Below are 57,671 nucleotides of genomic sequence, written 5' to 3'. Positions count from 1 at the left end.
CTGGTCGGCAAGGTGGGGTTGGTGGATACGACGCGTGGCTACGGCGCACTCGTCATGGTTCTCGCGGCCGCCGCACTGATCGGACTGCTGGTCACCGGCGAGCGAAAGGTCGAAGCTGTCTCCGTGTCGGAGTAGGTGTCCCCCGATCGGTGGACACACCGTTCCTCCTGCACAGGGTCCTGGAAGTGGACATACGACATCGATCCGCTCCGACATAGTTGTCTTCGAGAGAGCCAACCGAACGCTCACCCGGACAAAGGACACCGACGATGACGAACCCACGCTACGTAGTTGCCGCAATCACAGCTCTGGCCGCCGGCGCCCTCACTTTGGGATTGAGCGGAATCGCCAGTGCCGGAACTCTTCCCACGACCGGCAACACCATCACGATGACGATCAGCAACGACACCGAACAGACAATTCATCTCGAAGGCGCCGACAACCCCTACGGACAGTGGATGCAGAGCCCACGCCAGTCGCTCGCGCCCCACGAGACCGAGATCGTCACGGCTTACAACCAGGACCCGCGCGGCCTGACGGTCGACGTCGTCTATTCCACTCCCGGCGGCGGACAAGCCGTCTTCATGGCCAACGACTATCCGCAGTTCGACACCGACGGAACTCGCACCACCGACCCTGATCACTACTTCATCTCGAGCTACATCGACGGCTACTACCCGAACCTGAGCGTCGGGTACCACCTCAGTGCGGTGTGACTGCAGCAGTCGTCATAAGTAATCCATCTGCCTCTCAGACGCACTCGTTCTTGGACATTCGTCCGGCGCGCGGGAAGTGTTGAACACGGCCCCGCACGACCAGGCACACGCCCCGCTGCCGGTGGCCCGAACATCAACGGGAGAGGGAAAACCACAGTGCGACTACCCAACCAGTTTCTGATCTACGTCAGCGATGCCGCCTCCGCAGCAGCGTTCTACGGCGAATTGTTCGACGCGAAGCCTGAGGTCCTCAGCCCTCGGTACATGACCTTCGACCTCGGCGGCGGCGTGGTCCTTGCACTGTGGAGCGGCAAGTCCCGCGACCTCGATCCCGCGACTCCGCGCAATTTCGAAGTCGGCATATTGGTCGACGGCGGGAGCAATGAAATTCGGGCGATATACGACGAGTGGGTGGCCAAGGGAATTGAGGTCGTCGAAGAGCCAAACGAAGATGTCTTCGGTCTGACATTCGTCATTTCAGATCTGGACGGAAACCGCCTCCGCGTAGCGCCCGCAGATCACTGAGCACTCAGCCCTTGATCTCGCCGTACCGGCGCAAGGCTTCCTCACGCTCATGCGCGTGATCGACGATCGGGTCCGGGTAGTCGACCGGGCGCATCGCCTTCAACGAGTGGACGGCCTTCCCGGGAACATCGCGGAGTTCGGGAACCCACCGACGGACGTATGCGCCGTCGGGATCGAACTTCTCCCCCTGCGTGATGGGGTTGAAGACGCGGAAGAAGGGCGAAGCATCTGTGCCCGACCCTGCAGTCCACTGCCACCCGTGCTGATTGGAGGCCAAGTCACCGTCCACCAGATGCGACATGAAGAACCGTGCGCCACGCCACCACGGAATGTGTAGGTCCTTCACCAGAAAAGACGCGACGATCATTCGCACCCGATTGTGCATCCAGTTCTCGGCCGCGAGTTGCCGCATGCCGGCATCCACGATCGGGAAGCCGGTCTTGCCCTCACACCAGGCCGTGAAGGCGGCGTCTGCGTCCACTCCACCGTCGTGACGTAAACGGTCGAACTTGTCGTCGTAGTTTTTCCGCGCGCTGTCGGGGCGTTGAAACAGGATGTCTGCGTAGAAGTCTCGCCACGCCAACTGGCGACGGTAAGCCTGAGCGCCGTCGCCCAGTCGCTTGGAGAGATCTGCCAACATCGTTCGCGGATGGATCGTGCCGTACTTGAGCGGAATCGACATCCGGCTCGTGGTGTCGAGGTCAGGCCGATTTCGTTCGTCGTCGTACCGGTCAAGATCGTTCTCACAGTATTCTTTCCACTGTTCGAGGGCGCCGACCTCACCGACGAAATCGCTGACGGAGGCGGATGGCGCGGGGATACTCACCCGGCGCGGGCCACCCTCCTTGTCGCTCGGATCGAACCAACGGACCGTCTGCGCATCGGTCGACGCGGGGCCCCGCCAGCCGTGTTCCATCCACTGACGGAAGTACGGCGTGAACACCTTGTACGGATCACCGTCCGCCTTGGTGACGCGTCCGGGCGCCACGGCATACGGAGATCCGGTGGCGATCAACTCCACCTGCTCCGCCACGGCCGCGTCGCGCCGTCGGCCGTAGGGTCCGTAGTCGGCACTGATGTGAACTTCTTCGGCGCCAACGGATTCCGCTACACGGGGCACCGCGTCCGCCGGATCACCTCGAACAACCATCAGTTTTCCGTCGAGTTGATGATCGAGCGCCGTCAAGTTGGCGAACAGTTGATCCTGACGGGGTGAGCCTGCCGGTCCGAGCAGGTTCTCGTCGAGAACGAACAAACCCAACGTCTGCCCGCCGGCATCCGACGCTGCACTCAGGGTGGGAAGGTCACCTACCCTCAGATCACGTCGAAACCAGACCACAGAGTTACTCACCCAGTCGAGCCTACCGATCAGATCCCAGAACGCACCCCACCGCACGAGCTGCAAGTTGCGCAGCTCGTTCTGTTGTCGGTTCGGAAGCGAGCCCGAGCAGTCGCTGCCGGTGCTCCTCCCCGAGCAGCAACGTGTACAACTGATCCGCGCACAGCGCAGCCTTCTGGCCGTGCTGATCGATCAATATCTTCTCCAGAAAGGCAATCGACTTGGCCGGGCCGGATTCGTAGAACGCGGCGGCCAGTTCCGGGAACTGCACGGCCTCGCCGATCATCATGCGGTGCAGCGCAATCGAGTTGTCGCTGTGCAGGGCGACGACGATGTCCACTGCAGCGGCGAGCAGGTCCGACTGGTCGCCACCGGCGTTCTCGACATACGCGTGCTGACGCGAAACAGCAGCAGCGAAGACCGCGGATTTGTCGCCGAAATAGCTGTACACGGTGCGCTTGGCGACGCCGGCCGCCGTGGCAATGGCGTCGATGGTCGTTCGAGCGAACCCGACTTCTCGAAACGAGTCGACCGCAACGTCGAGAATCTCGTTGCGTCGATCAGCTCGCTCCGCGTCGCTGGTTCTCCCACGTCTGCGCGGTTGCTCCATCAAGTCCCCTACTACCGTGCCACTCAATTAATGCTACGTTGACGTTTCATTATTTCGAACACTACAGGAGCACTGCATGACCGGACAACGACTCGTCCACGTCGCCATCGCCGACGACTGGGAAGCGTGCAAGCGTTTCGGTGAGTACGAGGTCTCGACGCGCGGAATCAGTTACGACGAGGCGGGATTCATTCGCGCAACCACCCCGGACGCGCTCGCTTCGGTGCTCGATCTGGTGTTCGGCGACCTCACGTTGCCACTGATCGTCGCCGTCATCGACCAGGACGCTCTGACCTCCGCAGGCATCGACGTCGAATGGGAGGCGGGAAAGCCCCGAATCCTCCGACCTCTACCGATGGACGAGGACACCGTGGTCGTCGAACTGGTCGTGGAACGCGTTGACGGGGCCTGGCCGATTCCCGACCTGACCCCGTACGCAAGCCCCGCCGGCTAGACCAGCGCAGCCTCGGGTTCGACCACGGGGGTCGACGCCTTCTTCCGGCCGGCGGCGACGCACAGCGCGATCCCGACGGCAATCCAGCACACCAGCACCAGAAGTGGCGTGGCGGCGCCATGGCCGTCGAAGAACGCCATCGAACGGACGGATGCTCCTGCGGCGCCAGGTGGGAGCAGCTGCCCCAATGCACCCCAGCCTGCGGGCAACCACGCGGCAGTTGTCGCCATCCCCGAGAGTGGGTTTCCGATGAACATCATCGTGACGGCACCCAACGCGAATCCCTTCATCCCGAGCAGGGATTCGAGTCCCAGAATGGGCAGCGAGATGGCCGACATGCCCATGGTGAGTGCGAGCGCGGTGAGCAGGTAGTTTCCGTCAAGACTGTTGGTGCCGAACTGCAGAATGGCAGTCAGTGCAAAACCCGCGACAACCGCGACGCCGCCAGCGCCCAACACTCGCTTGACAATGCTCCGCGGAAACAGTTGCACGAGAACAACAGCAGGCATGATTCCGCCGAACACCAAGGGCAAGGCCAATGCCGTGAGCCCAGCACCGGTCGGGTCGTCCGCAGTCAGCGGCACAACGTCTTCGACGGGCACCTTTGCCCCCGAGGCCTCCGAGAGGCCGTTGGCCACCCCGGTCAGGGTCTGGGCGATCGGGGTTCCGCCTGCAGTCGCGATCAACACGTGAGGACCGTTGGCATCAACGGCGATTCCGCCGACCAGGTCGCGATTCCGAATCGCGTCACGCAGGGCGTCGGCGTCAGCGAATTCTCGAGTATCGAAGGCGCCTTGCTTACTCGCCTCGAGCGAGGTGCGGATCTGTTCGGTTGCCGGAGCTGGACCGGTGATGCCCAACTTCAGTTCGTGCGGGCCACTGTTGACCGAGGGCAGTACGAAGGCAAGCAGCATCAGCCCGATCACGGCGGACAAGCCCAACACCACAGCCACCAACTTCTTGCGGTCCCGTGCTTCAACTTCGGCGTTCATAACTACCTTCCCTAAGTGGAAGTTTTTCCTCCACTATTTGTGGAAGATATTCCTCCGGTTATGATGAACTGTCAATACCGGAGGTGAATGTGCGAGCCGATGCACGTGAACGCAGAAACGCAATAGTCGACGCCGCACGAGCGGTGTTCACCGAGCGCGGGCACGACGCGCCCCTCGACGCAGTCGCAGAACTCGCGAAAGTGGGCATCGCCACGCTGTATCGGAACTTTCCGACGCGCGAGGACCTCGTGACCGCCGTCGCCGTCGCAACACTGACCGATGTCCGCGAGGCTGCCGACATCGCACTCACGGCAATGTCCACCGATCCCACAAACGCGTGGCACACGCTGGTGGACCGCCTCGTGGAACTGCGCCTGGGTGCGCTCATTCCCGCACTGGTGGAACGCAGTTTCACCGAGCTGGCGCCCGAAGTTCTGGCGGTGCGTGAGGTGACGAAAACGAAGATGACCGCGACGATCGGCGCCGCTCAGAGCGCCGGACTGGTTCGCGCCGATCTGCAACCGCTCGAATTCGTCATGGCTCTGGCCAAACTGACGCGCCCGCAAATCGAATTGTCCGACGAGGCCATGCCGAACCTGGTCCCGCGGTTGGTCGCGGTGTTCATGGCCGGTCTGCGTCCGGACGGTACCGACTTGCCGGTCTGATCGGCGAAACCCGACGTACCAGGCAAGGCACAATGGGGCTGTGACCGAGATACCGAAAATCCTCGTAGTCGACGACGACGCAGACGTCCTGACCTCACTCGAACGCGGATTGCGGCTCTCGGGATTCACCGTACTGACGGCAGTGGACGGCGCCGACGCGCTCCGAGTGATCTCCGACAAGCGACCGGACGCGGTAGTCCTCGACATCAACATGCCGGTGCTCGACGGCACCGGCGTGGTGACGGCGCTTCGTGCCGCCGGCAACGAAATCCCGATCTGCGTGCTCAGCGCACGCAACTCGGTCGACGATCGCATCGCCGGGCTCGAATCCGGCGCAGACGACTACATGGTCAAACCGTTTGTCCTCGCCGAACTGGTTGCCCGGATCCGCGCAATGCTCCGTCGCAGTAACACTCCGGCCGGCGATCACTCCGAGGGAACGAACACCCTGCGGGTCGGCAACCTCGACATCGACCTCTCCGGCCGCCGGGTTCGCGTCGACGGCAAGGAAGTACCGCTCACCAAACGCGAATTCGAGCTACTCGAAGTGCTCGCTCACAATTCCGGCATCGTGCTTACTCGCGAACGTCTCCTCGAACTCGTGTGGGGCTACGACTTCGTCGCCGACACCAACGTCGTGGACGTCTTCATCGGCTACCTGCGTCGAAAGTTCGAATCCGGCGGTTCACCTCGTCTGCTGCATACCGTTCGCGGCGTCGGGTTCGTGCTTCGGGAGAACCCGTGAAGCGTCGCCGCTTCTCACTACGAACTCGCGTTGCCGCGGCCGCGGCACTGGGGGCGACGTTCATCGTCATCGCACTCGGCGTGGTCGTTGCACTGGCTATCGCACGAAACAATTTGGCGCAGTTGGACCGTCGCTTGGAGACGGCATCGACGGTCATCGTGGCCAATGCGGCAACAGCGGGACCTTTTCTCGGCGCATTCGGAGACGGCGGAGCGTTCTCCGTGACCATCCGCTCCGACACCGACGGAACCGTCAAATCCAGTACCCCGACGCGACTGCCCGAATTACCGGTGGGCTCGGCGACCGTCGACGTGGACGGTACGAAGTACCGGGCTTACACCGCCGAGGCCGACGGGATCAATGCCCTGGTCTCGCTGGCGGTTCCCTATGCCGAGGCGCGGGACATCACGGTCGACCAACAGCGTCAGGTTGCGTTCTTCGGCGTCGGAGCCGTAGCGGCCGCAGCCGCGTTGGGATGGTTGTTCGGTGGCCCGGCGGTGCGCCCACTCGTGGAATTGACCCGCCGGATCGCCAGGCGAGATCCCGATCTCGCCACCGAGGTTTCCGGCATCCGTGAAGCGGACGAGCTTGCCGCAGCAGCAGAATCGATGCTCAGCGACGTCGCCCGGGCACAGGCCGCGACCAACTCGGCCCTTGCTGCCGCTCGGGACTTTGCTTCCGCGTCGGCTCACGAACTCCGAACTCCGTTGACGGCGATGCGAACCGACATCGAAGTGTTGTCCATTCACGATCTCGACCACGAGCAGCGACGTGAGATCCTCACAGATCTGGCCCGCGCACAGGGCCGCGTCGAATCGACTCTCCGGGACCTGGAGCGACTGGCGAAGGGCGAGTTGTCGACGGCTGAGGACTTCAAGGACACCGATTTGACCGAGGTATGCGACATCGCGGCCGACGATGCACGACGCCACCACCCGAGCGTCGATGTCAGCGTCGTCACGGTGGATTCCCCACTCCCCTATTGCATCCGGGCCCTTCCCGGCGGAATCCGGTTGATCCTCGACAACGCGATCACCAATGCAGTCCGCCACGGCGGCGCGAGCACGGTGCGCATCACCCTCGCCCGCCCGGTCGATTCACCGGACACCGTCACGATCACGATCGACGACAACGGTTGCGGAATACCGGCCGAGGAACGCTCGAGCGTCTTCGAACGCTTCACTCGCGGATCGACGGCAGGCAAGACGGGTTCCGGTTTGGGCCTGGCACTGGTGGCGCAGCAGGCGGCCCTGCACGGCGGACGTACGACATTTCACGACAGTCCGCTCGGCGGGGCTCGCCTGCTGGTCGAACTCAGGGATCAGCCCGGACCCGAATAGCCCCTTCAGGTCTCGATCAACTCGCCGATCCCTGACGCTGTCACTTCGATGACCCGAGCCGAGCCGATGTCGAAGAACAGTCCGGCGATACGCAGGCGACCGTCCACACGGGCCTGACCGACCAGAGGATGGCGTTCGAGAGTCTGCAATTGGACTGCAACATTGACCATTCCGAGCTGATCGACCTCCGAGAAACCCGCCTCGGCCGCAGCACGCGCCACCGGATGGCCACTCGTATATGCCTGCAAGCTCGTCTCCGCATGCCTCAACCACTCACCGACAACTCCCGCTTCCGACGAACTGTTCGTCAGGAGTGCCTGCATCGCGCCGCAACCCGAGTGTCCGCACACGATCACCGAACTGACACCCAACTCGTCGATCCCGAAGGCCAGTGCCGCTTCCACCGACGTATCGCGGCCGCCGGCAGGAACCAAGTTTCCGACGTTGCGCACAGTGAACAGGTCACCTGGGCCACTGCTCGTGATGATGTTCGGCACCACTCGCGAATCTGCGCAGGTAAGGAAAAGAGAGTCGGGATTCTGGCCGTCGCGCAACTGATCCATGTGCGGCCGTATCGCTTCGGCGCGATGGCGATGATAGTTGGACACCCCGTCGAGAATGGGTCGCAAGGCTGGCGGGCTGCTCAGATTCCTTCCCGAAGCCTGTGGTTGCCAACTACCCCACGGAGCGAGCAATCCGCGCAGGTCGGTGACTGCGGCGCCGCGCTTCGGCGGACCGGTGGTCGCGCTCTCCATACTCACCGAGCCAACTTCGTCGATGATCACCGAACCACCTGCCAACTCGTACTGCCTCGCCCACTCTTCGATGACGTCGAAGACGGCATGGTCGAGGAAGTCGACGGACAACTCGACGGTGACGTCGGACCGCGGCGGGATGCCGGCGAGTACCGAGGTGAGCTTGGGCAGCACCAGGAAGGTGCACGACCCTTCGACCAGCACCCGCCACTTCCCGGAATCCTTGTCACCCAACTCTTCTGCCGTGACCGATGCGCGGATGACACGCCACACCAGGAGGGCGATCGCCAACGCCAATCCGATCAGCACGCCCTCGAGCAGGTTCAAGAACACGACGCCGACCACCGTGATGCCGTACACCCACAGATCACCGGTCCGTCGCGCCAACCGAATGTGCGCCAGCTTGACCAGTTGAATGCCGATGACGATCAACAGTCCGGCAAGCGCAGACTTCGGAATCTGCTGCACCAACCCGGCGAGCGCAGCCGAGAACAGCAGAATCCACAGGCCGTGCATGATCGACGACGCACGGGATTTCGCCCCGGCTTCGACATTGGTGGCGCTGCGTACGATCACACCCGTGACGGGCAGGCCGCCGATCGCCCCGGACACCATGTTCGCAGTACCTTGGCCGAGCATCTCGCGATCGAAGTTCGAGCGCGGGCCCGAGTGCATCTTGTCCACAGCCACGGCCGAGAGCAGACTCTCCACGCTGGCGATCAGTGCGATGGTCAGGATGCCGGTTGCGACTCCGAGCCACTGGCCGTCGGGCAGAGCGGGAAGTCCGATCGAGTCCAGCAGGGACCCGTCGAGAGCAATACGTTCGACGTCGATCGGCAGCAAGAGCGAAGCGAGAGTTGCCAATACGATGCCGACCAATGCCGCAGGCACCTTCCGGACGCCCGCGGGGAGATAGCGCCACCCGAGAAGAGTGGCGATGACAACGAGTCCGATCATCAAGTCCTCGACGTGCAGGGCACCGATCTGTGCGGGCAACTGCCGTAGATTGTCCAGCGCCGAACTGGCCGAGCTTCCGCCCAACAACACGTGAACCTGTTGTAGCGCAATGGTGATGCCGATACCGGCGAGCATCGCATGCACCACCACCGGCGCAATAGCCAGTGCCGCACGGGCAATTCGGCTGAGCCCGAACACGATCTGCAGAATTCCGGCGCCGACGGTGATCAGGCAGGTGACTTTCCACCCGAACTTGCCGATCAGTTCGGCGACCACCACGGTCAGGCCGGCTGCGGGACCACTGACTTGCAGCGGTGAACCTCCCACCGCTCCGGCCACTACTCCGCCGACGATGGCGGCGATCAGACCTGCCATGATCGGTGCCCCGGAGGCGATAGCAATTCCCAAGGACAGGGGAAGCGCCACCAGGAAGACGACCAGCGACGCCGGCACGTCGTATCTGATCAGTTGCTCGAGATAACGCCGGCTTCCACCACCCGGCGGAGACGAATCCCCCACGACGGCTTCGTCTGCGGATGATTGTGCGTGCACTACGGACTGCGTCGACATAGATCTCCTCGCCGGACCCCGGATCCGGCTGCTGGGCAACATGTTCGAAGCGAATCGGCGATCGGTATCGCCGATCGACTGTGACCATGGTAACCGCGATTCCTTACTGTTCCCTTAGATGCGAACCCAGACGTGGTCGACGTCACCGCCGCCCGGCACTGTGACTCGAACCTGAACGTCGGTCCAGAAGAGCGATCGAATTGCTTTAACCCGCAAGCATTTTCGTACGGGCCGCCCGAGTGTTCAGCACACCTGAATGCCGTCGGCGATAATGGTCGGGAGTAAATGCTCAACCACAACGATGTGAAGGCAGGCACCATGTCCGATCAGTACGTCGCCGCGCAGGACCGCTACGAAGCCATGCCCTACCGCCGAACCGGTCGGAGCGGTCTCAAACTCCCGGCGATCTCGCTCGGGCTCTGGCACAACTTCGGCGACGACGTACCGATCGAGAACCAGCGCGCAGTCCTGCGGCGGGCATTCGATCTCGGAATCACGCACTTCGATCTGGCCAACAACTACGGGCCGCCGTACGGAAGCGCCGAGACGAACTTCGGCAGGATCCTGCGTGAGGATTTCTCTTCGTACCGCGAGGAATTGGTCATCTCGTCGAAGGCCGGGTGGGACATGTGGCCCGGCCCTTACGGGTTCGGCGGTTCCCGCAAGTACTTGCTGTCATCCCTCGACCAGTCACTCGGCCGACTCGGAGTCGATTACGTCGACATCTTCTACAGCCATCGCCCCGACGCCGAAACTCCGATCGACGAGACCGCAGGCGCGCTGATCAGTGCCGTCCAGCAGGGCAAGGCGCTGTACGCGGGTATCAGTTCGTATTCGCCGGAGCGCACCCGTGAAATCGCCGCACTGCTCGCCGCTGCGGGGGTCCCCTTGTTGATCCACCAGCCGAGCTATTCGATGCTGAATCGGTGGATCGAGCAGGACCTGCTTTCGGCTGTCGACGATCTCGGCGTGGGCGTCATCGCGTTCTCACCGCTCGCGCAAGGCATGCTCACCGACCGGTATCTGAACGGCGTCCCCGAGAATTCTCGCGCCGCCCAAGGTAAGTCACTCGATCCGTCGTGGTTGACCGACGACGCTCTCACCCACATCCGCGCGCTCAACGACATCGCGGCAGACCGCGGCCAGTCGCTGGCTCAGCTGGCATTGAGTTGGGCACTCCGCGATTCGCGGGTCACCTCGGTATTGATCGGTGCATCCAGCGTCGCCCAACTCGAAGCCAACGTCGGCGCGCTCGACAATCTCGAATTCAGCACAGCCGAACTGGCCTCCATAGATCAGCACGCAAAGGACAGCGGCATCAATCTGTGGGCAGAGGCCAGTTCGATCTGAGCGATCACCTGCGCTAGAGCTGAGGCAACTCCACGTTCACGTGCTCGCCCTCTTCGAATACGGCCGAAGCAGGCCCGACGATCAAGGGATCCGGAGTACCGACTGCCCGGTGATCCTTGTTGGGATAGTCGAAGCTGGCGAGCACGTGACGCATCGCTTCGAGGCGGGCGCGCTTCTTGTCGTTGCTCTTGATCACCGTCCAGGGCGCATCCCCGGTATCGGTGTAGAAGAACATCGCTTCCTTGGCCTGCGTGTAGTCGTCCCACTTGTCGAGCGAAGCCAGATCAGTCGGTGAGAGCTTCCACTGACGCACCGGGTCTGTTCGACGGGCTGCGAATCGCGCCAACTGCTCTTCCCGGCTGACCGAGAACCACAGCTTGTGCAGATGGATCCCGGAGTTGACGAGCATCCGCTCGAAGTCCGGGGTCTCTCTCATGAACTCGAGGTACTGAGTCGGCGTGCAGTAACCCATCACTCGTTCGACACCGGCGCGGTTGTACCAGGACCGGTCCATCATCACGATCTCGCCGCCGCTGGGTAGGTGTGCGACATACCGCTGGAAATACCACTGCGTTCGCTCGATGTCTGTGGGCTTCTCGAGCGCGACGACCCGGGCACCACGAGGATTGAGATGCTCGGTGAACCTCTTGATCGACCCACCCTTACCGGCAGCATCGCGACCTTCGAAGATGATGAGCACTTTCTGCCCGGTTTCCTTGACCCACAGCTGCAGCTTGAGCAACTCGATCTGCAGACGCCGCTTCTTCCGCTCGTACTCGCGGCGCGACATCTTCTTCTCGTACGGGTAGCCCTGCTTCCAGGCATCCGCGAACTCTGAGGGCTCGAGTCCGCCGAGCTTGTGCTTGAGACTCGAGAGCTCGTCGATCTCGGCCGCATAGTCCTCGGTGACGGAAATTCTGGTCGACGGGGTCGGCAGGTCAGGAACCCGACCGTCCACACCGCTGGCGTCGGGGCTCATGAATACGCACTCCCTGTCGTCGAAATGAACGAACGTCCGGAAAGTGAATTTTACGCGCCGCAGCACTCCGCCGCGGGACCGAAGCGAATGTTGCTTGGCATCGAGGAGGTAACGACAGGTCCGGCTTCCCAGGCGCCGAACCCCCACGCGGTACCTTGATCGAGGTAACTGAGACGGTCGGTAACCCCCGAGAGAAGAGAGTTCTGGCGAGATGCGAGTAGACGGACGGGAGATCCCGGTAACGGGGAGCCTCCTGCCACCACTGCACCGCCGTACGAGCGACATCATGCGGGTCGCGATCGCTGCCGTGCTGCTCGGCGGCGTCATCGCGGGTTCTCTGATCACCCGAAGTCAGTGGGACGCCCTCGAAACGTCGGTGTCCAACATCGTCGGAGTGCTGTCGCCGAGCCTGTCCGACACTGTGTACCTCCTCTACGGCATCGCAATCCTGGCGCTACCGTTTGCCATTCTGATCGGGCTCATCGTGGGGCGCCGATGGAAGTTGCTGGCCGGATACGCCGCTGCCGGCCTGTGCGCCGGACTCGCGCTGTCGTTCACCGGCACAGGACTCGCCGCACCCAAGTGGCACCTCGACGTCCCCGACCGACTCGACGCCACGTTCCTGTCCCAATTTCTCGACGATCCGCGGTGGATTGCGATGCTCGCGGCGGTGCTCACCGTCTCGGGTCCGTGGCTACCGAAAAAGTGGCGACGAGCCTGGTGGACGCTGCTTCTGCTGTTTGCGCCCATTCACCTGATCGTCAGCTCGATCGTTCCCGCCCGATCGATGCTGGGTCTCGCCGTCGGCTATCTGATCGGCGCGGTGATCGTTCTTGCCGTCGGCACACCTGCCCTCGAAGTGCCGTTGGACTCTGCAGTACGCGTGCTCGCGCGGCGTGGTTACCGCGTCACCGCTTTCCGCGTCGTGAGTCCCTCGGGAATCGGCCCGCTGGTCATGTCCGCCGACATCGACAAGGCTCCGGACGACGAACCGTTCGACGAACTCATTGTCGAGTTGTACGGACAGAACCAGCGAAGCAGCGGAGCAATTCGACAGACGTTCCGCTGGATCTCGTTCCGGAACCGTGAAACTCCTCCCCCTTACGGATCGCTTCGGCGCGCCGTCGAACATCGCGCGCTGATGGGTATCGCGTTCGCCGACATCGGTCTGGCCAGTTCCAAAGCCGTCGCCATCTCGGTGCTCGATCGCGGATGGGAGATGTACGCCCGCCCGAGCCCCCGCGGTATCCCACTTGCCGTCGCCGTCGAAAACCAGGCGGACGAGGAAGAATCCTCCAAACTGATCGACGCGTTGTGGCAAACACTGCACACCATTCACGTACATCAGATGGCGCACGGTGACCTGCGCGCTTCCGAGATTCGCGTCGAGGGCGGAACGATCCTCTTCGGCGGCTACGCGTACTCCGAATTCGGCGCCACCGAAGTTCAGATGCAGTCCGACAACGCCCAACTTCTTTTTGCCACCGCATCACTGTTCGGCGTCGACGCAGCGGTGGACGCCGCGATTCGTGCGCAAGGCGCAGACACGATTCTCGCTGCCTCCGGCCGATTGACCACCTCGGCGTTGCCCAACCGAATTCGGCGGACCGCCGAGGATTCCGCAAAATTGATGACCGAGATCCGAGACGAGGTCGGCGCGAAGAACGGGATCGAAAAGGTCGCTCCCGCACAGGTCACCCGATTCAGTCGCAATCAACTGATCCAGCTCGTTCTGCTCATCGGATTGGTCTACGTCGCCTATCCCTTCATCAGCCAGGTACCCGCATTCATCACGGAGTTGAAGACAGCCAACTGGTGGTGGGCACTGCTCGGCCTCGGCGTCTCCGCACTGACGTACGTCGGCGCGGCAGCGGCCCTGTGGGCCTGTGCGTCGTCGATGGTCAGTTACCGCAACCTCCTGATCATGCAGGTGGCCAACACCTTTGCCGCGACGACTACTCCGGCCGGAGTCGGCGGGCTCGCCCTGAGTGTGCGGTTCCTGCAGAAGGGCGGGCTCGGTACCGTCCGTGCAACGGCCGCAGTCGCGCTTCAACAGACGGTTCAGGTGGTCACCCACGTCGGCTTGCTGATCTTCTTCTCGATCGTCGCCGGACGCGATACAAACCTCTCGCACTTCATCCCGGGATCCACTGTTCTGTATCTGGCGGGTGGCGTCGCGCTCGGAGTTCTCGGTGCATTCATGTTCATTCCGAAACTTCGTGGGTGGCTGCGCGACGATCTGCGTCCTCAGATCACCGAGGTGTTGGGTGAACTGAGCCAACTTGCACGAAACCCGACCCGATTCCTCATCATCGTGGGCGGCAGCGCTGCAACAACTCTCGGTGCCGCCCTGGCTCTGTGGGCAAGCGTCGAGGCATTCGGCGGCGGAACCACGTTCATCACCGTCACCATCGTGACGATGATCGGTGGAACCCTCGCCTCGGCAGCTCCGACACCGGGTGGCGTCGGAGCCGTCGAGGCCGCCCTCATCGGTGGCCTGTCCGCGTTCGGATTGCCGGCAAGCATCGCAGTGCCGTCGGTTCTGCTCTACCGAGTCCTGACCTGCTGGCTCCCGGTGTTCTGCGGCTGGCCGACGCTGCGATGGCTGCAGAAGAACGACATGGTCTGAGCGTTCCCGCTACTGCCGGCGAACGATGTGGGCCTGCAACGCTTCACCGTCGTCGTCGACCCAGCCCTTGCTTTGGGCGTAGTCGACCATCGCCGCCACTCCGTCGACGTCAGTGGCGCTCTCGCGAACACGGGCTACCGAGATGAATGCACTACCACCGCTGACGTATCCGTAATTCCGAAGGCGCAAGAGCTCGTCCAGTTCGGAATCGGCGATGTCGCCGGTCACCTCGATGTGAAAGGCCTTCAGGTTGTCCACTTCGCGGACGCTGACGCGGCCGTTGTCCACCAGTACATACATGGCTTTCCTTTCCTGGATCACTCACGACGGTGAGTGCGTACCGAATACACGCCGGTGATAGGTCAGTGGATTCGCCTCGCAGTGCCAAGCGTCGTCCACCGATCCTGTCACGATCTTGTGATCACCACCGTCCACGACGGCGTCCACGGTGCACACGATCCAGATGGGAGCGTCCGGCAGTCTCGGTGAGCACACGTGCGCCATGGCTTCTCGAAAACACAACGCCCTGTTGCCCTGTGGATCGTTCACGACGTCAGCCCTTGTCTGCCAACTCTTGTGCGTACTTCTTCGTCATGTGGTCGACGGCGTCGAGTTGCGCCTTCGCATGCCCCTCCCTGACGCCGCGCGCGTGAGCGCGGACAGCATAAGCACTACTTCAAAAAAACGGACAACTTCGCTGCCTACCAGCACTGTTGATGCCGATAACCGATACTGAGCTCTATGTCGGAACTCGGAAATGAACCAGACTCGAAGCAGAAGGCGGTGCTCGAGCGACACGCGTCATGGATCGAATTGTTCTTCGACCTGGTCGTAGTTGCCGGTATCGGTCAGCTGGCTCACCTGCTCCACGGTTCGCCGTCGTGGTCGGATGTCGCGCTCTACGCCTTGCTCTATCTCGCGTTCTGGACCGCGTGGGCGACGTTCACGATGTACGGCAACATTGCCGGTGACCGTGTCCGAATCCCGAGCATGCTGATCGCCATGTTCGGACTGGCCGTCATGATGGCGGCCGTGGCCGGCATCCACGACAACCATGCGCTGGCCTTCGCTGTCGCCTACGTGGCCGTACGCCTGCTGGCGAGTCGGGTGTGGCACAACGGCCAGATAGTAGTGGACTGGCCGATCGCCCAGATGTCTCTCGGTGTGATCCCGTGGATCGTCTCGTTCTGGTTCGAGGGCGAAACTCGGTTCTGGCTCTGGACCGCCGGTGTGACCATCGATCTGCTGATCATGTTCGTCGTCTCCGGCAGCGCGATCATGGAAGACGCGCAGGAAAAGCTCGACCGAATCATCAAGGTTCGCGGGTTCAAGGACGACCGGATGCCCGAACTCGAAGCCCTGCACTCCGATCGGGCTCATCTTGCCGAGCGACTGGGCCTGTACGTCATCATCGTGCTGGGTGAGGGTGTGATCCTCGTGATCTCGGCGGCCTCGAAGCTCACCTGGGACTCCACGGTGGTCAGCCTCGCCGTCGGATCGTTTGTCCTGCTCTCGGGCATGTGGGCACTCTCGCTTCTCTACGGCCACGCCGGTGTTCCGCACCTGCAGCCCGAGAAGTTTCCCGCTCGCATCGACATGGCACTGCACTGTTTCACCACCGGCGCTATCGCGGTTCTGGTCGCGGGCCTCGGAGCTGCCACCGAACACGGCGCGGAACACACACCCGCGAACCTGCGGTGGTTGTTGTGCGGAAGCATCGCAGTCTATTTCGGAATCAGCACCGTGGCGGGGCTGTTTGCGCGATCGGACCGACGGTGGCTGCTCGGCTGGGCGCTCCCCTGCACCGCCATCCCTATCGTCATGGGCATTGTCGGCACGCACATGAGCGCCACGTGGATCATCTGGGTGCTGGTGGCCACCGTGACCTGGCAGAACGGCTACGAGTACGCGCAGGTGCGGCGTTCGCGCCGCTCTGCTGTGCGCCTTTATTAACCCCCCGCGGTTAATAAAGGCGCACAGCAGGGACGGTTTTTACCCTCACCGCCGGGTCGAAGCGATAGGGCTGAGCCAGCACGATTCCAGCCAATCGCTTACGCAACCTCGACATCTCGGCCCGGACGGTCACCGTCTTGCGCGGATCGCCGAACAACTGTGAGGCGAGCTGCGAGGCCGTGAGGCCCTCGGGCGCCTGTGTCAGAGCCAGGAGGATCTGCGAATGGCGCGGGCTGAGGTCGATACTCCAACTTCCCAAGTCCGAGGAGTACCGCAGTTCCATCGCATTCGGATCTCGCAGGTCCAATTCGACTTCGGCACAGACATTTCCAGACGCCGGGTTCACCTGAGGGCGAATGAGCCAGCCGCCCGGAAGTGGCTCGCACATACACAATCCGAGAGACGGGAGCCAATGCTCGCCGCTGGTCATCACTTTCGGTAGTGCAATTCGGTAGATCGGCGCCATCGAGTCCACCGCAGCGACCCAGCCACTACGGTCCACAACCATTGTCGGCTGACTCGCGCGAGCCAGCGTCGACGCCGAGATCATCCGAAGCCGATCCAATCCGATTCGATGCTTCTCCCGCAGTGCGGATTCCGCCAGTCTGGCCACACTGTCCACCAAAGCGAGAGTCGACGGGTGGACAGTGCCTGCGGCGCCGGCGACGTTGACGACGGCGAGCGCCCGGCGACTACGCGGATCCCGAACCGTCGCCCCGGAGCAAGTCCACGGATGCTGCGAGCGCGAGTAGTGCTCGGCCGAGAACACCTGCACTGCCGAACCTGATGCCAACGAAGTACCGATCCCATTGGTACCGACAGCTTCCTCGGTCCACGACGCACCCTCGATCATCCCGAGGCGTTCGGCCCGATCCAGCATTCGACCGGGCCCGTGGCGCCAGAGGATGCGACCCTGTCGGTCCGCCACCACTATCAAATTCGCGTCGTCCGGGCCGACGAGCGGTGCCAGACCGCGTACCGCCTCGTCGAAGATCTCAGTCATTCCGGTCGCACCCCGACTCTCTTCGATCTCCGAGGCACGAGTGGTCTTCGTGATCGAACACCGCTCCGGATCGAGACCGAGGGCGCGCAGACGCGACCACGAATCGGCGATCACGGAGCGCGGGCGCGCGGGCGGTTTGCGCCCGGACATCGTTGCTTCGTACACGGATTCGAGAACACGTGCGTACTGCGCCGGGTCTTCACCACTACCCAGGGCCGGTTCGAGTCGATTCGTTGCGCCGATCACACTCCAGTCCTATGTGATGGGGTCATCGAAAGCGAGCGTTGCACCCGGTTGCAGAGTTGTCCGCGTGCGTGAACGTAGGACGGCGTTCACGCACGCGGACTGTGCTCATGCGTTGAGGGGTCTCCCCAGCGCCGAGAGCACAGACTCGTGCATTGCCTCCGAGAGCGTCGGATGAGCAAACACGACCTCGGCGAGATCATCGCCGGTGGCTTCGAGGGATCGGGCGATACCGAAACCCTGGATCTGCTCGGTCACATCCGGACCGACCATGTGCGCGCCGAGCAGTTCCCCGGTATCGGCGTCGAAGATCGTCTTGACGAAGCCTTCGGCCTCGCCGATCGCCAATGCCTTGCCGTTCGCCTGCAGGTCGAAGTGTCCGACCCGCAGCGTGCGACCAGTACCGGCGCACTGCTTCTCCGTCAGACCCAGACTCGCCACCTGCGGGCGGGCATACGTGCATCCCGGAACGTAGTCGCGATCGAGCGGATGAACATCGGGCACGCCTGCCAGCTTTTCGACGCACAGGACAGCTTCGTGACTTGCCTTGTGCGCCAGACATGGAGCGCCCGCGACGTCACCGATTGCGTAGATCCCGAAGGCACTGGTACGGCACCACTGGTCGGTGACGATCGCACCGCGCTCGATCTCGATGCCCAGAGCCTCCAACCCCAGATCCTCGACGTTGCCGGTTATCCCGGCCGCCACCAACACCCGGTCCACGGTCAACGCCTGGACACCGTCGCTCGTCTGCACGTTCACTTCGACGGCGTCGGCGCCGACGGTCACCGCCGACACCGAGGCTCCGGTGTGAATCGTGATGCCACGCTTCTCGAACTGCTTGCGAACGAACGCCGAAATCTCTTCGTCCTCGACCGGCATGATGTGTGGTGCCATCTCGACGATGGTCACCTCGGCGCCGAGATCGCGGTACAGGCTGGCGAATTCGACTCCGATCGCGCCGGACCCGATCACGAGCAGCGACTTCGGTAGTTCCTTCGGGACGAGTGCGTCGAAATATGTCCATACCCGATCACCGTCGGGGGCAACCCCGGGAATCGAACGCGGCCGGGCGCCGGTTGCAATGATCACGTGGTCGGCTCGATACGTCTGACCTTCCACGGACACGACGCCCTTGTCCACCAACTTCGCGGTGCCTGAGATGACGTCTACGCCGTTCTTCTTCATCAGGTAGACAACACCGCCGGACAATTTCTCCGAAACCCCTCGGCTGAACGACACCAACTTCGAGATGTCGAACTGGACAGACGCCGAACTGAATCCGTATTTGTCGAGTTCGCTCAAGGTATGCGCGACGTCCGCGCCGTGAAGCATCGCTTTGGTGGGGATACAACCCCAGTTGAGGCAGATGCCGCCGAGGCGATCACGTTCTACCAGCGCAACGTTCAACCCCAACTGGGCGGCCCGGATCGCCGCCACGTAACCACCGGGGCCACCACCGATGACAAGAACGTCGTACTTCTTCGACGTATTGCTTTCCACCACAGCCCCTTACACCAACATCAGCGCGGGAGAAGCGACAAAGCGCTGGAGCTCCCGAAGGAAGGTCGCACCCAAGGCTCCGTCGATCACCCGGTGATCGCACGAGAGGGTCACGGTCATCACGGTCCGGACGGAAACACTGTCGCCGACCACCACGGCCCGCTTCTCCCCCGCACCTACGGCCAGGATCGCTCCCTGGGGCGGGTTGATGATCGCGTCGAATGCCTTGATCCCGAACATGCCGAGGTTGGACACCGTGAACGTTCCGCCTTGGAATTCTTCGGGACGGAGTTTGCCGGTCTTCGCCTTGGTGGCCAACGAGAGCACCTCACCGGAGATGTCCGCCAACGACTTGGTGTTCGCGCCACGCACGATGGGCGTGATCAGTCCGGTCGGAAGTGCAACTGCCACCGAGACATCCGCCGACGCGAATCGAAGAACCGATTCGTTCGCTGCATCGAATTGGACGTTCACGTCCGGCACCTTCATCAGCGCAGCCGCGCAGGCCTTCACGATGAAGTCGTTGACCGACAGCTTGACCGCCGGGACAGTCGAATTGATCTCCTTGCGCAGAGCGAGGAGCGCATCGAGCTCGAGATCCGCCGTGAGCCGGAAATGGGGAGCCTGCTGCTTGGACGCCTGCAACCTGCCCGCGATTGCCGATCGCATGGGCGTGAACGGAATTGTGTCGTACTCGGGTTCGACGGCAATGGTTCCCGTCTGAGCCGCCGCTTCTGGCAGGAGCTGCGCGGAACGAGCGGCGTCGTGCACGTCGGCGACGCAGACGCGTCCCCGCGAGCCTGTCGGACGACAATCGTGCAGGTTTACGCCCAGCGATCGGGCAGTTCTGCGTGCGACCGGGGTGGCAGGCACGGCACTGTCGTCGGCGGTTGATCGCAGCGGGAGGCCGGATCTCGTGGCCGGCGCTGCTGTCGCAACAGTGCCACCGGCGTCACGAATCGCGTCGTCGATGTCTCGGACACTGATCCGCCCGAGTGGGCCGGTGCCCACTACGGCGGCGAGATCGATTCCGAGCGCTTCGGCACGTCGGAGTGCTCGAGGACTCGCAAACACGTCGCTCTGCGTCGTGCCCTGCAGAACACTCGGTACGACGGTGGAACCGGTTGGTGCAGGTTTCGCTGCAACAACCACCTTCGCAGCGGGTGTAGCCGTAGGTGTCGCGGGAGGCGCCGGTTCGGCAGCTGGTGAGGGTGCCGGCTCTTCCGCCGGCGCGGTTGCGCCGCGAGCGGCGAGGAACTGCTCGATCTCCGCATCCGTCGTGGACGCATCGGCGGACACACCGATCACGGCACCGACGGGCAGAGTCTGCCCCGGTATGCCGACGATCTTGCGGAGAACACCGTCGAACGGCGCCTCCAGCTCGTTGGTGATCTTGCTGGTCTCGATCTCACAGATCAACTGGCCCTTGGTGAACGAGTCACCTTCCTCGATGAGCCACGCGTTGACCAACCCCTCCTCCATGGAGAGCCCCCATTTGGGGATGTCGATAGCTTTGATGTCAGCCATGATCAGGCTCTCACCAGCTTGCGAACCGACTCTTCGATGCGCGCAGCGTCAGGCAGCCAGGCAGTTTCGAGGGTCGGTGAGAACGGAACCGGAGTATGTGGCGGCGTGATCAGTTCGATCGGCGCTTTCAGGTAGTTGAATCCCTTGGTGGCGATCAGCGCGGCCACGTCGTGCCCGAAACCGCAGCGGGCGGCGGATTCGTCGACGATCACGACGCGTCCGGTCGATGCGACGGATTCGAGGATGCCGTCCTCGTCCAATGGTGAGACGGTACGAGGATCGACGACCTCGACCGAAATACCCTCGGCTGCCAGCTTGTCCGCTACGTCGTTGGCGCGGTTCACCATTGCGGACAAAGCGATGATCGTGACGTCGTCGCCCTGCCTGGTGTAGTTGGCGACGCCGAACGGAATCGCGTACGGCTCGTCCGGCACCTCGCCCTTGAGGTCGTAGAGCACCTTGTGCTCGCAGAACACAACAGGATCGTCGTCCCGGATGGCCTGGATGAGAAGGCCTTTGGCGTCGTAGGCGTTGGACGGCGCGACCACTTTCAGGCCAGGCACCGCGGCAAACACGTTGTACGGAGACTGAGAGTGCTGCGCAGCGGCGGAGAAGCCGGCGCCGATCATGCCTCGCACCACCAGCGGAGTTCTGGCTTTGCCACCGAACATGTAGCGGAACTTGGCAGCCTGGTTGTAGAGCGCGTCGTAGGAGACTCCGAAGAAGTCCATGAACATCAGCTCGGCGACCGGCCTCAGTCCGGTCAGTGCGGCTCCGGCAGCCATTCCGATGATCGCGGATTCGGTGATCGGGGTATCGATTACACGCTCCGATCCGAACTCCGTCCACAATCCCTTGGTGACACCCAGGACACCGCCGAATGCCTCGATCTTCTTCGTCTCCAGATCGGGATTGGTACCGGCATGCCCACCGCGTACGTCCTCACCGATCAGGACGACGCTCGGATCTCGTTGCATTTCTTGAGCGATGGCCTCTTTGACGGCCTCGCGGTAGGTCTTCTTCGACACGTTCGTGGCTTCCACGCTTGTCATCTCGGGCTCCTCAGTACGACACGTAGACATCGGTCAGCAGATTTTCGACTGGTGGGTACGCTGCGGCGCGCGCCTTCGCCACCGCCTCGTCCACCAGCACTCGCGACTGCTCGTCCACCGCGTCCAGATCAGCGGTGCTGACCTTCTTCGCATCCACACTGCTACGGAAATTCTTGAGCGGATCCTTGGTTTCCCGCAGTTGCGCAACCTGTTCCGCCGTGCGATACAGCTGCGCGTCACCCTCGAAGTGGCCGTGCCAACGGAATGCGGCCGCCTCGATCGTGGTGGGGCCACCGCCGGTCCTGGCTCGCTCGGATGCTTCCGCCATTGCGTCGTAGACCGCGAAGAAGTCGGTGCCGTCCACCTTGACGGCAGGCATTCCGAAGGATGCAGCGCGGGCGGCGATGTCGGGTGCGCCCACCGCGTAGTCGGTTCCTGTTGCTTCACCGAATCCGTTGTTCTCGATCACGAAGACGATCGGAAGATCCAGCACCACAGCCATGTTCATCGCCTCGAAGACGGTTCCCTGGTTGGATCCACCGTCTCCCGTGAACGACGCTGCGATGACGCCGTTTCGAAGTGTCTTGCCACTCAGTGCAGCGCCGATCGCCAACGACGGGGCTCCGCCGACAATCGCATTGGCACCCAGCATTCCCACGGACAGGTCGGCGATGTGCATCGACCCACCCTTACCGCGACACAGGCCGTCGTCCTTGCCGAAGATCTCGGCCATCATGCCGTTCAGATCGCAGCCCTTGGCGATGCAGTGCCCGTGACCGCGGTGAGTGGATCCGATGTAGTCGGCGTCGCTCAGGTTCTCGCACACTCCCACTGCGATGGCTTCCTGGCCCGAGTAGAGGTGAATGAAGCCGGGGATGTCACCGGTTGCATTCTCTTCGTGCAATCGATCCTCGAACGCGCGGATGCGCGACATCTTCTCGTACGCCTTCAGCAATGCATCCCGGTCCAGCCCTGAATGAGGCTTGGCCCCGGTCTTTTTCGATCCTGACGTTGCCGGCTTCTGCGCCGTCCGTTGAACCACCGTCACACTCCTCGTTCTCGATCACTCGTCGCCATGCAGTGTCGTGTAGGTCACGGGCGAAGAGAAAGAGTTGCGTGAGGTTGCCGGGAGTTGCGAAGGGTTGCAGCTGTTGACTTTCGAGCGTTGACTCAGGCGCCGCTGAGGCTGCCGCGTCTGATCTTGGACAGCGCGCGGTGTTGGACGAGTTCGACGGCGTTCGTTGTTGTTCTCAGTGACAGCGCCGTCTCGCGCACGTCGAAACCGACAACGATGCGAGCTACCAAGACATTGCGTTCGACGGCCGACAGATCACCGAACGGCAGAGTGAGTCGACTGGATGCGGGTAGCGAATCGATTTCGCGACTGATCGCGTCGTACAGATGCGCGAGGAACGCTTCTCCGGCGCGTCGTCGTCGCTGGATATCGGCCAGGACGGAACGGCAGATTCCGACGGCAATACGGTCAGCGTCGACCGGTCGCAATTCGGCACGACAGCGCCGCGTCACCAAAGGCACGATGCGTTGAAGGAGTTCCGCAATCGCGTCACGATCCCCTCGGGACGCATCGTCGGCAACACCGTCGATCGAACGTCCACCTGCCCTGCTAGTCATTCCGATCTCCCCCTGGTTCCACCCTTGGTCGAATTCCCGACTACTGCTCAGGTTTCGAGCTCGCTAGGGGCGTATCGGCTCGGGGCAGATCCCGGTTTGTTCCCCGATGATGTTGATCTCGGCGTTGGAACGAGGGTCAGCGCCGTAGTTGATCTGGTCAGTGCACTTCTCGGGGGGTTCGACGGCACCGGATGGGAGCGGGGCCGGGCATGAACCCATCTGCTCTCCGATGCTGTTGATCTCTGCATTCGAACGAGGATCGCCCGCATAGTTGATCTGATCGGTGCACTTGGTCGACGCGGTAGCCGGACCAGGGGCCGCAGGGGCAACTGCGCTGGCCGAGACCGGCGTCCAGGCCGGTGCTGCTCCACCCGCCGGGACTCCCGGGGTGGATTCGTCCACACTGCCGGCCGAATTCGAATTTTCGACTGTCGCCGACGTAGGTGCCGCCGTGGTCAGCGGGGGTGTGGTCGCGGACGCCGCAACCACTGACGTAGCCGTCGAACCGTTTTCAGGTGCAGTGGTGTCTTCACTCGAACACGCGGTCATGGCGCACGCGCTTCCGATCGTCAGTACGGCAAGCAACACTCGTAGGCGCCGAGACTTGTTGGTCAGCAGAACATCAGGCATGTGCTCTCACGCTCCTCGATACAGAAATTCGGGTCCGTTCACCTCAAATGGCGAACATCGACGTGACTCACTCTAAAAGCCTGATTCCATCGGTTTCGTAACAGAATTCCGGCGGTCGCGTACCAACTCTCAACGGTCCCGACATTCATACGATTACGTAACGGTGGGTGGTGAAACGGCGATATCGAGATCACGTGTGATCGTATGAAAAGTGCGCATGCCGATGAGACAGTTCGCACCGGCCGGGGAGGGGAAAGTGTTGTATCGGAATGAGATCTGCGAGGGCCGAACAGGCCGCACTCGCAGGCTGTTCGGTACGGCACTCGCGACAGCGGCCGTCGGAGCGTCCGTGATCACCGGATGCGGGTCCACTCAGGGTGTTGTGATCGAAGGCGATGTCGCTTCCACCGGATTGTCCATCACACAGCCCGCCGACCTGGCCAGACGGGTTGCCGAGAATTCGAGGTTGGGCCGTGCGCTTCTCGACGACCCAGGGGTGTCGGAGGGCGTGAAGACAGAACTCCGATCGTGCCCGGACTGGTATCCGATCTCTGTCGGATCCATCCTTCTCGATCCAGGCGCACCTCGTATCGTGCCGGAGACCGAACTGGTCGTCATGAATGTGTATCCGTGCCAACCTGCCCACCAACCCGGGACCGGAGTATCGATTTCGGTCAACCTCGCCGGCTACGTCTACCGCAGCGGCAAGGCCGGTTCGAGTGAAGACAATCCCGAACTGGGTGAGCGCCTGTTCTCCGTCGAAGAGCGCGGAAAGTTCATCGTCAGCGGTCAACGCGCCGCGAGTTTGTCTGTCCTGGAAACGGATCCGCGGCCACCGGAGTTCGAATGTTGCCCCCGTCCACCGCTTCGGACCGAGTTCCACTGGGATGGAACGGAGTTCATCCGTGATTGATCGCCGTCGCCGCGCGATGCTCGCCGGTGTTTGCCTGCCGGTCGCGTTTGCTCTCGCCTCCTGTTCCACCGAGCCTGAATCAGAACCCACTCCGAATATCGCAGCATCACTCGACCCCTCGGATCTCTCACAGGGCTTGAGCATCGATCCTGTTGCCCTCCTCAGAGCAGACCCGGAAGTGTCCGATGCGGTCAAGGACAGTCTCCGACTGTGCGGTGATGCGAACTTCCCCTTCGAAATCCGGTACTCCCACGTGACGGACGCCGTTTGGCAAGATGCCGTCGTCAATGTCTTCACCTGCGAGTCTGTCGGCATCTGGGGACGACCGGCCCCACCGGCAAGCTTCATGGTCGCCGGATTCGTCTACCAGATCGACGAATCGGGCGCTAACAAAGTCTTCGGAGTGCAAGACCCAGGACGCTACGTCGTCGGCTCAACCGGAGGATTGTCGGTCATGGTCGACCTGTGCAAAGACCCCGGCATTCCGGAGTTCTGTCAATCGTCGACTGCATACAAGTGGACCGGTGAAGGGTTTGAGAGTGTTCCGTTCCCATGAAAGCGAAGGCCGATGACCGATCCGTTGATTTTGCTGGTCGAAGACGACGCTGTCATCCGCGAAGCAACGCAATTGAATCTCGAACGCAACGGGTTTCGGGTGATCACCGCATCGGGTGGGTTGACCGGAATGGATTTGGCGGTCGACGCCAAGCCGGATATCGCCGTCCTCGACGTGATGCTTCCCGACCTGAACGGAATCAGCCTGTGCCGACGCATTCGTGAGGAACTGTCGGTGCCGGTCATCATGCTGTCCGCGCGCGACGACCCGGTCGACATCGTTCTCGGATTGGAAGCCGGTGCCGACGACTACGTCACCAAGCCCTTCGACAGCGGTGTCCTGGTGGCCCGTATCCGAAGTGTGCTCCGGCGGGTCGAATCCCATTCCGGTACGGAGAAAGACATCGTGACTCTCGGCGATCTGGAGATCGATCGCGAGTTGGTGACCGTCACGCGTTCGGGCGCCGAAGTGGCACTCACCCCCACTGAAATGAAGCTGCTCCTGGTCATGGTAAGTGTGCCGCGCAAAGTCTGGTCTCGCTCCGAACTGCTCTCGGACGTCTGGGATTACGACTGGGGCGGCGATACGCGCATCGTCGACGTTCACGTTCAGCGATTGCGCACGAAGATCGGCTCCGAACAGATCCGAACCGTCCGGGGGTTCGGCTACACGATGGACAACCATCGGTGAGATCGCGGGATCTCGCCGCCAAGCTCCCGTCCACCGGGAGGCGGTTGTCGTTTCAGTGGAAGATCGCTGCAGCGATCACGTTCGTGATTGCCGTCGCCTCGATCACGCTCAGTACCGTGATGCATCAAACCTTTTCACACAACCAAGAGGATGCAGCGCGGGCGGCAGCTGATCGCAATCTCCAACTGGTGTTGCAGGACGAAACGGGCAGCATGCGTGCGCTGTTCCGCGCCACCACAGATGGTCTCGACGTTCCGGAAGAGTTGCGTCAGGCCGTGGCAGGCGGCAAACGTGCCACCTACCTTGTCAACAGCGGGGACCAGCCATTTGTCTGGGCTGCTGCCGACGTCAACACTCAGGTGGTGGCGATTCGCGTCCCGTACACCGCGCAGCGGGAATCGATCGCCAGCGTTGATCGGACACTTCGCAATGCCACCATCGCAGTGATCGCAGCGGGTGCCGTCCTGGGTGTGCTGCTTGGACTCGCGATGTCGTATCGATTGCGCTCGGCCGCCCGTGCGGCTCGCAAAGTGTCCACCGGAGCGAACATCCGCGTCCGATCGGTCACCTGGTCGCTTTTCGACGACGAGATCACCGAGCTGGCGGATGCGGTCGACGCGATGTCGGATGCGCTGCGGGGACAATTGGACGCCGAGAAGCGCGTGACAGCCAACATCGCGCATGATCTCAGGACACCCATCTCCGGACTGGTCGGCGCCGCAGAGCTTCTGCCGCCAGGTAGGCCTACCGAATTAGTGCGCGACGGCGTCCATAAACTCAGGAGGCTTGCCGAGGACGTCATCGAAGTGGCCCGCCTCGACACCACGTCCGAGCAGGCTGACATCCAATCGGTGGAACTGGCACCGGTGGTTCACCACGCGATTTCCACCACCGGGGTGGAGTGCGAAGTGAGAGTGCACCGGACGCCTGTGTCGTACACCGACGCACGTCGGCTCGAGCGGATCATCGCCAACCTGATCTTGAATGCACAAAATCACGGAAAGCCGCCGATCAATGTCGACGTCGACCACTCCCGCATCACGGTGCGGGATCGGGGCAGCGGCTTCACTGAAGAGTGGCTTCGTCAGGGGCCGAGGAGATTTCAGACCGATTGCGTCGAACGCGGCCCGAACTCGGGCCTGGGCCTCGGCTTGACAATCGTAGTCGGGCAAGCGGCGGTCATCGGCGCTCGTATCAACTTCTCGAACCATCCGAACGGCGGCGCTGTGGTGACGATCGACCTCCCCGAATGCCCGCCAGACGAGTTCGCTTGACACCGAGCCAGTTCGGCCGATCGGCCGGGACGCAGTGCCCCGGCCGATCAGTGGTGTCTCAGGTTCAAACCTGTCCGACAGCGACTCCGGTGCGAACGTCCGGTGCACCAAGGCGCGCCGCATCAGCGGTCAGGTCATCGGGCTGCTCCTGCGATTCCCGCTCGGCTGCAACACGCAACCGGTAGTGTTCGATCTCCTCGGCAATGTGCTCCGGAGTCCAACCCAGCACCGGCGCAACCAGTTCGGCTACTTCCGCGGCTGCCGCGTCGCCGCGGTCGGTCACCTCGATGGAGATGCGGGTACGACGGGTGAGGATGTCGTCGAGATGCTGCGCACCCTCGTGACTCGCGGCGTAGTGAATCTCCGCCTTGAGGTACTCAGGGGCGGAGTCCAACGGCTGCCCCAGTTCAGGCCTCGCCTCGATGAGTTCGAACAACTCGTCAGCCAAAGTGCCGTACCGCCCGAGTAGGTGCTCGACGGTCGAAACGTGGAGCCCGGTGCGCTCAGCGGTGAGATGCCGATTGTTGTGTGCGGCAAAATAACCGTCGGCACCCACCAGTTGGATACGCTCGGTGCAGGATTTCGGCACCTTCTGTTCGAGTCCGTGTACCGCGGAATCGACTGCGTCCTTGGCCATCACGCGGTAGGTCGTGTACTTGCCACCGGCGACCACCGTCAACCCTCGAACCGGACTCGACACCGCGTGCTCACGCGAGAGAGTGCTGGTCGAGTCCGATTCGCCGAACAACAACGGACGCAGTCCCGCGTACACACCGACAACATCCTCGTGCGTCAACTCGTCCTGGAGCAGCTTGTTGACATGTCCGAGGATGTAGTCGATATCGCTTCGGCTCGCTGCCGGATGCGCGAGGTCGAGGTTCCAGTCGGTGTCCGTCGTACCGATGATCCAGTGGCTTCCCCACGGGATCACGAACAGCAGACTCTTCTCGGTCCGCGTGATGATTCCGGTAGAGGAGTTGATGCGGTTTCGCGGGACGACCAGGTGCACACCTTTCGAAGCGCGAACCTGGAATTGTCCTCGCCCACCGACCATTTCCTGGATCTCGTCGGTCCAGACCCCGGCGGCGTTGATGACCTGACGAGCACGGATCTCGAACGCGCGACCCGTTTCCAGATCCACTGCCTTCACTCCGACAACGCGGTCCTCCTCACGGAGAAAACCGATTACGCGGGTGCTGTTCACGCACAGTGCGCCGTATTCGGCTGCTGTGCGCGCCAGCATCATCGTGTGGCGGGCGTCATCTACCTGGCCCTCGTAGAACTTGACCGAACCCCTGATAGCAGAGCGCTTTCCGGAAGGGAACGACTCGAGAGTCTTCTTCTTTCCCACATGCTTGTGGTGTGAGGGAACCCCGCGGCCTGCGCCCATCACGTCGTAGACGCCGATGCCCAGACCGACGTACGGCCGGTCGATCAACTTCTCGAGCGGGTAGATGAACGGCACCGGCTTCGCGAGATGCGGGCACAGCGAGTTCAGAACCAGCGAACGCTCACGCAGTGCCTCGAACACGAGCGCAAAATTGAACTGCTCCAGGTAACGCAGTCCGCCGTGGAACAACTTGCTGGACCTGCTCGAGGTTCCGGACGCGAAGTCACGAGCCTCCACCAAGCCGACCTTCAGACCACGAGTTGCGGCATCGAGCGCGCTACCCGCGCCGACCACGCCACCGCCGATGACCAGGACGTCGAGTTCGGTTTCTTCCAACTTCTTCAACGACTCCGCACGCGAGGACGGACTCAATGCTTGTGCTGTGCTCATGAAAAGGGTTCCTTCACTTGAAAATAGGTAGAAATTCGGGCGCCGCTATCAGTCTGCGTCGACCCAGTCGAGTGTCCGAGTGACGGCTTTCTGCCAGCCTGCGTACAGCCGCTCACGCTCGGCCGAATCCATCGACGGCGTCCAGCTCTTGTCCTTCGCCCAGTTGCTGCGAATGTCGTCCTCGCTCTCCCAGTACCCGACCGCGAGACCAGCGGCGTACGCAGCGCCCAATGCCGTGGTCTCCGCAACGACAGGGCGGATCACCTCGACGTCGAGCAGATCGGCCTGGAATTGCATGAGGAGTTCGTTCGCGACCATTCCGCCGTCGACCTTGAGTACCTTCAAGTCGACGCCCGAGTCGAGGTTCATCGCCTCGATCACCTCACGGCTCTGGTACGCAGTCGCTTCGAGTACCGCCCGGGCAAGGTGCCCCTTGTTCACGAACCGGGTCAGACCGACGATGGCACCGCGGGCATCCGCGCGCCAGTGCGGTGCGAACAGACCCGAGAACGCAGGCACGAAGTACGCGCCACCGTTGTCGTCCACAGAGCGCGCATTGACCTCGATGTCGGCCGCGTTGTCGATCATGCCGAGGTTGTCCCGAAGCCACTGGACCAGCGAACCGGTCACGGCGATCGATCCTTCCAGCGCGTAAACCGTTGGCTGCTCACCGATCTTGTAGCAGACCGTAGTCAACAAACCGTTCTTGCTCATCACCTTTTCGGTGCCGGTGTTGAGGAGCACGAAGTTGCCGGTTCCGTAGGTGTTCTTCGCTTCTCCGGGTGAGAGGCAGGCCTGACCGAAAGTCGCTGCTTGCTGATCGCCGAGGATTCCGGCGATCGGGACGCCGGACAACGTTCCGCGTTCGCGTACGAATCCGAAGGTTTCGGACGAGCTGCGAATCTCGGGGAGCATCGATTCGGGGATGCCCATGTCGGCGCAGATCGCCGAATCCCAAGCGAGAGTGTCGAGATCCATCAACAGGGTGCGCGACGCATTGGTGGGGTCGGTTGCGTGCACTCCGCCGTCGACGCCGCCGGTCATGTTCCACAGCACCCAGGTGTCCATCGTGCCGAAGCACAACTCTCCTGCGTCGGCCTTCTCACGCGCACCCTCGACGTTGTCGAGAATCCACTTGACCTTGGGACCCGAGAAGTACGTGGCCAACGGCAATCCGGTGACTTCGGTGTACTTCTTCGGCCCGTCCTCGCCGGCGAGTGCAGTACAGATTCGATCGGTGCGTGTGTCCTGCCAGACAATTGCGTTGTAGACGGGTTTTCCGGTGGCGCGTTCCCACACCACCGCTGTCTCACGCTGATTGGTGATGCCGACGGACGCGATATCGGCCGCGGTCAGGTCTGCGTTTGCCAAAGCGCCCGCGGTGACGTTGCGGACGTTGTCCCAAATTTCGATCGGATCGTGTTCGACCCAGCCTGCCTGCGGAAAGATCTGTGTGTGCTCGTGCTGTTCGACAGCGACTACGTGCCCACTGTGATCGAAGATCATGCAACGTGTGGAGGTGGTTCCCTGGTCTATCGCGGCTACGAACTGCGTCATCGTGCTACCCCTTTGGTATCGAAAGAAAGTACGAGAGATTGACTGTCAGAGATAATGTTTCGCGGTCACGCCGGTATCGACGCCGGCTCCTCGGTCGCTTCCTCCGCCGACTCGTCGTCAGGCAGGAATCTTCCAACCAGCTTGTCGTAGAGGAACACTCCGATCGGAGCGCCGATCAGGGGTCCCACGATGGGCACCCAGAAATACAAGCTCCCGTACTGATCTCGCCAGGCGCTGCCGTAGCCGGTGATGAAGGACGCCAGTCGTGGCCCGAAGTCGCGCGCCGGGTTGATGGCGTACCCCGCGTTGGTCGCCCAGGCGAATCCGATTCCCACCACGATCAATCCGACGACAAACGGCGCGAGATTCGCAAGCGGCGGAGTTCCACGAGAATCGGTGACTGCAACGATGAGGAACAACAGGATGGCGGTGCCGATGATCTGATCGATCAGAGCCGAGCCGAGACTGACCGGAAGCGTTCCGTTTCCGGGCATCGTCGAGAAGATCGTCTGGGTGGCGGTTGTGTGTCCGGGATCGATCGCATTGAGCATGTCGTTGTAATTCCACCGGACTATCAACGCGGCGACAAAGGCTCCAGCGGTCTGCGCCAGGGTGTACGGCAGCACCTTGCGCCAGGAGAATCCCCGGAAGATCGCGAAGGCGAAGGTCACTGCGGGGTTCAGATGAGCACCCGTCACCCGGCCTGCGACATAGATGCCGAACATGACGCCGAGTCCCCAGGCCCACGCAATACTGTCGTGTCCGCCGAGACCCCCACCGCTCCCGCCGGACACAACCTGCGCCACAACTCCGACGCCGAACAAGATCAAGATCATCGTTCCGGCGAACTCGGCTGCCAACTCGCCTGGAAGCCCCAATCGCTTGGCTTTCTCCATCCCCACCCTCACTTCGTTGTGATGCATGTCATAGTTTGGATTGCTGCACCCGTAGCGTAAAGCCCATTGCACATTCACGCATAGCTCGTGCACATATGTGCAAATGCGTCTTTTGCGCACCGTAACGCGGGTAACAGACACACCTCTGGGACTTTGCGTGATCGAGCGGCTCAACCTGGTTCTACTCGGATAAGATTCGGTTCAGTGCTCTTGCACGTACGTGCAGACAGGACGAACCCATGGAAACTCCCACTTCCGACTCCGCTACCTCCGATCCGGCGGACCCTCGCATCGCCGACGCCGTTCAGGCCGCACGCCTCTATTACTTCCAGGACCAGACCATGGCTGCCATCGGCCGCGACATGGGGGTGTCCCGATCCACCGTCTCCCGATTGATCACCTACGCGCGCACCTCAGGCCTCGTCGAGATCAAGATCAGCACCCCGCACGGCCAGGCTCCTCGCATCGAACGCGAGTTCTCGGAACGGTACGGAGTGCGTGCCCACGTGGTGACGGTGCCGGAACTGGTGGGCGATCTCGAGCGACTCGAGAAGGTCGCAACCTTTGCCGGACGCCTGCTCGCGTCGTTCTTCGACAGCGACATGGTGATGGGGATCGCCTGGGGAACCACTCTCAGTGAAGTCAGCAAGCACCTTGCCCCCAAACGCACGTACAACTCGTACGTCGTGCAACTCAACGGCGCCGCGAATACTCGCACCACCGGAATCTCGTACGCCAGCGACATCATCAGAACCATCGCCGACGCCTACGGCGCTCTCCCCCAAGGATTTCCGGTCCCCGCATTCTTCGACTACCCGGAGACCCGGGAGCAGTTGTGGCGCGAACGAAGTATTAAACGCGTACTGGACATGCAAAAGCGAATGGACCTGGCAGTCTTCAGCATCGGCGTACCGGGCGGCAACGTCCCGAGTCACGTCTACACCGCCGGATACCTCGAACCCGATGAAGCAGAAGCACTTCGACGCGACGGAGTAGTCGGCGACATCGCAACCGTGTTCTTCCGGTCAGACGGGAGCTACCGCGGAATCGAACTCAACGAGCGCGCGAGCGGCCCACGACTGGACCTTTTCGAGAAGGTCGCCAGGCGCGTGTGCATCGTCGCCGGAACAGCAAAACTGCCCGCGCTGGAGGGCGCACTACGGGGCGGGCTGATCACCGACCTGATCATCGACGACGTCAGTGCCACCGCGCTGGTGTCCTGACCGCTGCACCAGCTTCTCGATTCCGTCGAGCAGTAAGCCAAGCGAGAAACTGAAATCGAAGGCATCGTCGCCGGCGGCCTCACCCTCCGGGCTGCCGTCCTCGAAGCCACCCTCCTCGATTGCGGCACTCAGGTGGGGGAATTCCTCCCGATTGATGACACGAGCAATGAGAGCACCGTATGCGACGTCGTCATCTTCCGACTGCGCTGAACGAGTAGCCAGGTCAGCCGAGAATCGGGCGCGGCCGATGACGAACAACGACACGTTGGTCACCACCTGGAACTTCGACGCGGCACTCAGGGCGACACCGTCGAGGGCGCTCAGACCCGCGTCGAGCCACGCCATGTTGTTAGGCCCGGCCGGTGGAGCCGTGATGGGCAGCTTGAGCCACCACGGTCGACTCAGCATCGTGACATACTCCTGATTCGCCCACGCCTCGAGCTTGACGCGCCAGGTCACGCCGTCGGGAATCACCGGCGGTGGCCCGATCACCCGATCCGAAATCAGTTCGATCAGTTCGTCTTTGCTTGCCACGTAGCGGTAGAGCGACATGGTCGTGAACCCGAGCGCTTTGGCCACGCGGCCCATCGACAGAGCCGTGACACCTTCCGCGTCGGCCAACTCGATCGCGGTGTCGAGAATTTGCTCGAGACTGAGCCCCTTCTTGGGACCCCGCGTTCCCGGCTGGTCCAGTCCCCAGGCCAGTTCAACTGCTCTCGGTAGCGCTCCGCGATCCATAAGCTCCCACTCTTCGCTCTTGCCATCATCCTAGAACTGTGTACGCTATAAACACGAGTTTATGACATACACAGTTCTTACTTGGAGGTCTCGATGTCAGGAACGATCCCAGCAATCTCGGTCCGCGGACTCCGTAAGCGCTACGGCGATCAACAAGTACTGGGTGGACTCGACCTGTCGGTCCCGGCCGGATCGGTGTACGCACTCCTCGGCGCGAACGGCGCCGGAAAGACCACGGCCGTAAGAATTCTCACCACCCTCATCCCCTTCGACGGAGGCGAGGTCACGGTCGCGGGGCATTCACTGCCCGGAGATCCACAGAATGTTCGGCGGCGCATCAGCGTGACCGGGCAGTACGCAGCCGTCGACACCTTGCTGACCGGATTCGAGAATCTGACCCTACTGGGCGAACTGAATCACCTGGGCCGGAAGAACTCCCGTCGCCGTGCCGAGGAATTGCTCGACCAGTTCGATTTGACGGACTTCGGCGACAAACGCGCCGGCGACTACTCGGGCGGCATGCTCAGACGACTCGACATCGCAATGAGCCTCGTCGCCCGACCGGACGTCGTCTTTCTCGACGAACCCACCACCGGCCTGGACCCGCGAAGCCGCCACGAAATGTGGTCGATCGTTCGAGGACTCACAGCGTCAGGCGTCACCATCTTCCTCACCACCCAATACCTCGACGAGGCAGACGAATTGGCCGATACAGTCGGCGTGCTGAGCGGCGGTCGCCTCGTCGCCGAGGGAACACCGGACGAACTCAAACGCCTTGTTCCCGGCGGCCATGTCGCTCTGCAATTCGAGAACCTGGCCCAACTCGAACTCGCCGCGGCATCACTGCCGCAGGCGCATTCGAATGCCGAGACCTTGACCCTGCACATCCCTTCCGACGGGGCGGTTCCGTCGATCAAAGCCATCCTCGACTCGATCGACGATCCGTCGATCACCGTCGAGAAGTTCTCCGTTCACACTCCGGATCTGGACGACGTGTTCTTCGCGCTCACCGGATCAGGCCAACCCGAGATTGCGAGCGTTCGATGACCTCCACCATTGCAATCGATTCCGCGGTGATGCTCCGCCGGAATCTCAAACACGTTCTGCGCAGTCCGGATTCGATGATCACCGCGATAGCCCTTCCGGTCATGCTCATGCTGCTGTTCGTCTACGTCTTCGGCGGCGCCATCAACACCGGTAGCGAGTACATCGACTACGTCGTGCCAGGAATCATCCTTCTGTGCGCCGGATTCGGCGCCTCGACCACCGCGGTCAGCGTCTCGAGCGACATGAAGGACGGGATCATCGACCGTTTCCGGACCTTGGCGATCTCTCCGTCGTCGGTCCTGACCGGTCATGTACTGGCCAGCGTCGTCCGCAACGTCCTGACTACGGCGATCGTGGTCGTCGTTGCGCTGATCATGGGATTTCGCCCGACCAGCGATCCGTTGCGCTGGCTCGGCGTCGCCGCTGTGATCGTCGCCTTCGTCTTTGCCATGTCGTACCTCTCGACAGCTTTGGGGCTCTTGGCCAAGAACCCGGAGGCTGCAAGCGGATTCACCTTCGCCATCATGTTCCTGCCCTACGTCAGCACTGCTTTCGTACCGGCTGAGACAATGCCGTCATGGCTGCAGGGATTTGCCCGGCACCAACCGGTAACCCCGATCATCGAGACGGTGCGCGGACTCCTGATGGGCACGCCGATCGGGAACAGCGCGGCCATCGCCCTCGCGTGGTGCCTGGGCATCGCCGCCGCGGGATTCGTGTGGTCGAACTGGCTCTACCGACGAAAGACCGCGAGCTGACCACACAAGAAAGCCCCACACCTGACGGTGCGGGGCTGCTTGTGCTGTGCGCCTTTATTAACCGCGGGGGGTTAATAAAGGCGCACAGTGAATTACTTGGCTTCCAGCAGATCGATCACGAAGACCAAGGTCTTGCCGGAAAGCTGGTGCCCTGCACCGGCGGGGCCGTATGCCAGCTCCGGCGGAATGGTGAGCTGGCGACGTCCGCCGACCTTCATGCCCGGGATGCCGTCCTGCCAACCCTTGATCAGGCCACGAAGCGGGAACTGAATGGACTCGCCACGGCTCCAGGAAGAGTCGAACTCTTCACCGGACTCGAACTCGACACCGACGTAGTGAACGTCGACGGTGCCACCGGGAACGGCTTCGGCGCCTTCTCCGACAACCAGATCCTTGATGACCAGATCGGTCGGCGCGGGGCCTTCCTGGAACTCGATTACGGGCTTGCTACTCATGGGTCCTCCTCGTTGAGGCGAAATGTTGGGTACAGAAGACTAGCGGGTGGTGATATCGCTAGGTCACGCGTCAGCGGGACGTGATGTCGCTAGGTCACGCGTCAGCGGGACGTGATGTCTCTGTAGTCACGCTCGGTGTAGCCGGTGTAGATCTGGCGCGGGCGGCCGATCTTCGTAGCCGGATCCTCGTGCATTTCACGCCAGTGCGCAATCCAGCCGGGCAGACGGCCCATGGCGAACAGCACCGTGAACATGCGCGGCGGGAAGCCCATCGCGCGGTAGATGAGGCCGGTGTAGAAGTCGACGTTCGGGTAGAGCTTGCGCTCGATGAAGTAGTCGTCCGTGAGGGCGGCCTCTTCGAGTTGCATTGCGATGTTGAGCAGTTCGTCGTCGCCGCCGAGCTTGGCGAGGATGGTGTGCGCGGTTTCGCGGACCAGCGCAGCGCGCGGATCGTAGTTGCGGTAGACGCGGTGCCCGAAGCCCATGAGCTTCACGCCGTCTTCCTTGTTCTTGACCTTGCGGACGAACTCGGCTGCGGTGCTGCCGCTGGCCTTGATCTCGTCGAGCATCTCGAGCACTGCCTGGTTCGCGCCACCGTGCAGCGGGCCCCACAGTGCGTTGATGCCGGCAGAGACGGAGGTGAACAGGTTGGCGTCCGACGAGCCGACCATGCGCACGGTCGACGTGGAGCAGTTCTGCTCGTGGTCCGCGTGCAGGATCAGCAGCATGTCGAGTGCCTTGGCGACCTCGGGATCACCCTGGTACGGCTCGGCCGGGAAGCCGAACGTCATACGCATGAAGTTCTCGACCAGGTTCAACGAGTTGTCCGGGTACAGGAACGGCTGTCCGACGGACTTCTTGTACGCGTACGCAGCGATGGTCGGCAGCTTCGCAAGAAGACGGATGGTGGACAGTTCCACCTGCTCCGGATCCTCGGGATCGAGCGAATCCTGGTAGTACGCCGACAGTGCGTTCACTGCGGACGAGAGAACCGGCATCGGGTGAGCGTTGCGCGGGAATCCGTCGAAGAACCGCTTGAGGTCCTCGTGGAGCAGGGTGTGTCGACGAATGCGGTCCGTGAAGGACTCGAGCTGGGCGTCGGTCGGCAGTTCGCCGTAGATCAGCAGGTAGCTGACCTCGATGAACGTCGACTTACCTGCCAACTGCTCGATGGGATATCCGCGGTAACGCAGGATTCCCTTCTCACCGTCGATGTAGGTGATTGCAGAACTGGTGGATGCAGTGTTCACAAAACCGGGGTCAAGGGTGGTGTACCCCGTTGTGGCCAGCAGCTTTCCCAGCTCGATGCCGTCATTGCCCTCTGTTGCCCTGGCAATGGACATCGTGTACTCACCACCGGGGTAAGTAAGCGTGGGCTTTGTGTCATTGTCAGCGGGCACGAAGGATCCCTCTCAAGCTCGAACCAACGAGTAACTACATGCGATCAACTAGAAACTAGTCGCACGGGAGAGATCGTGCCGAAGGAGGGTCGCTCCACGGCTATTTTTCGGGTACTCACGAACCCGACATACCCACCGAAACTGAAACACGTTCCAGGCTGGGTTTTCCCACTCGCGTGACCGGTACTCCAGTCTACGGAATCGCGCATTTACCCACACTGATCTGCAAATCTCGGCAGCAATCCGAGAATGGGACCAATGTCGGACCGTCCGGAGCACTGACACGAGGTACCGAAAACCGATTGTTATCGGCCGATGCCTACTCGGCGTTACACGATCCCACGGTATGAGAGCCGGATCACAGAGCCTTGATGCCCCAGCTACCCGTCCACGTCTGCCCCGGGTGAAGCACCAGGAGGTCGATGCCCGAATTGAAGGCGTCAGGCGGGCAGGTCATCGGTTCCAAAGCCAATGCGCGGCCGCGATCGGGATACCCCTTGTCGTTGGCGGGATCTGCGATGAAGGCCTGAATCCACGGGAACTCGCGGTTGGTCCACAGGGCAGTGCCCGTTCCATCCGGAGCCAGCAGCTCATGTTGCGTCCGACCACTGCCGTCGACGACGTCCAATGCGCTGTACGGCGTGTCCAACTGAACCCCGTCGAGCAGTCTCGGTGCCCGGAAGTCGTAATCCGTACCGGCGACTGCCTGCGAATACGCATTCGGCAGCATCCTCGCCGGATCGATCGGCAACCGCGTGCCTGCGGCCAGATGCAGCGCACATTCGTCGAGCGGAAAGTCGCCGGCGCGAATGAAAGTGTGCATTCCGAGCCCGAACGGAGACGAGGTCGCACCCTTGTTCGTGGCCGTATGCGTGACGGTCAACCCGTCGGCACCGACCTCATAGGCGATCGTCAGCTGCAACGGATACGGCCAACCCTTGTGCAGTCCGACGTCCACCGACAGTTCGACGCGCTCGTAGGTGTGGTCCACGAGGCTCCAATTGCGACGACGGACGAACCCGTGGCTCGCGTTCCCCAGCGCAGGTTCGGTGATCTCGAGTTGATGCTCGATGCCGTCGAACATGAAGTGCCCGTCGCGAATTCGGTTGGGCCACGGCGCGAGAACCAATCCGGCCGACAGCGGTGGCTTCGATCCGAGCGCCCAGGTCTCGGTCAGCGCGCGCTGACCGTTCGGACCTTCGTGGCCGAGAAGCCGCAACCCGGCACCGGCCGCGGCGATCTCGGCTCGATAGCCGCCACCACGGATCTCGAACCCTCCCCTACCCGTGCTGTGCGGCGCAGTCATACGTACCAGTTTCCACCACGAGCGACCGGTTAACCAGGACGTCAGACGGCGCGTCCCACCTTGTAGCGAACGAACGCCGGAAATGCGAGGGCAGAAAGGACAACACCGACAATCACCAGGAAGCCGCCGCCCGCTGCCGCGACACCGGTCCCGAACAGGAAGGCCGCACCGCCGTGCAGGACGTCACCGATGCGCGGACCACCTGCCACGACCACGATGAACACGCCCTGCAGTCGTCCGCGCATGTCATCGGTTGCCACTTGCTGAAGCATCGTGCTGCGGAATGCGGCCGAGACCATGTCGACGGCGCCGCCGAATGCCAGGAATGCAACCGCCACCCAGAGCAGAATCACACTGGAACCGGGACTCGCGAAGTACACCGCTACGCCGAAGCCGACCATGGACAGCCCCCACAGCGCGATGCAGACCAGCACGGCCCGCCCCTGGTACTGAACCCGTGGCAACCAACCCGAGAACACTCCGCCCAGAACGGCTCCCACCGACATCGCTGCGAACAGCAGTCCGAGCGCAAAACCGCCGCTGGCGGGGTCACCGAAGGATTCGTGTGCGATTTCCGGGAACAGCGCTCGCGACATCCCGAACACCATCGCGATGATGTCCACCACGAACGACGCGAGCAGAACCTTCTGCGTCGCGAGATACGTGAAACCGCCGAGGACCTCGCTCAGCCCGGCCCGCCGAGACGTGCCGGTCGGCGGAATCGCCGGGAGCTTCCATACTGCCCACAACGTGGCGATCAGAAAGATCGAGTCGAGCAGGTACAGCAGTTGCAGACCGGCCGACGGTATGAGGACACCCGCCAGTAGCGGGCCGGCTATTGCACCGAACTGCACGACAGTCATGTTCAGCGAGTTCGCGGCAGGTAACTGCCTGCCCGGAATCAACCGAGGGATGATCGCCGCTCGCGTCGGTTGGTTCACCGCGAAGAACGCCTGTTGAACCGAGAACAATCCGAGCACCAACCACACGTTGTTCACGTTCAGAGCAGCCTGGATCCAGAACAGCACCGACGTGACACCGAGTCCGATCGAGGTGATCATCAACAGCCGTCGTCGATCCATGACGTCGGCCAGTGCGCCGCCCCACAGACCGAAAACGACCAGCGGGACCAGACCGAAGATTCCCGTCAGACCGACGTAGGCCGAGCTTCGGGTGATCTCGTACACCTGTTGCGGTACGGCGACCACACTGAGCTGAGCGCCGATGACGGTGACGATGCCGGCCGTCCACAGCCGTCGATAGTCGCGATTCTCGAGCGGAGTCGTGTCCGCGAGTAACCGACTCACGGCTGGAGACGGACGGCGGACCACTGTCCGTCGACCAGGCTCGTGCGAACTCGATTGTGCATGCGGTTGGCGCGTCCTTGCCAGAACTCGACGGACTCGGGCCGAATCAGAATCCCGCCCCAGTTCGGTGGCACCGGAATTTCACCGTCCACGCCGAATCGGGCGGCGACCTCACGCAGTTGCTCGTCGAGATCGGCACGCGAGTCGATCGGACGAGACTGCGACGACGCCCACGCGCCGAGCTGCGATCCACGAGGCCTGGTTCGCCAATACTCCTGCGTCAGTTGAGCACTCACGCGCTCGGTGGTGCCGCGGACGATCACCTGCCTGGCAAGGGTCAGCCACGTGAAGTTGGCCGACGCGTACGGGTGCGCGTCGAGGTGACGAGCCTTGTCGGATCCGTAGTTGGTGAAGAAGAGGACACCGTCTTCGCTGAGCCCTTTGCAGAGCACGGTCCGCGACGCCGGACGGCCACCGTCGTCCACCGTCGACAGAGTCATGGCGTTGGGCTCCGGCGCGTCAGCTTCGACGGCGTCCACAAGCCATTGACGCATGAGGGGCAGCCAACCGGTCTCGACGACCGAGGTATCCAATTCCGCACTCATGCGGTCCTCGACGGACTCCGATTCGCTGCCTGCTTGCGGATAGCCCACACGCATGGCCGCGAGTTCGTTGTCCACCGCCTGCGGGTCCTGACGTTCATTCGACACAGCCGAGAACGCTACTCCCGGGTACTCACTGGCCAACGGCTACGCGGCACGCGCTAAAGTTTGCCGTGGCTAGACCCGACCCGGACCGCGAGCCGCACCAGCGACAGCAACCGAATCGGGACGAGACGATTGCGCAGTACAAAACACGGTGCGTGCTCATCCCTGCGAGCACCGAGGCGCAGTCACTGAAGCTGAGGCAGTGCGACTGTAGACCTGGCGCACTCGAACGAGGAGAGTCCACGAGAATGGCAGCGAGCGCAGCAATACCGGACGATTTTGTGAGCGGACTCGAAGGCGTCGTCGCCTTCACCAGCGATATCGCAGAACCCGACAAGGACGGCGGCGCACTGCGCTACCGCGGAGTCGACATCGAAGACCTGGTCGGCCAGAGGGTCACCTTCGGCAACGTATGGGCCCTTCTCGTCGACGGCCGCTTCGGCCCCGGCCTCCCGCCGGCCGAGCCCTTCCCCCTCCCCATTCACACCGGCGACGTCCGTGTCGACGTCCAGGCCGGACTGGCGATGCTGGCTCCAATCTGGGGATACCAGCCGCTCCTCGACATCGATGACGAGACCGCCCGCGACCAGCTCGCCCGCGCATCCGTCATGGCACTGTCGTACGTCGCGCAGTCCGCTCGCGGCATCTACCAGCCTGCAGTCCCACAGAGCCGCATCGACGAGGCCAAGACGGTCACCGAGCGCTTCATGGTTCGCTGGAAGGGTGAGCCTGATCCGGCACACGTCGAGGCAATCGACGCGTACTGGGTCTCGGCAGCCGAGCACGGCATGAACGCCTCCACCTTCACGGCCCGCGTCATCGCCTCCACCGGCGCCGACGTCGCTGCCTCGCTTTCCGGCGCCATCGGCGCGATGTCCGGCCCGCTGCACGGCGGCGCACCGGCCCGCGTTCTTCCGATGATCGAAGAGACCGAGAAGACCGGCGACGCCCGCGCACTGGTCAAGGGAATCCTCGACCGCAAGGAAAAGCTCATGGGCTTCGGACACCGCGTCTACCGCGCCGAAGATCCCCGTGCTCGCGTGCTTCGCGCTACCGCGAAGCGCCTCAACGCTCCCCGCTACGAAGCTGCCGCAGCTCTCGAGCAGGCTGCACTGGCAGAACTGCGTGAGCGTCGTCCCGATCGCGCGATCGAGACCAACGTCGAGTTCTGGGCCGCCGTCATCCTCGACTTCGCCGAGGTTCCCGCGCACATGATGCCTGCCATGTTCACCTGTGGCCGCACCGCCGGCTGGTGTGCACACATCCTCGAGCAGAAGCGTCTCGGTAAGCTGGTACGCCCGGCCGCCATCTACACCGGCCCGGCGCCCCGTACTCCGGAGTCGGTCGAGGGCTGGGACCAGATCAGCCACGCGTAGTACCCCGCTCGAATTCGCCAATCACGGTAGTACAGAACACAAGTGAAGGAACAGAAAGAAGCGATGACCTCCACACCGATCATCCCCGCCGACCTCAAGCCCGCCGACGGACGCTTCGGCTGCGGTCCTTCCAAGGTTCGCCCCGAGCAGCTGCAGTCCCTGGTCGAGGTGGGCGCTTCGGTGTTCGGCACCAGCCATCGCCAGAAGCCGGTCAAGAACGTTGTGGCCAGCATTCGTTCCGGCCTCGCCGATCTGTTCTCACTGCCCGAGGGCTACGAGGTCGTCCTCGGCAACGGCGGAACCACTGCGTTCTGGGATGCGGCCGCATTCGGCCTCATCCGCGAGAAGTCGCTGCACCTGACCAACGGCGAATTCAGCTCCAAGTTCGCTTCGGTCGCCAAGGCCAACCCGTTCATCGGTGACCCGATCGTCGTTTCCGCCGATCCGGGCAGCGCACCGGTGCCGGTCTCCGACCCGTCCGTCGATCTCATCGGCTGGGCGCACAACGAGACCTCCACCGGTGTGTCGATCCCCGTCTCGCGCCCCGCGGGTTCGGAGAACGCACTGATCGCCATCGACGCCACCTCGGGCGCCGGTGGACTTCCGGTCAACGTCGCCGATTCCGACGTCTACTACTTCGCTCCGCAGAAGTGCTTCGCCGCAGACGGCGGACTGTGGATCGCGCTGATGAGCCCGGCCGCCCTCGAGCGCGTCGCGGAGATCAAGGATTCGGGCCGCTGGACGCCTGACTTCCTCTCACTGCCCATCGCCGTGGACAACAGCTCCAAGGATCAGACGTACAACACCCCGGCCCTGGCCACCCTGTTGCTCTTCGCCAACCAGATCGAGTGGATGAACAGCAACGGCGGCCTCGACTGGACCACCGCTCGCACCGCGGATTCGTCCTCGCGCCTGTACAACTGGGCCGAGGCCAGCGAGTTCGCAACACCGTTCGTCGCTGATCCGGCACACCGCTCGCAGGTTGTCGGCACCATCGACTTCAACGACGACGTCGACGCTGCCGAGGTGGCAAAGATCCTGCGCGCCAACGGAATCGTCGATACCGAGCCGTACCGCAAGCTCGGCCGCAACCAGCTGCGCGTCGGCATGTTCCCGGCCATCGACCCCGATGACGTCACCGCTCTCACCAAGAGCATCGACTGGGTCGTTTCTCAGCTCGGCTGATTTTCATACTGCTTCACCGCTCGGCCCCCGACATGATGTCGGGGGCCGAGCGTCGTTTGCGCCAGGCCTTGTGAGCTACCACACCGGTGGTCGGATCCGAGGTCATCTCGCCCTGCGTGTCCTGCCGAGTCCATGGTCACGAATGAATTACAGTTGAGCGCGGCGCAAAGTCGCGAGCCGGCGCGATAAGGAGGTCAATGTGCGAGAGCTTCGAGTGATCGGACTTGAACCCGATGGATCGCATGTGGTGTGCGCAGATGCTGAAACCGGCCAGAAATTCCGGCTTCCCGCCGATGACAAACTTCGTGCTGCTTCCCGCGGAGACGTGGCTCGACTCGGCCAGATTGAGATCGAAATGGAAAGCCAACTCCGTCCCCGCGAAATTCAGACGCGCATTCGTTCCGGTGCTTCCGTAGAGCAGGTCGCCGAAGAAGCGAAGATCCCCATCAGCAAGGTCGAGCGCTTTGCGTACCCCGTTCTGCTCGAGCGTTCCCGCGCCGCGGAAATGGCGCAGGGCGGACACCCGGTGCGCGACAACGGCCCGACGGTTCCCACCCTCTCCGAAATCGTGACCCACGCATTCCGCGCCCGCGGCCACAGCATCGACGAGGCCACCTGGGATGCCTGGCGCGACGAGGACAATCAGTGGGTCGCGCAGTTGCAGTGGCAGGCCGGCCGCACCACCAACGCCGCACACTGGCGCTACCAGCCCGACGCGCACGGCGGAACGATCGTCGCACTCGACGACGCGGCATTCGACTTGATCGATCCCGACTTCGGTCGCCCGCTCCGCGGCCTGGTACCGGTGGTTTCGAACGAGCCGCAGCAGCTTGAACTGTCCCGATTCGACGTCGAACCGGTGGCGGAGATCGAGCCGGAGCCCGCAGCAGTTTCCGAGCGGACAGCAGTTTCCGAGCGGACAGCAGCTTCCGAGCGAACGGTGGTGGCGGAACGAATCGTGGCGCCCGAGCCGATTGCTGTCGAGCCGGAAACAGTCGTCGACGAAGAGGTTCCCGAGCCTGCACCGGACGTGACCCCGAAAACCGCTCCGCAGCAGACGCAGACCAAGGACAAGCGCGGACGGCCTGCTCTTCCCTCGTGGGACGACGTACTCCTCGGGGTCCGCAGCAGCGGTCGCTGACCCCGAAGGAAAGTATTCTTCTTTCGAGCGAGGCTGAGGAGAGAGGGCTGCCGGTGGCTGCACGGGTATCGACGATCTGGTTTCTGGGCGGCGCAGACGCTCGCACCGAATTGAGCAAGTACCCACAGCCGGATCAGACCGAGGCGCTGAAAATCGCCATGTCGCTGTACCCGGACAAGGAGTTCGAGTCTCTCGGTCCTCAGCCGCTGTCGATGGCCGCGACGGTGAGCCCCGGCTACGTCTTCGTCGGCGCGTACGGCCGAGTGAGCGTCGTCTGCAGCTCCGAACTCAGCACATTTGTCCCCTCGAAACTGCCTGATTCCTGGCACCTTTCGGCCGAGGGCGGCTCGACGCTGTTGATCAGCTCCGTCCCCGAAACCGCGCAGGGTTCGTTTGCACTGTGGGAGAACGGCGAGCTACGACGCTCGTTCAGTGCCATCCCGATCGACATCGTCGAAAATCTGGGGATCCCGCAGACCTGGGAACTGGAATTCTGGGCCGGCAACCATCCCCTGCGTTACCCGCCCGGGATCCTGCCCGATCCGCAGTCACTTCCGTTCCACCCGCAGCAGTTCGCGGAGTCCGCCAACCTCGAGTGGCTGGGATTCCGATACACCGGCGCGCCGCGAGAACACGAACTCGACACAACGCAGATTCTCCTGTGGGGCTTCAAGATTCACCGCCCCGGCGAGGCACCCAAACCTGCGCCCCCAACTCCCGTACCGGTACCCGAGCAGGCGCCGACAGAGATACCCACGCCCGAAAACATCCCGCCGATCCACGACGCACCCGTGGCCAAGCCGCGCGGTCGCCTCGCCCGGTACTTCGGGTTCAAGTAGCGCGAACAAGCATCACACAGTCACGCGGCTATCGCTGCGATCCACCCGAGCGGAACGCCGACTACCGCGCCGTAGACCACCCATCGCCACACGGGGACGGCTCGCCAGCGCCACACGGTCGGCGCAAGTCCGCCTACCGCAATGATATTGACGACAACCGCCAGGAGCACGTTCACGTTGCCGAGCGCGATGCAGAACGCCGCGACGGCGCTGGTCGAGAGCATCGCGGCGAATACCGACACCGCGATTCCGGTGAACCAGGGCGTGCGGTCCAGAGTCACCGGCCGGTCCTGACACGTTCGTAGAAGGCCATCGCCGCTGCGGTTGCGACATTGAGCGAGTCGGTGCCGGGAGCCATCGGTATCTTGGCACGAATGTCGGTGGCCCGCATCGCATGTTCGGTCAGACCTGGCCCCTCGGCGCCCAGCAGTAGCGCCACCTTCTCCCCGGTCATCGCTTCGGCCAAAGTGACCGCTTCCGGATTCGGAGTCAAGGATATGAGCTGAAAACCGTTGCCACGCAGCTCATCCAAGTCGTGTGGCCACTTTGCCACATGCGCGAAGGGCACTCGCAGCACGTGCCCCATCGACACACGGACCGACCGCCGGTACAGCGGGTCAGCACAACCCTTCCCGAACAGAACGGCGTCCACGCCGAGCCCTGCAGCGTTGCGGAACATCGAGCCGAGGTTCTCGTGATCGTTGACGCCTTCGAGGACCACGACGGTCTTTGCGTCCTTCAGCACGTCCGAGACCGCGAGTGGTGCCGGGCGCGCTGCTGCAGCGAGGACGCCACGGTTCAGGTGGAATCCGACGACCTCGGCCATCACTTCGGCGCTCGTACGGTAGAACGGCACGTCCACACCGTCGAGATCGTCAGCGAGCTCCAGGAGCCGTCGTTCAACGCCGAGAAGACTGATCGGCTCGAACCGCGACGTCAGCAGCCGCTGAGTGACGAATACTCCTTCGGCGATGACCAGTCCCTTGCCCTCCGGCAGGTCGGGGCGCCGATCCGAGGAGTTGAGATCGCGAAAGTCATCCAACCGGGGGTCGGCGGGATCTGAGATGTCGATGACGTGAACCACGGGTCTATCGTGCCGTACGCACCGCGAGCCCCCCACCACTACTCCCGACCTAGCGCAGCAGCGTAGCGAAATGCGCGTCGAGCACCCGGCCGATCACCTGCGGATTGGTTCGCTCGGGATTGTCGACGCCGTGCGACGCGAGCCCGTCGGCGAGCGCATGCAACCTCATCGCCTCGATGTCGACCGAAGCGTCCGGCTGCAGGAATCCTGCATCATGTACGGCCTCGACAAATGTTCGATAGTGCTCGAACAGCGTCCGGTCCGTCTCGTCACGCACTGCCGTCAACGTCGAATCGGTCTGGGCGGCAGCAGCAAACGCCTCCCAGACCTGCATTTCTTCACGCCGATCTTCGTCGAGGGGAACGAACTGATCGGTGAACTGGCGGATCGCGCGGCGGATGTCGGGATCGAAGTCGATGCCGGCGATTCTCTTCTCCACTCGGACGGTCACGAGCGTCATCGCGAACAGCAAGAGTTCAGACTGCGTCGCGAAGAAGTGCCTTAGCGACCCCGTCGACATCTTCGCCTCGTCCGCGACGGCCCGGACGCTCGCGCTCGCCACACCATCACGACGGATCACACGCCAGACAGCCTCGGCGATCTCTTCCCGTCGCTCATCGGGGCTGCTTCGTTTCACCACTTCACAAAGCTAACACAGTTGTGCTAGTTTTCGATCACTAACACAGTCGTACTAGAAATGAGCTGATGTCATGATCGTCCATCTGATCATCGCGTGCGAAATCATGTTCTGGGTGTTCATCGCCGCCGGTCTCGCCGCCCGCTATCTGCTGCGCCGCAAGACGCTGGGTGCCGCACTGCTCATCTGCGCACCCCTGGTCGACGTCGTCCTGCTCGTCGCCACAGCCCTCGATCTTCGGGACGGCGGCGAGGCGAACTTCACCCACGGGCTGGCTGCGGCCTACATCGGCTTCTCCGTTGCGTTCGGGCACAGTCTCATCTCCTGGGCCGACGCCAGGTTCGCCTACCGATTCGCCGGCGGCCCGGCTCCCGTCGCGCCACCCAAGTACGGGAGTGCGCGAGCACTGCGCGAATGGCGCGAGTTCGGCAAAGCCGCGATCGCCTGGGCCATCGCGTGCGGACTTCTCGGCGCGGCCATCTTCCTCGTCGACGACCCCGCACGTACGGGTGCCCTCGACGGATGGATCAGCAAGCTGACAGTGGTGCTGGGAATCTGGGGAGCAATCGCCCTGAGCTACACGGTGTTTCCCAAGCGCGAGAAGGTCACGGCGCGCGGCTAGCCTCGACTGCCTGTTCGGTCGCGTCGCACACGATCACCGGACGCAGGACGAACACCGGCAACCTGCCACCGTCTTCCGGCCTCGCAAGACGAAGTTTCAGCCCTTCGCTACGTAGCAGGTACACCCCGGCCACTGTGCCCGAGACGAGCGAGATCACTCCGCCCACGATCAAAGGCGCACGGGGATCCACGGAGTCGGCGAGCCAACCAAGCAGCGGACTTCCCAGCGGTGTGCCACCGAGGAAACTGAGCATGTAGATGCCCATCACCCGCCCACGCATCTCGGAGGGGACCGACATCTGCAGGATGTTCATTGCGGACGTCGTGAACGTCAACGTCAGTGCGCCCGTGGGGATCAACATCAGCGCCACCAACGCATAGGTAGGCATCAATCCCACCGCGACCTCGAACACGCCGAAAGCCACGGCGGCACCGAGGAACGTCCGCAACCGCGGCGCTTCCTTGCGCCTTGCGGCATACGCAGCGCCTGCAAGGGTTCCCACGGCAAGCGTCGTGGACAGCAGTCCGTAACCGTCGGCCTCGAGGCCGAACGTGTTGCGCGCCATCACCGCCAGGCTGATCGCGAAGTTCAGGCCGAACGTCGAGACCATGAAGACGGACACCATGATCACCCGAAGGTCCTTGCGACCCCACACATATCGGAACCCGTCGCGCACCTGCCCCTTGGTACGCGGCGCCGGTTCGGACGGGATCAGCTCCTTCTTGTTCATCAGGTACAGCGCGATGAGGACCCCACCGAACGTCGCGACGTTGAGCAGGAACACCCATCCGGTTCCGATCAGGTTGATCAAAACACCCGAGATGGCCGGACCGACGATGCGGGCCGTGTTGAACGTCATCGAGTTGAGCGCGATGGCATTGGACAGGTGTTCCTTGCCCACCATCTCGATAGTGAACGACTGACGCACCGGTGCGTCGAGCGCCGAGACACAGCCGAGGGCAAAGGCGATCAGGAAGACGTGCCACAACGCGACGAGCCCACCGACGTCCAACAGACCCAACACCAGTGCGCATACCGCACTCGCCCACTGCGTGAAGATCAGGATCCGACGCTTGTCGTACCGATCGGCCAGCACCCCACCCCACACCGACAGAAACAGCGTCGGACCGAACTGCAAGGCCATGACGATGCCCACCGCCAACGCGTTGCCGTCCGAGAGCGTCAGTACCAGCCAGTCCTGGGCAATACGTTGCATCCACGTGCCGACCAGAGAAACAATCTGTCCGGAAGCCCAAAGGCGGTAGTTGCGGTTGTGGAGCGCGGCAAACATGCCGGAATCGGGGTCTCGGGGCACCCCACCATCTTGCCCCTCGAGTAATTCGTTTGGGCAACGACCTCTATGTAGCGGAGCTACGCGACCTCTGCGTAGCGGAGCTACGCGACCGCATAACTCGCGGAACTACTCCGTCTTGTTGACCATCTCCGTGATGATCCCGACGGCACCGCGCAGCGTCGCGAGTTCTTCGCCACCCAGCCCGGCCAGCTGCTCGTTCATCCACGCCTCACGCGCATGGGTCTCGTCCGCGAGCAACGCCTGCCCGGCGTCGGAGAGATTCACGATGATCTGACGACCGTCCGTGGGATGCGGCGAGCGCTCGACCAGACCGAGCTCGGCGAGAGAAGCAACAACGCGCGTCATCGACGGCGGCTGAACTTTCTCACGTGCTGCGAGTACGCCAGGGGTCATCGGGCCGTACTGATCCAGGCTCGCCAAAGCGGACAGTTGCGTCAGCGATACCTGAGCGTCGACTCTGCGGCCGCGCAGATGCCTGGTGAGACGCACTACAGCCAGGGAAAGATCGCTGGCCAGCGCACGAGTTTCGGTGGTCACGCGTCAGACAATACGTCAAGAGCTGGCCGGTAGCTCACGTAATCGAATACCGGTCAACCCTGATTTCACGTAAGGGCGTCGGTAATGGGTCCGACAGTGAAGTAGGCCACAAAAAGTGCCGCCACGATCCAGAGCAACGGGTGGATCTTCTTGATACCACCGCTGGCAGCGTGCAGGACCACCCATGAAATGAAGCCGACACCGATGCCGTTGGCGATCGAGTAGGTGAACGGCATGACGATCATGGTCAGGAACGCCGGGAGTGCCACCGAGAACTTGGTGAAATCGATGTCTCGGACCTGTCCGATCATCAGCGCACCGACGACGACGAGGGCAGGCGCAGCTGCCTCGATCGGCACGACGGAGTAGAGCGGCGTCAGGAACATCGCGACGAGGAAGAGCAGTCCGGTCACGACATTTGCCAGGCCCGTGCGGGCGCCTTCGGCGATACCCGACGCGGATTCCACGAACACGGTGTTCGACGACGCCGAAGCGCCACCGCCGACGATGGCACCGGCGCCTTCGACGACAAGCGCGCGACCGACGTTGGGGAGGTTTCCGTCCTTGTCGGTCAGGCCGGCTTCCTTACCGAGACCCGTCATCGTGCCCATGGCGTCGAAGAAATTCGCGAGCACGAGGGTGAAGACAAGCAGGCTGGCGGCCAGAACACCGATGCGGGTGAACGCGCCGAAGATGCTGACGTCGCCGACCAGGCTCAGATCAGGCAAACCACCGAGCATCTCCGGGATCGCGGGGATGCTGAGGTTCCAGCCCTTGGGGTTGGTTCCGAGCGAGGGTCCGACGTCGGCAACTGCCTCGATGATCGCAGCGAGGATCGTCGTGACAACGATGCCGATCAGCAGTCCACCACGAACCTTGCGCACGACCAGAACACCCATGAGCAGGACACCGAAGATGAACACCACGGTCGGCCACGAAGCGATCGAGCCGTTGATTCCGAGTCCGACGGGAACCGTCGTACCGGCGGCGTCGGGGATGCGGCGGACGAATCCGGCGTCGACCAGTCCGATGAAGGCGATGAACATGCCGATACCGGCCGCGATCGCGGACTTCAATGCCGAGGGAATCGCATTGAACACCGCAGTTCGGAAACCGGTGAGTGCCAACAGAACGATGATCACACCGTCGATGACCACCAGGCCCATCGCCTCGGGCCAGGTGACCTGAGGTGCGATGGTGACGGCGAGCAGGCTGTTGATGCCGAGACCCGCGGCGATGGCAAACGGATAGTTGGCAACGAGACCGAAGACGATGCTCATCAGGCCGGCAACCAGAGCGGTGACCGCAGCCACCTGGTTGACCGGAAGGATGTTGCCGAGAACGTCGGTCTTCGCTGCAGCGTCGTCAGCCGAGAAACTGCCGAGGATCAGGGGGTTGAGGACCACGATGTAGGCCATCGCCACGAAGGTGACGACACCGCCGCGAACCTCGGTCGAGATCGTCGACCCTCGTTCGCTGATCTTGAAATAGGTGTCGAGGATCTTGCCGGGTGCCGCCATGTTTGTTCTTTCCCCATCGCTGTAGGTCGCCGTGTGCCGGCGCACATGAAGCCGGTCGCACTAGGGAGAGTAGGCCACCGGGGTACGGGTAGCGTTAATTTTGTGACGGAGACTCGCAACACAACCAGCCTGATCGGCAAATTGTCCGCACCCGCGCCGGCACTGATCATCGGCACCGCGTTGTGGGTGGTCGCCACGATCGTGGTCGCGGTGAGCGGCGATCGTTGGTCGGATGCACTCCCGATCTGTTACGCGGGTATCGGAGTCGGCTTCCTCGGCCTCGCTCTGTTCTCCATTCAACGACGCGCAGCTGTGCGCGGTGACAAGGGCGCACAACAGGGCGCCGGTCTGGTCGACTGAGCAGGTCGATTCACCCTTTCAGTGTGGTAAGCCTACCCTGCACCCTAGTGTCGGTCTTAGCTTGTCAATGCTGAAAGGAACCACGTAACCGTGAAGATCTCCCACCGAAATCGTTGGAAAAGCCGAGGACGTTGGACGAGACTGACATCGGTTGCTCTGGTCGCCCTGGTCGGCACAGCACTCGTCTCCTGCAGTTCGAACGATGACGCAGCAAGTAGTTCGTCGAGTTCCGGTGGCGGCGCCTTCCCCGTCACGATCGATCACGCTTTCGGCAGCACCACGATCGATTCCGAACCACAACGGATCGTCACCGTCGGTTACAACGACGAGCAGGCTCTGCTGGCCTTGGGCATCAAGCCCGTCGGAATGGTCAATCAGTACCCGGGCGAGCCGGACGTCAACCGCACGTGGCCGTGGGTCACCGGCCCTTGGGGCGGAACCGAACCGACCGTCGTCGGCAGCAATCCCGAAACCACGATCAGCGTCGAAAAGATCGCTGCGCTCGAGCCTGACTTGATCCTCGCGCTCTACTCGAGCATCGACAAAGACCTGTACAGCACACTTTCCGCGATCGCCCCGACCGTCGCGAAGGATCCGGCCTACGGCGACTACGCAACTCCGTGGCAGATCACGACGAAGACCGCAGCGAAGGCAGTGGGTCGCGAGGCCGACGGCGCGAAGTTGGTCGCCGATATCGACAAGCAGTTCGCCGACGCCAGAAGCGCTCACCCGGAATTTGCAGACCAGACCGCGGTGATCATCAGCGTCGACACGACCCCGGAGTTCTACGCCTTCTCCTCCGAGGACGCCCGCGGACGGGTCCTCGGCAGTCTCGGATTCAAACCTGCTCCCGCGGTCGAGGCATTGATGAACGGTGAGTTCTACGCGCCCATCTCCACCGAGCGACTAGATCTCCTCGACGTGGACCGTCTCGTTGTCATCGGCAATCCCGATGCCGCCCAGGCGGTCCGAAACAATCCGGGCTTCCAGCAACTCGACGTGGTCAAGAACAATCGCGTCGTCTACGTCAACGACGATCAGGCCCCGCAGGTCGGTGCGGCCCTGACCGCGAGTTCCGCACTGAGCTTGCCGTGGGCGACAAGCCAACTACTCGCCGAACTCACGAAGTAACCAGCGCCCGGCGCTTCCTGATCTGCGCAGTTCCCCAGATCCACACTCCGGCCCACACCATCCCGAACGCCCAACCTGCCAGCACATCGGTCATCCAATGGGCAGCCAGGTAGACGCGGGAGAATCCGACAGCGATCGTGTACAGGCCGAGGCTCGCGAGCATTGCCATCTTCGCGAGCCTCGGCAAAGCAAGCCGAAGAATCACTGCGGCAACCGAAGTCGCGAGTATCGCGCTCATCATCGCGTGGCCCGACGGGAACGAATACGAATCGATTTCGATCAAACGCTCCGGCAGGGGTGGACGGGTTCGCGTGAAGATGCGCTTCAATCCGCTCATCACGAGCAGACCGGTCAACATCGATCCGGCGATCAGCAGAGCTTCCGTTCGGAGCCCCCGAACCAGAAGCACGATCGTGAGCAGCGTCGCGATCAGCCACGACGCGAGGGTTCCGCCGCTGTCGGTGATGACGTCGACCACGTCCACGAGCCACGCCGTCCGCTGGCTCACTGCACTGTCGAGTACCCACTGATCAAAAGACATCTGCCCTCACATCCCTTGCGGCAGAGTCCACGTGCGCATCACGTGATGAACGCCGTCCGAGTCCACCCACCACGGCACGGTCACTGTCGCCTCCACCGCTCCCGTCAGTTCCACCGACAGTTCGTGATGGATCACTACCTCGCCGCCGGGAACCTCACGACCGAGGGCTGCGAAGCCGAGAACTGCCTGTGGTTCGTTCGCCCACGTCGTCACAACGCCGGTGCTGCTCACTCGTCCGTGAACGGATGTGGACGCCGTAGCGACGTCGAGCAGATCTGCCAGTGCGTCAGCTGTCTCGAAACTGCCGAGCACCACTCGTTGTGCAGGCAGTGCCGCTCCCAGCCACGGTCGGTCGAGAACAAGGGCGTCGCCGGGATCGACCAGATCGCCGGAAAGGCCTCGCACGAACGGCGGCAGGTGCAGTTCCTCCAGGTCGAGAACCCGTCGCTGCGCTGCCTCACCCAGCAGTCGGTGCGTCCGCGCGACGACGGCGGAGGCCGGCATCCGTAGTGGGTCGGCAAGCCGATCGAGCAGCAGCTGAGCCAGTTCCGGATCGTCGACGGTATCCGATGCCAGCAATCCGGCGAAGAATCCGGCGTCGGGGTGTTCGGCAGCATCGAGCAATCCCTCGAAGGTGCGATCGCCCGGAGCGCGCAGCAAGCCAAGCACCTCACCGCCGAGTTCGGCATTCGAACGCAACCACCACGCCGTGTATCCACGACGGTCGGTGAGCAGCGCCCGCGTCGCCGGCGACTCGACCAGCAGCGACAGCGCCTGCGGCCAGCGGTCTTCGTCCACGAGATCGAGATCGCGCACGGCTTCGATGTATTCGGGGTCCTCGTCGAGGGTGTCCCACCATGCGTCTTCGGCGTCGAGATCGTGATCGGGGCCGGACGGCAATTCCTCACGGACCACCGTGAAACCCCACCCGACACCGACTACCCGTAGCGCCTGCTCCCCCACCCGCTGAACAAAATCAGCGTCGACGATGCCGAAGGGAGAATCCTCGACCAGGACGCTTGCAAGGGGAGCTCCCGGAAGCAGAAGTTGGTCGGCGGACCGCAATTCGCCCTCCGAATCAGGAAGCAGCACTTCACCGATCCACGACGGCAGCGCCCCTGGCGCCACGTGGGCCGCCAATCCGAGCACCACTTGCGCCAACTCCGTCGCTACCGAATCATCCTGATCCGCAGCATCTTCGATCAAGGCTCGCAGTGCCGGATCGGACAGCAGGTCGGTGGCACTCGCGGTCTGTGCTCCCAATCGAGACAGCAACGGGTGCGCCGCGACAGGATGAACCAACCTCGTCCACTGCACAGACGGTGCGTCTTCGCCCAATTCGACGCCGACGACGACGGTCCGCGGTCCGGTCACCGTTCGTCCATCGGAGAGCGGAACCGGCAGTGTTCCAAGCTCTTCCACCGCAAGAGTGTCGACCACCAAGGGCTCGAGAGCCGAATAGAGTCGATTCCACCACTTCGGTTCACGTTCCAAGCCGCTGAGCAGTTCCGCGATGCGCGCGAGCCCGATGCGGTGCGTCGACACCGCCGCGAGTGCTCGCTCGTGCTTGGGGCCGGAGAGCTCGGGGACGACCAGGCCGCCGATGATGTCGGTGAGCAACTCGGCAAGGTCATCACTGAGCCCGGGCACCACGGATGCTCGCTGCGGCGCGCGGTCGGGTTCACCGACCACCGGAAGCCACTCGTTTTCCTGCAGCTCCTTCAGAAGTGCTTCGCGCAGAAGCGAATCGGTTTCGCTGCGGGCAAAGGCAGGGATCGGGACGAGTGCCGTTCGCTGCCGAGGAGGTAGTGCAGCAAGGAACTTCGCGTACCCCTCGGCAAGCGGAGCGATCGGTGCAGCGGGCATGAGGCGTCGCCGATCGGGTTGCATTGCAATGTCGGCAATGATGATCGCGGGGATCGACAGTTCCTCGTCGGATCGGGTCGGCGCCCGCAGCACGTCGTCTGCGACCGGCTCGACGACCCCGTCGCGGACCGGCACCAACCACCGTGCGTTCGGCGCCGAGTACTGCCACCACGTGCGATCTCCGATGACCACCTCGACGAGACCGGAATCCAGCACTCGTTCCGATCGCCGAAAAGTCTTATCACCCAGACGAATTGATCCGAGAGCCGGGAGTTCGAGCAGCAGGTCGACTGCCTCACGTGTCATCTGCGAAAGCAGCGCCGCGGCATCGACGTCCGGCCGAAGCGTCAGCACCACTTCCGAATCGGCACCGTCGCTCGGCAATTCGCCAGACGGCCACACCAAACGAAGTACGGGGACACCGGTTTCCGGCACGGGGAGTTCGCGAGACTCGATCTCGCGCAGAGTTTGCGAGGCAGAGAATCGAATCGATCCCGTCGACGAGCGCAGTTCCACCTCGTCACCGACCGAGAGAACTGCCGAGAATCCGACTCCGAACCGCCCCGTCACGCCTTCGTCGGCGTCGACCTTGTTCGACGCACGCAGCGCCGTGAGTGCGTGAACACCGGATTCGTCCAGCGGACGCCCGGTGTTCGCGACGGTCAGCGTCCGACCGTCCACGTCCACCCACAAAGAGCCCTCGACGCCCTCGCGTGCAGCTGCATCGGCAGCGTTCTGCGCCAGTTCGGTGAGCAGGCGGTCGCGGTACCCGGCCTTCGCGAGGTCGGATTCCGCAGCCGCGTCTTCACGCAATCGCGTCGGAGATTCCGACCACGCGCGCAGCGTCGCCTCGCGGAGTGCGTCCGTGCCGAACGGATCTTCTACTCGGTGGATACCGAATCCTCAACTGCAACAACGCTCGACGGGCGAGCGGGCACCGCAATCAGCTCGACTGCTCCGTCGTCGAATGCGTCGAACTGCGGCGAGCCCGCACCGAGCGGCAAGCTGGTGTCCGAATGCGCGCCACAGCCGTAGGACACGCTGACCACCCGGCCGTCTGCGGAGAGTTCGTTGCCGCACACGCCGAACGCTGCGTGCAGCGAACCTGCGAGTGGAAGGAAGAATCCACACAGCCCACACGTCGACGGGGCAGCCTTGGCCATCTCCGACTCCGGGCCGAAGTCACCGTCGAACCAACGCTGCGCGGCATCGAGTCGGCCCTCGAGGCTCATGACCTGTTTGCGGCCGAGCCCGATTTCGAGAGCTACCTCGTCGACTTCCGGGTCACCGGTGGCGACGTAGCCGGGAACGAGCCGAGGATCCTCGGCCGGCGGGGCGAGTAGGTCACCGACGGAGAGATCGCCGGGACGAATCCGCTGATCCCATGGCAGCCATTCCGGCGCAACCAACGCGTCGGGACCCGGCAGCAGCGCCAACTCACTGACAGTTGCGCGGGTGTCCTCCGGTCCGGCAGCGACGACAACCGCCCACTGCCAACCGCGGTATCCGGGAATGTCTGCTGCAAATCGATGGGTGGCGGCAAATTCGTCCTCCGACGTCACGCCGAGGTATGCCCCCACACCGCCTTCATGCAGGTCGACGACTGCCGTTCGGGCAAGCTCGACCGCATCGGCCAGTACTGGGCGCGGCACTGCACGCTCTGGAGAAGTAGCAACACTCACTCCTCCAGTTTGCCGCACCACCGCAAGTCCGCAACGCACTGGGCTGCCATGCTGGGCAGATGAGTAGGTCACACGCCAATTCCGTGCGCACTTTTGCAGTGGTCGCGGTGATCGCGTCGGCCCTGGCGGGGTGCTCCGATTCCCCCGGTGCTCCCGACAGCCTCACGTCCGAAACCGGCTCCGTCGAGATCGTTCGCGTGTCCGCGCACGATCCCGACGCGTTCACGCAGGGCCTCGAGATCGACGGAAACCGGCTGTACGAAAGCACCGGACGCGTCGGGCAGTCCTGGGTGCGCTCGAGCGAGATCTCCGACGAGCAGTCCCCCGCTTCGGGATCGGAAATTGCGCGTGCCGATCTCGACCCGCCGTTGTTCGGTGAGGGCATCACGGTCGCCGGAGACACACTGTGGCAACTCACCTGGAAAGACGGCGTCGCCATCGCCCGTGACAAGGACACCTTGACCGAACGAGGGCGGTTCCCACTCGACACCGAGGGATGGGGAATCTGTTCGCTCGGGGATCGGCTGGTCTCCAGCGACGGTTCGGCCACGTTGACCTTTCGCGATCCCGAAACCTTTGCGCCGATCTCGACAGTCGACGTCACCAGATCTTCGGAGTCCGTCGGCAAGCTGAACGAATTGGAATGCGCCGAAGACGGCTCCGTCTACGCCAATGTCTGGACCACCGACACCGTCGTCCGAATCGACCCGTCGGACGGCACCGTCACGAACGTGTACGACGCATCGGCGCTACGCGAAGAACTCGTCACGGATGGATCGACCAGCACCGTCGACGTTCTCAACGGCATCGCGCAGATTCCCGGTACCGATCGATTCCTGCTCACCGGCAAGTATTGGCCGCAGATGTTCGAAGTCCGTTTTGTTAACTGAGTCCGACATGACACAGGACTCGCAGGGGTGTGCGTGGTAGCCGCGCCGACACTAGGACAGAATTGAGTGGTGACCGGACCGCGCGAACCCTACGACCCCGAAACTCGGCGAATCCACGACGAGCCGGAGGGGCAACAGGTGCACCCCGGTTACGACAATTACCCACCCG

Annotated in this window: 57 protein-coding genes (1 of these 57 running past the window's edge); 25 read left to right on the top strand and 32 right to left on the bottom strand. The window is 62.8% G+C overall.

The annotated features are described in order from the left end of the window. The 3 genes from ABX74_RS20420 to ABX74_RS20410 form a co-directional block, all read left to right on the top strand. Positions 1-135 carry the final stretch of an MFS transporter gene (locus ABX74_RS20420; protein ID WP_047889568.1) on the top strand. The gene continues 1,104 nt to the left of window position 1, outside the view, so the window shows 135 of its 1,239 coding nt (coding positions 1,105-1,239); its start codon lies beyond the left edge, outside the window; the stop codon is at positions 133-135. Positions 136-269: 134 nt separating this feature from the next. Further along, positions 270-716 (top strand): hypothetical protein, encoded by a 447-nt coding sequence (locus tag ABX74_RS20415; RefSeq protein ID WP_020970459.1) that lies wholly within the window; start codon positions 270-272, stop codon positions 714-716. 156 nt (positions 717-872) lie between these two features. Further along, on the top strand, positions 873-1,241 hold the full coding sequence (locus tag ABX74_RS20410) for a VOC family protein (protein WP_020908755.1): 369 nt from the start codon (positions 873-875) through the stop codon (positions 1,239-1,241). 4 nt (positions 1,242-1,245) lie between these two features. Here ABX74_RS20410 and ABX74_RS20405 read toward each other — a convergent pair whose 3' ends face one another. Together ABX74_RS20405 and ABX74_RS20400 are read right to left on the bottom strand one after the other, a co-directional pair. Next, complete coding sequence (locus ABX74_RS20405; RefSeq protein WP_047889567.1) at positions 1,246-2,592, bottom strand: cryptochrome/photolyase family protein; 1,347 nt, start codon at positions 2,590-2,592, stop codon at positions 1,246-1,248. Between the two features lie 10 nt (positions 2,593-2,602). Beyond that, positions 2,603-3,190 (bottom strand): TetR/AcrR family transcriptional regulator, encoded by a 588-nt coding sequence (locus ABX74_RS20400; RefSeq protein WP_021345249.1) that lies wholly within the window; start codon positions 3,188-3,190, stop codon positions 2,603-2,605. A gap of 76 nt (positions 3,191-3,266) precedes the next feature. On the opposite strand from ABX74_RS20400, the gene ABX74_RS20395 reads away from it, so the two are divergent. Continuing rightward, positions 3,267-3,644, top strand: a complete 378-nt coding sequence (locus ABX74_RS20395) for a DUF952 domain-containing protein (RefSeq protein ID WP_029256002.1) — start codon at positions 3,267-3,269, stop codon at positions 3,642-3,644. On the opposite strand, the gene ABX74_RS20390 is transcribed toward ABX74_RS20395, so the two are convergent. Next, positions 3,641-4,636, bottom strand: coding sequence for a hypothetical protein (locus ABX74_RS20390; RefSeq protein WP_047889566.1), 996 nt, complete (start codon positions 4,634-4,636; stop codon positions 3,641-3,643). The two genes, ABX74_RS20395 and ABX74_RS20390, sit on opposite strands and share 4 nt — an antisense overlap. Positions 4,637-4,725: 89 nt before the next feature. On the opposite strand from ABX74_RS20390, the gene ABX74_RS20385 reads away from it, so the two are divergent. From ABX74_RS20385 to ABX74_RS20375, 3 genes are read left to right on the top strand one after another with little or no spacing between them, the layout of a single operon-like run. Then, positions 4,726-5,301, top strand: coding sequence for a TetR/AcrR family transcriptional regulator (locus ABX74_RS20385; protein ID WP_029256004.1), 576 nt, complete (start codon positions 4,726-4,728; stop codon positions 5,299-5,301). A 40-nt stretch (positions 5,302-5,341) separates the two neighbouring features. Beyond that, a complete protein-coding gene (locus tag ABX74_RS20380) occupies positions 5,342-6,046 on the top strand; it encodes a response regulator transcription factor (RefSeq protein ID WP_003939853.1) in 705 nt (234 codons plus the stop codon). Beyond that, positions 6,043-7,386: a sensor histidine kinase gene (locus tag ABX74_RS20375; protein ID WP_020908761.1), complete on the top strand. Its 1,344-nt coding sequence runs from the start codon at positions 6,043-6,045 to the stop codon at positions 7,384-7,386. The genes ABX74_RS20380 and ABX74_RS20375 overlap by 4 nt, the downstream gene beginning before the upstream one ends. 5 nt (positions 7,387-7,391) lie before the next feature. On the opposite strand, the gene ABX74_RS20370 is transcribed toward ABX74_RS20375, so the two are convergent. Next, positions 7,392-9,668, bottom strand: coding sequence for a SulP family inorganic anion transporter (locus tag ABX74_RS20370; RefSeq protein ID WP_020908762.1), 2,277 nt, complete (start codon positions 9,666-9,668; stop codon positions 7,392-7,394). A gap of 318 nt (positions 9,669-9,986) precedes the next feature. Here ABX74_RS20370 and mgrA point away from each other — a divergent pair, with 318 nt between their 5' ends. After that, positions 9,987-11,018 (top strand): L-glyceraldehyde 3-phosphate reductase, encoded by a 1,032-nt coding sequence (gene mgrA / locus ABX74_RS20365; protein ID WP_020908763.1) that lies wholly within the window; start codon positions 9,987-9,989, stop codon positions 11,016-11,018. A gap of 13 nt (positions 11,019-11,031) precedes the next feature. Here the strand turns inward: mgrA and ppk2 are convergent, their stop codons facing one another. After that, positions 11,032-11,997, bottom strand: a complete 966-nt coding sequence (gene ppk2 / locus ABX74_RS20360; protein ID WP_047889565.1) for a polyphosphate kinase 2 — start codon at positions 11,995-11,997, stop codon at positions 11,032-11,034. Between the two features lie 211 nt (positions 11,998-12,208). On the opposite strand from ppk2, the gene ABX74_RS20355 reads away from it, so the two are divergent. Continuing rightward, the gene (locus ABX74_RS20355) at positions 12,209-14,626 is read left to right on the top strand and encodes a YbhN family protein (protein ID WP_019744892.1); all 2,418 of its coding nucleotides are present in this window, start codon (positions 12,209-12,211) and stop codon (positions 14,624-14,626) included. A 9-nt stretch (positions 14,627-14,635) separates the two neighbouring features. Here the strand turns inward: ABX74_RS20355 and ABX74_RS20350 are convergent, their stop codons facing one another. Both ABX74_RS20350 and ABX74_RS20345 read right to left on the bottom strand, forming a co-directional pair. Beyond that, on the bottom strand, positions 14,636-14,926 hold the full coding sequence (locus ABX74_RS20350; RefSeq protein WP_047889579.1) for a hypothetical protein: 291 nt from the start codon (positions 14,924-14,926) through the stop codon (positions 14,636-14,638). A gap of 21 nt (positions 14,927-14,947) precedes the next feature. Then, entirely contained in the window at positions 14,948-15,175 is a 228-nt protein-coding gene (locus ABX74_RS20345) for a flavin reductase family protein (protein ID WP_223257974.1), read from the bottom strand. A gap of 192 nt (positions 15,176-15,367) precedes the next feature. On the opposite strand from ABX74_RS20345, the gene ABX74_RS20340 reads away from it, so the two are divergent. Beyond that, positions 15,368-16,579: a low temperature requirement protein A gene (locus ABX74_RS20340; protein WP_019744895.1), complete on the top strand. Its 1,212-nt coding sequence runs from the start codon at positions 15,368-15,370 to the stop codon at positions 16,577-16,579. Positions 16,580-16,589: 10 nt separating this feature from the next. Here the strand turns inward: ABX74_RS20340 and ABX74_RS20335 are convergent, their stop codons facing one another. From ABX74_RS20335 to ABX74_RS20305, 7 genes are all read right to left on the bottom strand, one after another. Further along, a complete protein-coding gene (locus ABX74_RS20335; protein WP_047889564.1) occupies positions 16,590-17,828 on the bottom strand; it encodes a helix-turn-helix domain-containing protein in 1,239 nt (412 codons plus the stop codon). A gap of 105 nt (positions 17,829-17,933) precedes the next feature. Beyond that, a complete protein-coding gene (gene lpdA / locus ABX74_RS20330) occupies positions 17,934-19,331 on the bottom strand; it encodes a dihydrolipoyl dehydrogenase (RefSeq protein WP_047889563.1) in 1,398 nt (465 codons plus the stop codon). A gap of 6 nt (positions 19,332-19,337) precedes the next feature. Further along, a complete protein-coding gene (locus ABX74_RS20325; RefSeq protein ID WP_047889562.1) occupies positions 19,338-20,855 on the bottom strand; it encodes a 2-oxo acid dehydrogenase subunit E2 in 1,518 nt (505 codons plus the stop codon). A gap of 2 nt (positions 20,856-20,857) precedes the next feature. After that, the gene (locus ABX74_RS20320; RefSeq protein ID WP_019744899.1) at positions 20,858-21,907 is read right to left on the bottom strand and encodes an alpha-ketoacid dehydrogenase subunit beta; all 1,050 of its coding nucleotides are present in this window, start codon (positions 21,905-21,907) and stop codon (positions 20,858-20,860) included. A 10-nt stretch (positions 21,908-21,917) separates the two neighbouring features. Further along, the gene (locus ABX74_RS20315) at positions 21,918-22,841 is read right to left on the bottom strand and encodes a thiamine pyrophosphate-dependent dehydrogenase E1 component subunit alpha (protein WP_044479496.1); all 924 of its coding nucleotides are present in this window, start codon (positions 22,839-22,841) and stop codon (positions 21,918-21,920) included. Positions 22,842-23,077: 236 nt separating this feature from the next. Beyond that, positions 23,078-23,539: a hypothetical protein gene (locus tag ABX74_RS20310; protein ID WP_021332227.1), complete on the bottom strand. Its 462-nt coding sequence runs from the start codon at positions 23,537-23,539 to the stop codon at positions 23,078-23,080. Between the two features lie 63 nt (positions 23,540-23,602). Then, positions 23,603-24,169, bottom strand: coding sequence for a hypothetical protein (locus tag ABX74_RS20305; RefSeq protein ID WP_047889561.1), 567 nt, complete (start codon positions 24,167-24,169; stop codon positions 23,603-23,605). A gap of 256 nt (positions 24,170-24,425) precedes the next feature. On the opposite strand from ABX74_RS20305, the gene ABX74_RS20300 reads away from it, so the two are divergent. Genes ABX74_RS20300 through ABX74_RS20285 form a run of 4 tightly spaced genes read left to right on the top strand, consistent with a single transcriptional unit; the run spans position 24,426 to position 27,602 of the window. Next, positions 24,426-25,082 carry a hypothetical protein gene (locus ABX74_RS20300; protein ID WP_223257972.1) on the top strand — a complete coding sequence of 219 codons (657 nt, stop codon included), beginning with the start codon at positions 24,426-24,428 and terminating at the stop codon, positions 25,080-25,082. Continuing rightward, positions 25,075-25,638 carry a hypothetical protein gene (locus ABX74_RS20295; RefSeq protein ID WP_047889559.1) on the top strand — a complete coding sequence of 188 codons (564 nt, stop codon included), beginning with the start codon at positions 25,075-25,077 and terminating at the stop codon, positions 25,636-25,638. The genes ABX74_RS20300 and ABX74_RS20295 overlap by 8 nt, the downstream gene beginning before the upstream one ends. Before the next feature lie 12 nt (positions 25,639-25,650). Next, positions 25,651-26,328 carry a response regulator transcription factor gene (locus ABX74_RS20290; RefSeq protein WP_029256009.1) on the top strand — a complete coding sequence of 226 codons (678 nt, stop codon included), beginning with the start codon at positions 25,651-25,653 and terminating at the stop codon, positions 26,326-26,328. Continuing rightward, the gene (locus ABX74_RS20285; RefSeq protein ID WP_047889558.1) at positions 26,325-27,602 is read left to right on the top strand and encodes a sensor histidine kinase; all 1,278 of its coding nucleotides are present in this window, start codon (positions 26,325-26,327) and stop codon (positions 27,600-27,602) included. Before ABX74_RS20290 ends, ABX74_RS20285 begins: the two co-directional genes overlap by 4 nt. A gap of 64 nt (positions 27,603-27,666) precedes the next feature. On the opposite strand, the gene ABX74_RS20280 is transcribed toward ABX74_RS20285, so the two are convergent. From ABX74_RS20280 to ABX74_RS20270, 3 genes are all read right to left on the bottom strand, one after another. Beyond that, on the bottom strand, positions 27,667-29,382 hold the full coding sequence (locus tag ABX74_RS20280; RefSeq protein ID WP_047889557.1) for a glycerol-3-phosphate dehydrogenase/oxidase: 1,716 nt from the start codon (positions 29,380-29,382) through the stop codon (positions 27,667-27,669). Positions 29,383-29,430: 48 nt separating this feature from the next. Continuing rightward, complete coding sequence (glpK, locus tag ABX74_RS20275; protein ID WP_020970480.1) at positions 29,431-30,939, bottom strand: glycerol kinase GlpK; 1,509 nt, start codon at positions 30,937-30,939, stop codon at positions 29,431-29,433. A gap of 65 nt (positions 30,940-31,004) precedes the next feature. After that, entirely contained in the window at positions 31,005-31,835 is an 831-nt protein-coding gene (locus ABX74_RS20270; protein ID WP_021345269.1) for an MIP/aquaporin family protein, read from the bottom strand. A gap of 239 nt (positions 31,836-32,074) precedes the next feature. Between ABX74_RS20270 and ABX74_RS20265 the strand changes: the two genes are divergently transcribed. Continuing rightward, entirely contained in the window at positions 32,075-33,058 is a 984-nt protein-coding gene (locus ABX74_RS20265; protein ID WP_007733475.1) for a sugar-binding transcriptional regulator, read from the top strand. Here ABX74_RS20265 and ABX74_RS20260 read toward each other — a convergent pair. After that, complete coding sequence (locus ABX74_RS20260) at positions 32,993-33,796, bottom strand: TetR/AcrR family transcriptional regulator (protein WP_029256013.1); 804 nt, start codon at positions 33,794-33,796, stop codon at positions 32,993-32,995. The two genes, ABX74_RS20265 and ABX74_RS20260, sit on opposite strands and share 66 nt — an antisense overlap. Before the next feature lie 93 nt (positions 33,797-33,889). Here ABX74_RS20260 and ABX74_RS20255 point away from each other — a divergent pair, with 93 nt between their 5' ends. Together ABX74_RS20255 and ABX74_RS20250 are read left to right on the top strand one after the other, a co-directional pair. Beyond that, positions 33,890-34,843, top strand: coding sequence for an ATP-binding cassette domain-containing protein (locus ABX74_RS20255; protein WP_019744911.1), 954 nt, complete (start codon positions 33,890-33,892; stop codon positions 34,841-34,843). Next, positions 34,840-35,601: an ABC transporter permease gene (locus ABX74_RS20250; RefSeq protein WP_019744912.1), complete on the top strand. Its 762-nt coding sequence runs from the start codon at positions 34,840-34,842 to the stop codon at positions 35,599-35,601. The genes ABX74_RS20255 and ABX74_RS20250 overlap by 4 nt, the downstream gene beginning before the upstream one ends. A gap of 92 nt (positions 35,602-35,693) precedes the next feature. Here ABX74_RS20250 and ABX74_RS20245 read toward each other — a convergent pair whose 3' ends face one another. The 5 genes from ABX74_RS20245 to pdxH form a co-directional block, all read right to left on the bottom strand. Continuing rightward, positions 35,694-36,056 carry an FKBP-type peptidyl-prolyl cis-trans isomerase gene (locus ABX74_RS20245; protein ID WP_019744913.1) on the bottom strand — a complete coding sequence of 121 codons (363 nt, stop codon included), beginning with the start codon at positions 36,054-36,056 and terminating at the stop codon, positions 35,694-35,696. A gap of 101 nt (positions 36,057-36,157) precedes the next feature. Further along, positions 36,158-37,456, bottom strand: a complete 1,299-nt coding sequence (locus ABX74_RS20240; protein WP_003940509.1) for a citrate synthase — start codon at positions 37,454-37,456, stop codon at positions 36,158-36,160. 358 nt (positions 37,457-37,814) lie between these two features. Then, positions 37,815-38,762: an aldose 1-epimerase family protein gene (locus ABX74_RS20235; RefSeq protein ID WP_047889556.1), complete on the bottom strand. Its 948-nt coding sequence runs from the start codon at positions 38,760-38,762 to the stop codon at positions 37,815-37,817. 41 nt (positions 38,763-38,803) lie between these two features. Next, a complete protein-coding gene (locus ABX74_RS20230; protein ID WP_019744915.1) occupies positions 38,804-40,069 on the bottom strand; it encodes an MFS transporter in 1,266 nt (421 codons plus the stop codon). Then, the gene (gene pdxH, locus ABX74_RS20225) at positions 40,066-40,779 is read right to left on the bottom strand and encodes a pyridoxamine 5'-phosphate oxidase (RefSeq protein ID WP_007733483.1); all 714 of its coding nucleotides are present in this window, start codon (positions 40,777-40,779) and stop codon (positions 40,066-40,068) included. The genes ABX74_RS20230 and pdxH overlap by 4 nt, the downstream gene beginning before the upstream one ends. 245 nt (positions 40,780-41,024) lie before the next feature. On the opposite strand from pdxH, the gene ABX74_RS20220 reads away from it, so the two are divergent. From ABX74_RS20220 to ABX74_RS20205, 4 genes are all read left to right on the top strand, one after another. Then, positions 41,025-42,152, top strand: a complete 1,128-nt coding sequence (locus tag ABX74_RS20220; protein ID WP_003940025.1) for a citrate synthase 2 — start codon at positions 41,025-41,027, stop codon at positions 42,150-42,152. Positions 42,153-42,215: 63 nt separating this feature from the next. Further along, positions 42,216-43,337, top strand: coding sequence for a phosphoserine transaminase (serC, locus tag ABX74_RS20215; RefSeq protein WP_007733484.1), 1,122 nt, complete (start codon positions 42,216-42,218; stop codon positions 43,335-43,337). Between the two features lie 199 nt (positions 43,338-43,536). Further along, positions 43,537-44,478 carry a septation protein SepH gene (gene sepH, locus ABX74_RS20210; protein ID WP_047889555.1) on the top strand — a complete coding sequence of 314 codons (942 nt, stop codon included), beginning with the start codon at positions 43,537-43,539 and terminating at the stop codon, positions 44,476-44,478. Between the two features lie 53 nt (positions 44,479-44,531). Then, positions 44,532-45,317, top strand: a complete 786-nt coding sequence (locus ABX74_RS20205; protein WP_047889554.1) for a DUF6928 family protein — start codon at positions 44,532-44,534, stop codon at positions 45,315-45,317. A 20-nt stretch (positions 45,318-45,337) separates the two neighbouring features. On the opposite strand, the gene ABX74_RS20200 is transcribed toward ABX74_RS20205, so the two are convergent. Genes ABX74_RS20200 through ABX74_RS20190 form a run of 3 tightly spaced genes read right to left on the bottom strand, consistent with a single transcriptional unit; the run spans position 45,338 to position 47,041 of the window. Further along, on the bottom strand, positions 45,338-45,598 hold the full coding sequence (locus tag ABX74_RS20200) for a DUF2537 domain-containing protein (RefSeq protein WP_020908790.1): 261 nt from the start codon (positions 45,596-45,598) through the stop codon (positions 45,338-45,340). Continuing rightward, complete coding sequence (locus tag ABX74_RS20195) at positions 45,595-46,401, bottom strand: TrmH family RNA methyltransferase (protein ID WP_003939731.1); 807 nt, start codon at positions 46,399-46,401, stop codon at positions 45,595-45,597. The genes ABX74_RS20200 and ABX74_RS20195 overlap by 4 nt, the downstream gene beginning before the upstream one ends. A 49-nt stretch (positions 46,402-46,450) precedes the next feature. Further along, positions 46,451-47,041, bottom strand: a complete 591-nt coding sequence (locus tag ABX74_RS20190) for a TetR/AcrR family transcriptional regulator (RefSeq protein ID WP_020908792.1) — start codon at positions 47,039-47,041, stop codon at positions 46,451-46,453. 70 nt (positions 47,042-47,111) lie between these two features. Here ABX74_RS20190 and ABX74_RS20185 point away from each other — a divergent pair, with 70 nt between their 5' ends. Then, complete coding sequence (locus ABX74_RS20185) at positions 47,112-47,660, top strand: hypothetical protein (protein WP_020908793.1); 549 nt, start codon at positions 47,112-47,114, stop codon at positions 47,658-47,660. Here ABX74_RS20185 and ABX74_RS20180 read toward each other — a convergent pair. From ABX74_RS20180 to ABX74_RS20170, 3 genes are all read right to left on the bottom strand, one after another. Beyond that, positions 47,644-48,951: an MFS transporter gene (locus ABX74_RS20180; protein WP_007733487.1), complete on the bottom strand. Its 1,308-nt coding sequence runs from the start codon at positions 48,949-48,951 to the stop codon at positions 47,644-47,646. The two genes, ABX74_RS20185 and ABX74_RS20180, sit on opposite strands and share 17 nt — an antisense overlap. A 129-nt stretch (positions 48,952-49,080) precedes the next feature. Then, positions 49,081-49,512, bottom strand: coding sequence for a MarR family winged helix-turn-helix transcriptional regulator (locus ABX74_RS20175; RefSeq protein WP_019744926.1), 432 nt, complete (start codon positions 49,510-49,512; stop codon positions 49,081-49,083). 65 nt (positions 49,513-49,577) lie between these two features. Beyond that, positions 49,578-51,032, bottom strand: coding sequence for an NCS2 family permease (locus ABX74_RS20170; protein WP_047889553.1), 1,455 nt, complete (start codon positions 51,030-51,032; stop codon positions 49,578-49,580). Between the two features lie 102 nt (positions 51,033-51,134). Here ABX74_RS20170 and ABX74_RS20165 point away from each other — a divergent pair, with 102 nt between their 5' ends. Together ABX74_RS20165 and ABX74_RS20160 are read left to right on the top strand one after the other, a co-directional pair. Next, positions 51,135-51,392, top strand: coding sequence for a DUF2530 domain-containing protein (locus ABX74_RS20165; RefSeq protein WP_019744928.1), 258 nt, complete (start codon positions 51,135-51,137; stop codon positions 51,390-51,392). A 90-nt stretch (positions 51,393-51,482) separates the two neighbouring features. Further along, complete coding sequence (locus tag ABX74_RS20160) at positions 51,483-52,523, top strand: iron-siderophore ABC transporter substrate-binding protein (RefSeq protein ID WP_053062061.1); 1,041 nt, start codon at positions 51,483-51,485, stop codon at positions 52,521-52,523. Here ABX74_RS20160 and ABX74_RS20155 read toward each other — a convergent pair. The 3 genes from ABX74_RS20155 to ABX74_RS20145 form a co-directional block, all read right to left on the bottom strand. Continuing rightward, positions 52,513-53,064: a phosphatase PAP2 family protein gene (locus ABX74_RS20155; protein WP_020908797.1), complete on the bottom strand. Its 552-nt coding sequence runs from the start codon at positions 53,062-53,064 to the stop codon at positions 52,513-52,515. The two genes, ABX74_RS20160 and ABX74_RS20155, sit on opposite strands and share 11 nt — an antisense overlap. A gap of 6 nt (positions 53,065-53,070) precedes the next feature. Beyond that, positions 53,071-55,743, bottom strand: coding sequence for a sacsin N-terminal ATP-binding-like domain-containing protein (locus ABX74_RS20150; RefSeq protein WP_053062060.1), 2,673 nt, complete (start codon positions 55,741-55,743; stop codon positions 53,071-53,073). A gap of 68 nt (positions 55,744-55,811) precedes the next feature. Beyond that, positions 55,812-56,633: a DUF3027 domain-containing protein gene (locus ABX74_RS20145; RefSeq protein ID WP_019744932.1), complete on the bottom strand. Its 822-nt coding sequence runs from the start codon at positions 56,631-56,633 to the stop codon at positions 55,812-55,814. 38 nt (positions 56,634-56,671) lie between these two features. On the opposite strand from ABX74_RS20145, the gene ABX74_RS20140 reads away from it, so the two are divergent. After that, positions 56,672-57,502, top strand: a complete 831-nt coding sequence (locus tag ABX74_RS20140) for a glutaminyl-peptide cyclotransferase (protein ID WP_047889551.1) — start codon at positions 56,672-56,674, stop codon at positions 57,500-57,502. Positions 57,503-57,671: the final 169 nt, after the last annotated feature.

It is taken from the genome of Rhodococcus sp. ARP2 (assembly GCF_001029585.1).
Taxonomy (GTDB): Bacteria; Actinomycetota; Actinomycetes; order Mycobacteriales; family Mycobacteriaceae; genus Rhodococcus_F; species Rhodococcus_F erythropolis.
Note: the sequence above shows the minus strand (reverse complement) of the source record. Positions and strands in the feature narration are given on the sequence as shown.

Bases quoted from the DNA above. Each gene is read 5' to 3' on its own strand.
- ABX74_RS20415 (WP_020970459.1), top strand. From the start codon at position 270: ATGACGAACCCACGCTACGTAGTTGCCGCAATCACAGCTCTGGCCGCC.
- ABX74_RS20400 (WP_021345249.1), bottom strand. From the start codon at position 3,190: ATGGAGCAACCGCGCAGACGTGGGAGAACCAGCGACGCGGAGCGAGCT.
- ABX74_RS20395 (WP_029256002.1), top strand. From the start codon at position 3,267: ATGACCGGACAACGACTCGTCCACGTCGCCATCGCCGACGACTGGGAA.
- ABX74_RS20390 (WP_047889566.1), bottom strand. From the start codon at position 4,636: ATGAACGCCGAAGTTGAAGCACGGGACCGCAAGAAGTTGGTGGCTGTG.
- ABX74_RS20370 (WP_020908762.1), bottom strand. From the start codon at position 9,668: ATGTCGACGCAGTCCGTAGTGCACGCACAATCATCCGCAGACGAAGCC.
- mgrA (WP_020908763.1), top strand. From the start codon at position 9,987: ATGTCCGATCAGTACGTCGCCGCGCAGGACCGCTACGAAGCCATGCCC.
- ppk2 (WP_047889565.1), bottom strand. From the start codon at position 11,997: ATGAGCCCCGACGCCAGCGGTGTGGACGGTCGGGTTCCTGACCTGCCG.
- ABX74_RS20355 (WP_019744892.1), top strand. From the start codon at position 12,209: ATGCGAGTAGACGGACGGGAGATCCCGGTAACGGGGAGCCTCCTGCCA.
- ABX74_RS20350 (WP_047889579.1), bottom strand. From the start codon at position 14,926: ATGTATGTACTGGTGGACAACGGCCGCGTCAGCGTCCGCGAAGTGGAC.
- ABX74_RS20340 (WP_019744895.1), top strand. From the start codon at position 15,368: ATGTCGGAACTCGGAAATGAACCAGACTCGAAGCAGAAGGCGGTGCTC.
- ABX74_RS20325 (WP_047889562.1), bottom strand. From the start codon at position 20,855: ATGGCTGACATCAAAGCTATCGACATCCCCAAATGGGGGCTCTCCATG.
- ABX74_RS20320 (WP_019744899.1), bottom strand. From the start codon at position 21,907: ATGACAAGCGTGGAAGCCACGAACGTGTCGAAGAAGACCTACCGCGAG.
- ABX74_RS20315 (WP_044479496.1), bottom strand. From the start codon at position 22,841: ATGTCGCGCATCCGCGCGTTCGAGGATCGATTGCACGAAGAGAATGCA.
- ABX74_RS20310 (WP_021332227.1), bottom strand. From the start codon at position 23,539: ATGACTAGCAGGGCAGGTGGACGTTCGATCGACGGTGTTGCCGACGAT.
- ABX74_RS20305 (WP_047889561.1), bottom strand. From the start codon at position 24,169: ATGCCTGATGTTCTGCTGACCAACAAGTCTCGGCGCCTACGAGTGTTG.
- ABX74_RS20290 (WP_029256009.1), top strand. From the start codon at position 25,651: ATGACCGATCCGTTGATTTTGCTGGTCGAAGACGACGCTGTCATCCGC.
- ABX74_RS20280 (WP_047889557.1), bottom strand. From the start codon at position 29,382: ATGAGCACAGCACAAGCATTGAGTCCGTCCTCGCGTGCGGAGTCGTTG.
- glpK (WP_020970480.1), bottom strand. From the start codon at position 30,939: ATGACGCAGTTCGTAGCCGCGATAGACCAGGGAACCACCTCCACACGT.
- ABX74_RS20270 (WP_021345269.1), bottom strand. From the start codon at position 31,835: ATGGAGAAAGCCAAGCGATTGGGGCTTCCAGGCGAGTTGGCAGCCGAG.
- ABX74_RS20265 (WP_007733475.1), top strand. From the start codon at position 32,075: ATGGAAACTCCCACTTCCGACTCCGCTACCTCCGATCCGGCGGACCCT.
- ABX74_RS20260 (WP_029256013.1), bottom strand. From the start codon at position 33,796: ATGGATCGCGGAGCGCTACCGAGAGCAGTTGAACTGGCCTGGGGACTG.
- ABX74_RS20255 (WP_019744911.1), top strand. From the start codon at position 33,890: ATGTCAGGAACGATCCCAGCAATCTCGGTCCGCGGACTCCGTAAGCGC.
- ABX74_RS20250 (WP_019744912.1), top strand. From the start codon at position 34,840: ATGACCTCCACCATTGCAATCGATTCCGCGGTGATGCTCCGCCGGAAT.
- ABX74_RS20245 (WP_019744913.1), bottom strand. From the start codon at position 36,056: ATGAGTAGCAAGCCCGTAATCGAGTTCCAGGAAGGCCCCGCGCCGACC.
- ABX74_RS20235 (WP_047889556.1), bottom strand. From the start codon at position 38,762: ATGACTGCGCCGCACAGCACGGGTAGGGGAGGGTTCGAGATCCGTGGT.
- ABX74_RS20220 (WP_003940025.1), top strand. From the start codon at position 41,025: ATGGCAGCGAGCGCAGCAATACCGGACGATTTTGTGAGCGGACTCGAA.
- serC (WP_007733484.1), top strand. From the start codon at position 42,216: ATGACCTCCACACCGATCATCCCCGCCGACCTCAAGCCCGCCGACGGA.
- ABX74_RS20185 (WP_020908793.1), top strand. From the start codon at position 47,112: ATGATCGTCCATCTGATCATCGCGTGCGAAATCATGTTCTGGGTGTTC.
- ABX74_RS20180 (WP_007733487.1), bottom strand. From the start codon at position 48,951: ATGTTTGCCGCGCTCCACAACCGCAACTACCGCCTTTGGGCTTCCGGA.
- ABX74_RS20170 (WP_047889553.1), bottom strand. From the start codon at position 51,032: ATGGCGGCACCCGGCAAGATCCTCGACACCTATTTCAAGATCAGCGAA.
- ABX74_RS20155 (WP_020908797.1), bottom strand. From the start codon at position 53,064: ATGTCTTTTGATCAGTGGGTACTCGACAGTGCAGTGAGCCAGCGGACG.
- ABX74_RS20140 (WP_047889551.1), top strand. From the start codon at position 56,672: ATGAGTAGGTCACACGCCAATTCCGTGCGCACTTTTGCAGTGGTCGCG.